This is a genomic window from uncultured Maribacter sp., assembly GCF_963974015.1.
Classification (GTDB): Bacteria; Bacteroidota; Bacteroidia; order Flavobacteriales; family Flavobacteriaceae; genus Maribacter.
This window is the reverse complement of record NZ_CAXBBZ010000002.1, coordinates 173,015-230,685: the sequence shown is the minus strand read 5'-3', so window position 1 is coordinate 230,685 and position 57,671 is coordinate 173,015. Positions and strand designations below refer to the sequence as shown.

Annotated in this window: 49 protein-coding genes and 2 pseudogenes (2 of these 51 running past the window's edge); 14 read left to right on the top strand and 37 right to left on the bottom strand. The window is 35.7% G+C overall.

Going from position 1 to position 57,671, the window contains the following annotated elements; translation table 11 throughout:
• The 4 genes in view from AACZ41_RS05465 to AACZ41_RS05450 are tightly spaced (at most 57 nt apart) and all read right to left on the bottom strand, a layout consistent with a single transcriptional unit that may run on beyond the window.
• Window positions 1–11 carry the 5' portion of a serine hydrolase domain-containing protein gene (locus AACZ41_RS05465; protein WP_339627343.1) on the bottom strand. 1,024 nt of this gene lie to the left of the window's left edge, so only the first 11 of its 1,035 coding nucleotides appear in the window; the start codon lies at window positions 9–11; its stop codon lies beyond the left edge, outside the window.
• Between the two features lie 4 nt (window positions 12–15).
• A complete protein-coding gene (locus tag AACZ41_RS05460) occupies window positions 16–1,746 on the bottom strand; it encodes a hypothetical protein (protein WP_339627342.1) in 1,731 nt (576 codons plus the stop codon).
• 12 nt (window positions 1,747–1,758) lie between these two features.
• A complete protein-coding gene (locus AACZ41_RS05455) occupies window positions 1,759–2,613 on the bottom strand; it encodes a type II CAAX endopeptidase family protein (RefSeq protein ID WP_339627341.1) in 855 nt (284 codons plus the stop codon).
• Window positions 2,614–2,670: 57 nt separating this feature from the next.
• Entirely contained in the window at window positions 2,671–3,351 is a 681-nt protein-coding gene (locus AACZ41_RS05450) for a CPBP family intramembrane glutamic endopeptidase (protein WP_339627340.1), read from the bottom strand.
• Window positions 3,352–3,605: 254 nt separating this feature from the next.
• Between AACZ41_RS05450 and AACZ41_RS05445 the strand changes: the two genes are divergently transcribed.
• Window positions 3,606–4,214 carry a hypothetical protein gene (locus AACZ41_RS05445; RefSeq protein WP_339627339.1) on the top strand — a complete coding sequence of 203 codons (609 nt, stop codon included), beginning with the start codon at window positions 3,606–3,608 and terminating at the stop codon, window positions 4,212–4,214.
• Window positions 4,215–4,438: 224 nt separating this feature from the next.
• Here AACZ41_RS05445 and AACZ41_RS05440 read toward each other — a convergent pair whose 3' ends face one another.
• From AACZ41_RS05440 to ggt, 11 genes are all read right to left on the bottom strand, one after another.
• Window positions 4,439–4,702 (bottom strand): FecR domain-containing protein, encoded by a 264-nt coding sequence (locus AACZ41_RS05440; RefSeq protein WP_339627700.1) that lies wholly within the window; start codon window positions 4,700–4,702, stop codon window positions 4,439–4,441.
• 128 nt (window positions 4,703–4,830) lie between these two features.
• Window positions 4,831–6,780: a PQQ-binding-like beta-propeller repeat protein gene (locus tag AACZ41_RS05435; RefSeq protein WP_339627338.1), complete on the bottom strand. Its 1,950-nt coding sequence runs from the start codon at window positions 6,778–6,780 to the stop codon at window positions 4,831–4,833.
• A gap of 1,485 nt (window positions 6,781–8,265) precedes the next feature.
• Window positions 8,266–8,829, bottom strand: coding sequence for a DUF664 domain-containing protein (locus tag AACZ41_RS05430; protein WP_339627337.1), 564 nt, complete (start codon window positions 8,827–8,829; stop codon window positions 8,266–8,268).
• Window positions 8,830–9,117: 288 nt separating this feature from the next.
• Complete coding sequence (locus AACZ41_RS05425; protein WP_339627336.1) at window positions 9,118–10,008, bottom strand: neutral zinc metallopeptidase; 891 nt, start codon at window positions 10,006–10,008, stop codon at window positions 9,118–9,120.
• Window positions 10,009–10,289: 281 nt separating this feature from the next.
• The gene (locus AACZ41_RS05420; RefSeq protein WP_339627335.1) at window positions 10,290–12,065 is read right to left on the bottom strand and encodes an adenylate/guanylate cyclase domain-containing protein; all 1,776 of its coding nucleotides are present in this window, start codon (window positions 12,063–12,065) and stop codon (window positions 10,290–10,292) included.
• Between the two features lie 14 nt (window positions 12,066–12,079).
• The gene (locus tag AACZ41_RS05415) at window positions 12,080–13,198 is read right to left on the bottom strand and encodes a hypothetical protein (RefSeq protein ID WP_339627334.1); all 1,119 of its coding nucleotides are present in this window, start codon (window positions 13,196–13,198) and stop codon (window positions 12,080–12,082) included.
• A 613-nt stretch (window positions 13,199–13,811) separates the two neighbouring features.
• Complete coding sequence (locus AACZ41_RS05410) at window positions 13,812–15,416, bottom strand: hypothetical protein (RefSeq protein ID WP_339627333.1); 1,605 nt, start codon at window positions 15,414–15,416, stop codon at window positions 13,812–13,814.
• Between the two features lie 165 nt (window positions 15,417–15,581).
• Window positions 15,582–16,181 carry a DUF6642 family protein gene (locus AACZ41_RS05405; protein ID WP_339627332.1) on the bottom strand — a complete coding sequence of 200 codons (600 nt, stop codon included), beginning with the start codon at window positions 16,179–16,181 and terminating at the stop codon, window positions 15,582–15,584.
• A gap of 89 nt (window positions 16,182–16,270) precedes the next feature.
• Entirely contained in the window at window positions 16,271–19,330 is a 3,060-nt protein-coding gene (locus AACZ41_RS05400; protein ID WP_339627331.1) for a glycoside hydrolase, read from the bottom strand.
• 308 nt (window positions 19,331–19,638) lie between these two features.
• On the bottom strand, window positions 19,639–20,364 hold the full coding sequence (locus tag AACZ41_RS05395; protein ID WP_339627330.1) for a class I SAM-dependent methyltransferase: 726 nt from the start codon (window positions 20,362–20,364) through the stop codon (window positions 19,639–19,641).
• 9 nt (window positions 20,365–20,373) lie between these two features.
• Entirely contained in the window at window positions 20,374–22,071 is a 1,698-nt protein-coding gene (ggt, locus tag AACZ41_RS05390; RefSeq protein WP_339627329.1) for a gamma-glutamyltransferase, read from the bottom strand.
• A 739-nt stretch (window positions 22,072–22,810) separates the two neighbouring features.
• Between ggt and AACZ41_RS05385 the strand changes: the two genes are divergently transcribed.
• The gene (locus AACZ41_RS05385; RefSeq protein ID WP_339627328.1) at window positions 22,811–24,838 is read left to right on the top strand and encodes an NADPH-dependent 2,4-dienoyl-CoA reductase; all 2,028 of its coding nucleotides are present in this window, start codon (window positions 22,811–22,813) and stop codon (window positions 24,836–24,838) included.
• A 52-nt stretch (window positions 24,839–24,890) separates the two neighbouring features.
• Here the strand turns inward: AACZ41_RS05385 and AACZ41_RS05380 are convergent, their stop codons facing one another.
• The 7 genes from AACZ41_RS05380 to AACZ41_RS05350 all read right to left on the bottom strand — a co-directional run bounded on the left by AACZ41_RS05380 (window position 24,891) and on the right by AACZ41_RS05350 (window position 32,052).
• Window positions 24,891–25,670 (bottom strand): hypothetical protein, encoded by a 780-nt coding sequence (locus AACZ41_RS05380; protein WP_339627327.1) that lies wholly within the window; start codon window positions 25,668–25,670, stop codon window positions 24,891–24,893.
• Window positions 25,671–25,763: 93 nt separating this feature from the next.
• Entirely contained in the window at window positions 25,764–26,672 is a 909-nt protein-coding gene (locus AACZ41_RS05375) for a hypothetical protein (RefSeq protein ID WP_339627326.1), read from the bottom strand.
• A gap of 313 nt (window positions 26,673–26,985) precedes the next feature.
• Complete coding sequence (locus tag AACZ41_RS05370) at window positions 26,986–28,134, bottom strand: hypothetical protein (protein ID WP_339627325.1); 1,149 nt, start codon at window positions 28,132–28,134, stop codon at window positions 26,986–26,988.
• 5 nt (window positions 28,135–28,139) lie between these two features.
• The gene (locus tag AACZ41_RS05365; protein ID WP_339627324.1) at window positions 28,140–28,838 is read right to left on the bottom strand and encodes an ABC transporter ATP-binding protein; all 699 of its coding nucleotides are present in this window, start codon (window positions 28,836–28,838) and stop codon (window positions 28,140–28,142) included.
• A gap of 3 nt (window positions 28,839–28,841) precedes the next feature.
• A complete protein-coding gene (locus AACZ41_RS05360) occupies window positions 28,842–30,059 on the bottom strand; it encodes an FtsX-like permease family protein (protein ID WP_339627323.1) in 1,218 nt (405 codons plus the stop codon).
• A gap of 2 nt (window positions 30,060–30,061) precedes the next feature.
• Window positions 30,062–31,282 carry an ABC transporter permease gene (locus AACZ41_RS05355; RefSeq protein ID WP_339627322.1) on the bottom strand — a complete coding sequence of 407 codons (1,221 nt, stop codon included), beginning with the start codon at window positions 31,280–31,282 and terminating at the stop codon, window positions 30,062–30,064.
• On the bottom strand, window positions 31,282–32,052 hold the full coding sequence (locus tag AACZ41_RS05350; RefSeq protein WP_339627321.1) for an outer membrane lipoprotein-sorting protein: 771 nt from the start codon (window positions 32,050–32,052) through the stop codon (window positions 31,282–31,284). The genes AACZ41_RS05355 and AACZ41_RS05350 overlap by 1 nt, the downstream gene beginning before the upstream one ends.
• Window positions 32,053–32,402: 350 nt before the next feature.
• Here AACZ41_RS05350 and ppk2 (AACZ41_RS05345) point away from each other — a divergent pair, with 350 nt between their 5' ends.
• The 3 genes from ppk2 (AACZ41_RS05345) (at window position 32,403) to AACZ41_RS05335 (ending at window position 35,207) form a co-directional block, all read left to right on the top strand.
• Window positions 32,403–33,251 carry a polyphosphate kinase 2 gene (gene ppk2, locus AACZ41_RS05345; protein WP_339627320.1) on the top strand — a complete coding sequence of 283 codons (849 nt, stop codon included), beginning with the start codon at window positions 32,403–32,405 and terminating at the stop codon, window positions 33,249–33,251.
• Window positions 33,252–33,276: 25 nt separating this feature from the next.
• On the top strand, window positions 33,277–34,113 hold the full coding sequence (gene ppk2, locus AACZ41_RS05340; RefSeq protein WP_339627319.1) for a polyphosphate kinase 2: 837 nt from the start codon (window positions 33,277–33,279) through the stop codon (window positions 34,111–34,113).
• Between the two features lie 233 nt (window positions 34,114–34,346).
• A complete protein-coding gene (locus tag AACZ41_RS05335) occupies window positions 34,347–35,207 on the top strand; it encodes an RNA polymerase sigma factor RpoD/SigA (protein ID WP_339627318.1) in 861 nt (286 codons plus the stop codon).
• Window positions 35,208–35,472: 265 nt separating this feature from the next.
• Here the strand turns inward: AACZ41_RS05335 and AACZ41_RS05330 are convergent, their stop codons facing one another.
• The 7 genes from AACZ41_RS05330 to fabD form a co-directional block, all read right to left on the bottom strand.
• Complete coding sequence (locus tag AACZ41_RS05330) at window positions 35,473–36,894, bottom strand: nucleoside recognition domain-containing protein (protein WP_339627317.1); 1,422 nt, start codon at window positions 36,892–36,894, stop codon at window positions 35,473–35,475.
• Between the two features lie 7 nt (window positions 36,895–36,901).
• A complete protein-coding gene (locus AACZ41_RS05325; RefSeq protein ID WP_339627316.1) occupies window positions 36,902–37,666 on the bottom strand; it encodes a FeoB small GTPase domain-containing protein in 765 nt (254 codons plus the stop codon).
• Between the two features lie 3 nt (window positions 37,667–37,669).
• Window positions 37,670–38,692: an iron dependent repressor, metal binding and dimerization domain protein gene (locus AACZ41_RS05320; RefSeq protein WP_339627315.1), complete on the bottom strand. Its 1,023-nt coding sequence runs from the start codon at window positions 38,690–38,692 to the stop codon at window positions 37,670–37,672.
• A gap of 639 nt (window positions 38,693–39,331) precedes the next feature.
• Window positions 39,332–40,660 carry a DEAD/DEAH box helicase gene (locus tag AACZ41_RS05315; RefSeq protein ID WP_339627314.1) on the bottom strand — a complete coding sequence of 443 codons (1,329 nt, stop codon included), beginning with the start codon at window positions 40,658–40,660 and terminating at the stop codon, window positions 39,332–39,334.
• A gap of 146 nt (window positions 40,661–40,806) precedes the next feature.
• Window positions 40,807–41,751, bottom strand: coding sequence for an acyl-CoA desaturase (locus AACZ41_RS05310; RefSeq protein WP_339627312.1), 945 nt, complete (start codon window positions 41,749–41,751; stop codon window positions 40,807–40,809).
• A 450-nt stretch (window positions 41,752–42,201) separates the two neighbouring features.
• A complete protein-coding gene (locus AACZ41_RS05305; protein WP_339627311.1) occupies window positions 42,202–42,546 on the bottom strand; it encodes a hypothetical protein in 345 nt (114 codons plus the stop codon).
• Window positions 42,547–43,117: 571 nt separating this feature from the next.
• On the bottom strand, window positions 43,118–43,993 hold the full coding sequence (fabD, locus tag AACZ41_RS05300) for an ACP S-malonyltransferase (protein WP_339627310.1): 876 nt from the start codon (window positions 43,991–43,993) through the stop codon (window positions 43,118–43,120).
• A 595-nt stretch (window positions 43,994–44,588) separates the two neighbouring features.
• Here fabD and AACZ41_RS05295 point away from each other — a divergent pair.
• From AACZ41_RS05295 to AACZ41_RS05275, 5 genes are all read left to right on the top strand, one after another.
• Window positions 44,589–45,182 carry a TetR/AcrR family transcriptional regulator gene (locus AACZ41_RS05295; RefSeq protein ID WP_339627309.1) on the top strand — a complete coding sequence of 198 codons (594 nt, stop codon included), beginning with the start codon at window positions 44,589–44,591 and terminating at the stop codon, window positions 45,180–45,182.
• Complete coding sequence (locus AACZ41_RS05290; RefSeq protein WP_339627308.1) at window positions 45,175–45,909, top strand: nucleoside-diphosphate sugar epimerase; 735 nt, start codon at window positions 45,175–45,177, stop codon at window positions 45,907–45,909. The genes AACZ41_RS05295 and AACZ41_RS05290 overlap by 8 nt, the downstream gene beginning before the upstream one ends.
• On the top strand, window positions 45,854–46,486 hold the full coding sequence (locus AACZ41_RS05285) for an NAD(P)H-dependent oxidoreductase (RefSeq protein WP_339627307.1): 633 nt from the start codon (window positions 45,854–45,856) through the stop codon (window positions 46,484–46,486). Before AACZ41_RS05290 ends, AACZ41_RS05285 begins: the two co-directional genes overlap by 56 nt.
• Window positions 46,487–46,703: 217 nt before the next feature.
• Window positions 46,704–47,603 carry an EamA family transporter gene (locus AACZ41_RS05280; RefSeq protein WP_339627306.1) on the top strand — a complete coding sequence of 300 codons (900 nt, stop codon included), beginning with the start codon at window positions 46,704–46,706 and terminating at the stop codon, window positions 47,601–47,603.
• Window positions 47,604–47,732: 129 nt separating this feature from the next.
• Complete coding sequence (locus AACZ41_RS05275; RefSeq protein WP_339627305.1) at window positions 47,733–48,344, top strand: DEAD/DEAH box helicase; 612 nt, start codon at window positions 47,733–47,735, stop codon at window positions 48,342–48,344.
• Between the two features lie 393 nt (window positions 48,345–48,737).
• On the opposite strand, the gene AACZ41_RS05270 is transcribed toward AACZ41_RS05275, so the two are convergent.
• The 3 genes and pseudogenes from AACZ41_RS05270 to AACZ41_RS05260 all read right to left on the bottom strand — a co-directional run.
• Window positions 48,738–48,983: a hypothetical protein gene (locus tag AACZ41_RS05270; RefSeq protein WP_339627304.1), complete on the bottom strand. Its 246-nt coding sequence runs from the start codon at window positions 48,981–48,983 to the stop codon at window positions 48,738–48,740.
• 443 nt (window positions 48,984–49,426) lie between these two features.
• The gene (locus tag AACZ41_RS05265; protein ID WP_339627303.1) at window positions 49,427–50,041 is read right to left on the bottom strand and encodes a MarC family protein; all 615 of its coding nucleotides are present in this window, start codon (window positions 50,039–50,041) and stop codon (window positions 49,427–49,429) included.
• Between the two features lie 219 nt (window positions 50,042–50,260).
• Window positions 50,261–50,488 (bottom strand): annotated as a pseudogene (locus AACZ41_RS05260) (NAD(P)H-dependent oxidoreductase); the annotation flags it as partial.
• Between the two features lie 232 nt (window positions 50,489–50,720).
• Here AACZ41_RS05260 and AACZ41_RS05255 point away from each other — a divergent pair.
• The 3 genes and pseudogenes from AACZ41_RS05255 to AACZ41_RS05245 form a co-directional block, all read left to right on the top strand.
• Window positions 50,721–50,816 (top strand): annotated as a pseudogene (locus AACZ41_RS05255) (winged helix-turn-helix transcriptional regulator); the annotation flags it as partial.
• Window positions 50,817–51,147: 331 nt separating this feature from the next.
• Window positions 51,148–52,146 carry an NADP-dependent oxidoreductase gene (locus AACZ41_RS05250; protein ID WP_339627302.1) on the top strand — a complete coding sequence of 333 codons (999 nt, stop codon included), beginning with the start codon at window positions 51,148–51,150 and terminating at the stop codon, window positions 52,144–52,146.
• A 41-nt stretch (window positions 52,147–52,187) separates the two neighbouring features.
• A complete protein-coding gene (locus AACZ41_RS05245; RefSeq protein ID WP_339627301.1) occupies window positions 52,188–52,865 on the top strand; it encodes a type 1 glutamine amidotransferase domain-containing protein in 678 nt (225 codons plus the stop codon).
• 81 nt (window positions 52,866–52,946) lie between these two features.
• On the opposite strand, the gene AACZ41_RS05240 is transcribed toward AACZ41_RS05245, so the two are convergent.
• The 5 genes from AACZ41_RS05240 to AACZ41_RS05220 form a co-directional block, all read right to left on the bottom strand.
• Window positions 52,947–53,345 carry a dihydrofolate reductase family protein gene (locus AACZ41_RS05240; protein ID WP_339627300.1) on the bottom strand — a complete coding sequence of 133 codons (399 nt, stop codon included), beginning with the start codon at window positions 53,343–53,345 and terminating at the stop codon, window positions 52,947–52,949.
• Between the two features lie 166 nt (window positions 53,346–53,511).
• Window positions 53,512–54,903, bottom strand: a complete 1,392-nt coding sequence (locus AACZ41_RS05235) for an FAD-binding protein (protein WP_339627299.1) — start codon at window positions 54,901–54,903, stop codon at window positions 53,512–53,514.
• 36 nt (window positions 54,904–54,939) lie between these two features.
• Complete coding sequence (locus tag AACZ41_RS05230) at window positions 54,940–55,314, bottom strand: group 1 truncated hemoglobin (protein WP_339627298.1); 375 nt, start codon at window positions 55,312–55,314, stop codon at window positions 54,940–54,942.
• A gap of 21 nt (window positions 55,315–55,335) precedes the next feature.
• Window positions 55,336–56,076, bottom strand: a complete 741-nt coding sequence (mddA, locus tag AACZ41_RS05225) for a methanethiol S-methyltransferase (RefSeq protein WP_339627297.1) — start codon at window positions 56,074–56,076, stop codon at window positions 55,336–55,338.
• A 120-nt stretch (window positions 56,077–56,196) separates the two neighbouring features.
• Window positions 56,197–57,267 (bottom strand): nickel-binding protein, encoded by a 1,071-nt coding sequence (locus tag AACZ41_RS05220; RefSeq protein ID WP_339627296.1) that lies wholly within the window; start codon window positions 57,265–57,267, stop codon window positions 56,197–56,199.
• Window positions 57,268–57,656: 389 nt separating this feature from the next.
• On the opposite strand from AACZ41_RS05220, the gene AACZ41_RS05215 reads away from it, so the two are divergent.
• Window positions 57,657–57,671: the beginning of a DUF481 domain-containing protein gene (locus AACZ41_RS05215; protein WP_339627295.1), read on the top strand. Its footprint extends 756 nt past the window's final position; only the first 15 of its 771 coding nucleotides appear in the window; the start codon lies at window positions 57,657–57,659; its stop codon lies beyond the right edge, outside the window.

The window sequence follows — 57,671 nt, the reverse complement described above, 5'->3', positions numbered from 1 at the left end:
TTTTTTATCATTTTCTTATTTTGAATCTTTAATTACTTCCATTATCGTATTCAATGCCCTGTCATTCCCGTTAAAGTAATCTGTCGATGATAGGCTAATAGGAATATGTGGAGCAATCCATTTTCTATTATCTTCTGGCTTTGAATCCTGATGGAACTGTGTGGAAACCAATCCCATTACTCCAGAGTATGGTAACCGAAACCATCCAGATTCTCCAATATGGTTAGGCTTTGACCCACTGGGTTCGCCAACCAGAATCGGATTTATGTTTTTAGTGATTTCCGTTAGTAAGTTATGTCCCGCAGAAAAGGTTTCTCGTCCTATTATAACAAAGACCTTCCCATCTGGGTTCATAATCTCAAAGCTTTCCAAAGTTTTTAGTATTGGGGGCAGCAAAGAGCCATCACCTCCATGATTATGTCGTAAATCTAAAACCAAATTATGCGCTTTACTTTGTACTATTTGACCGCGTAATTCAATATTGAAATCCTCTAGAGATTGGTTTTCCTTATTTGTAACCGTATTAAATTGGATATAAATAATAGTACCATCCTGCAAAAATGTATACCAATAAGGGTCATTTATTTTTGACAGAAACAAAGGTTGCGTATCCATCATACGTTGTGGTAATTTCGGGAAACCAGCGAAGTTCCAGTCTATTGGATTCATTGTTACTTCTTGGGATACTCCTTTGGAATCACTTAAAGATAGTGTTACTTCATTCGCTGTTTTTACAATCCCTAAGCCTTCAAGTACGTCTGGTAAACTCAAATAGTACGGGCCTAACCAAAGTGTCTGCATATCGTTATCCCTAGAGTTCACCACTTGGGTTTTTCGTAATGCTTTTTCAATAGGTGTACCTTCAATATTTTCCACTTTATACCCAATCCATTTTTCAAAGCCTATCTCCGTACCAACAATAAATAGTCCATCATTAAACTGATAAAATTGAACCGGAAGCCGTTTCAATGCACCCTTTTGAGGAGATGTTGGAATAATTAAATTATGACCATTGCCAAGACTCCCAAAAATCTTCATTAGTTCTACAACAATTTGCTCATCTGAAATAGTATCTATATTCAATTTTAGTTCTAAAATTAATTGATCAAAATTGGCCTTAGAGGTATGGTGGTAAGGACTGTAATGTAATTCGATAACTCGTTTTGCGAGATAATCTATATCACAACGCCAGGCTTTTTCTCTAGTTAAATCTACTTCATCACAATAGCCAAATAGTTTTAGGAAAGCGTTATCCTTGTTAAAAGTTTTAAATGCAGGGTCGTCTTTCAAAAAAGGCTTTTCATCATAACGAGCTTCAAAACCCTTTTCCAGCCAGGTCATGGCATTTGATTTATCACCACCCAAAGCATATGCCATTGCAATTTTTATCATAATATCATTTGATGGAGCGGAGCCTGTTGGTATATTATTTAAAACAGTACCACCCAAACCTAAGGTGTTGGTCAAAGCCGTTATGGCCTTTTGATATTGCTCGGTTTCATAATATGCAAGTCCCAATACATAGAAAAGATCTCCATCTTTCTGATATTGTCGGGTGAGGCTTTCTGTAATAGGAATTAACTGTTGCCAATTTCCGCTTCTGGCGAGAGAGATGGCCTTAGTTCTGTTATTAAAATATTCAAGGGGATCTTGAACAATATGAGTTGCTGCTTGAGAAAAAGCACTGTACACACATAGCATGATTACTAATAAAATACTTGAGGATATTATCGACTTATTCTTCATACTTGCCTCTTTTTATATTTTTTCTTTAATTCCTTTATACCAAAAGTAAATTCCGAAAACACTGGTAACAATGGCAAACATAATTCCGTTTTCGCCAAGCCAATGTTCGGTTCCTTCAATTTTCATTGTTAGAGGGGGCATTATTTTTTGAATATATACATTGCTCACGGCGTGAAATAGTACTGCTGGCCATAGACTTTTAGATTTAAAAGTATAGTAGGCCATAATAAAGGACATAGAAATAATTGCGATAAAGAATGTTATAAATTCCAATAGCATATTGTTACTATAGTAAACAAGAAGCGGCCAATGCCAAGCAGCCCATATAATTCCGCTAAAAATTGATACCCCAGTAAAAGATAATACTTTTCTTAATTCATAGATAAAAAATCCTCGCCAACCTATTTCTTCTCCTAAAGTTGTTGCAGAAGCTCTTATCACTTCAACAGTGCCTAATAAAATAATAGCTATGATTGTTATCGCTGTTGGATTTAAAGTTCCTATGCCAAACAAACCCAGTTCTGCACCCCAATCAGTAATTGCTTCTTTGTTGGACAAACCTCCAAATCCGAAAATCCAGATTAAGACATATGTGATTATGCCATATAAGGCAGGAATAAAATAAGAGAATCGGATATATTTCCAATTTCCCCAATTCCAATTTAGAGAAGAAATTTTACGACCTCTTAGTTTTAAGGTGATAAATGCCGCTATTGCAGGACACCACATGATAGCTCCAACATAGATTCTTGATGGATATAAATTTACTATGGCATAATGAAATGGTGAAGTAAGAGCAATTAGGAGCCCAAGAAATATAAAGATTGTTATCCAGGTTTGTTTTTTATTTTCTATTGATTTTGTCATAATTAGTTATTTTATTTAATGACGAGATGGCATTAAACTTGTTACATTTTTATAGATTTAAAAAAGTAACTGTTGAAACCATTCGTTCACCACACTGTCTATATTTAAATAAATAAGTGTAAGCCAAATGGAGTCATAAATACCATGTATTAAAACTAATAACAATAAATTACTTTTATTTTTGTAGTACAACAAAGCAAAGAATAAGCTTCCTATTCCAACTCCTATTATTCCTGATAATCCTTGGTAGCCATGTGAAATCCCAAAATAAACAGCAATTAATATACCTGAAAGTATCCATACTTTTTTTGTATCTCCAAACAATTTGGCAAAACGTTGCATATAATACCCATGAAAAAGAACCTCTTCCCCGAATGCAGCAAAAACCCACATGATAACCATCATTATGGCATAACTACCAAAATCTCCTCTAGTATCATTTAGAGAACTTAAATCATGATTTCCAAGATAATATTGTAAAATGGTATCTATTATTCCCGGTACAAAAAAGAATAAAATTGATATCCAAGTACTATTTATAATGGTTTTTAGGTTTAATTTTTGCCCAATTCCAACATAAGACCAATCCCATTTTTTTTGCCATACGGTGAAAAATACAACGCCTAAGCCAAAGAAGTAACCTAAATTCCTGTCTTGAAGTGATAGTAATGTTGCAATTAAAATTACAACTACAACCGAATAGGGCTTTACTAAATAATTAAAAAGTTGAGCTTTCATTTTTATGTGTTTTCATAATTGCTTTTTTTCTCCGTTTGCCAATACTTGAAAGTATTCTCCTTCGGTTATTAATAAACCTTCAGATTTTTTAGTAGGGTCGCATAATAAGTCCACAAGTGCTGAGAATCAATTAAAACTTGTGGATAGCGTATGATACACCTTTAAAAGGAACCATTTAACGAATAAAAATAGTTCAGTTCAACTTTGGAATATATTTTGAACGGTATGTTGAAACCCTTATAACAAAAAGTGATATGTTCAACACCATAAAAATAAAATGGTCATCTTATTTTGGATTTCTACTGCTATTGTTGGCAACTACTATAAACGCACAAAATGAATATGAACCTGGATATATTATTTTAAATAATAATGATACTATTTATGGAAACATTAAAGATAGAACTGATGATAAATTATTCAATAAAATAAGGTTTAGACAAGAAAATAAAAAAACCGATCGGTACAGCGCTTATGATATTAAAGGCTACAAAAAAGGAATATATAGTTTTGAATCTTTATGGTATAAAGAAGAAACTGAATTTTTAAGGTTTCATTATTTTAATCGTGGAGGTTATGGGGAAAAGGTCTTTTTAAAAGTGTTAGTAAAGGGAGAATTGAGTTGCTATGCCAAAGAATACATTCAAGATGATAATTTTTATTTAGACTATTTCGAACTTTTTAAACGGGACGGTGAAAATAAGTTTGAACGCGCTACTCAAGGATTGTTTGGCTTAAAGAAGAAAAGACTTACCCGTTATTTTTTTGATTGTCCCAACTTAGTAAAAAAAATAAATAACAATAGCATTAAAAATCCTATAGATGTGGTTACCTACTACAACGAATTTTGTAGTAAAAAATAAGAATATAATTGTAGACTTTGTAAATGGTACCAATCCCTAAAACGGAGATTAGTTTTTGAACTCCCCGCCAATCTTTTTTCGGGCTTTTTAGAAATCGTTACCGATTTCCTTTAGCGCAGGTATAATTGTTTACCGATCGCTATGAAGTCTTTTTCCAACGAGTACATCCATTTTCGGTATTCTTTATTTGATTTCCTTTTCTAAACCGCCTGCTCGCTATCTTTTTAAACGGCCTTTATTGCTTTTTTGACTTTACCCTTTTTGTATTTTGTCTTCAATTGGACCAAGCCATTTTTCACATCGACGGCCACCTGATCTGAAATTGTCTTTATATTGAATTCCGTGCCCAAAAACTCGATATTACCATGAGCTGTTGCCATGGTGAAGATAGCTTCATTGGTTGTTTCAATAAAGAACGCTTCCACGCTCAGGTTGACGGTGCGTGGATTAAAGTCTTCTTGGTATGAAATGTAACTGTTGTTCTTCAGGTATACTTAAGAACCATGGGGAAGTATTATCGCTTCGTAATTCCATTCCGTACAAACCTCCATTGGGTATTACACGCCAAGTTTACAAAAAGAAAGCAATAGGCAAAAAAATTCCTCACGGGTATCTGTCAGCGCGCCATATAAGAGGTAAGTTCTGCGTCTCCTGTTTGATAATATACCTGTCCGGTGATATCGTCAACCGCATATAAGGGCTCTCGGTCCTTACCCAAATTGATTTCGCCTGCTACCTTACCAGTTGTTTTACTAACCTTTAACAAGACAATGTCTTTCTCTTGTTTTGACATGATGAACATAAAATCCCTACCTTGTTTGGTGGCCTTGAGTCGCGCATTCGCCGTTCTAAATGCGGCACCGGCATAGCTAGAGGCTGCATTACCCAGTTCTCCATAAGCGTCACCTATTTGAGATACTAGTTCTCCTGCAACTTCGTCTTTTTGTCGTACGTCATTTTCTGCCGCAGCCATAGCACCTGAAACATAGTAAGAGGTAGCGCCTATGTAGGCTGCTCGTACGGCCGAGGCATATAATAAGGCACGTTTCCAACCCGCTTCTTTTGGGGCGGCATAATACTCTTGATAAACTAGAGACCCGTCAAAATTGAATTTAGCCACGTTTTGATCGGAATGTATAAAAATGCCATCCTTCAGAATTTCCATGCTTGATGGTGACTCTTTCCCTTCAAATTGAAGTTCCACTTGCGAAAAATCACTTACTTGGCCATTTGACTTATCCACAACCTTTAAAAGTCCGGAACTATAATCAAAAGCATAAATTTTATCCTGATACTCGGCGGTAAGTCTAGGACTGGTCCGAATACTTTTATTCCACTTTAGGGTTCCCGTACGATGGTCCAAAATATTCATCGATTCAGTTGTAATATATAGGATTGAATTCGCTAGTGGAACAATGCCAACGACCGTACCATCGACTTTGACAGGTTTTTCAAATGTAATGGCCCCAACCGTTGGGTCTAAATAATTGAGAAAATCTTTATTGGCTGTTCGCGATACAAGCAAAATGCCATCACCGGAATCTAAGTAATCATATACTCCACCTTTGATTGCGATACCACGACCCTTTTTCCCCCACAGCCCTTCACGGGTCTTGTAGTCAAACAGGTTTATTTTTGTTCGATTACCATCATCGGGCAACACCAACATTCCTTTATCTAAAAAATAGACCTGGCTTAGAGCCCCGTTTACCTCTAATTCTTCGTTCCATACCAAACTGCCATCATTAATGTTATAAGCATTATAGTTATTGGTATAGTTAATGGTGGTATTGCCAGATGATGTGGTCATTCCGCCTTGTCGCTCTTGCTGTGACCCCAAATAGAAAACGTCACTGCCTTCGGGCTGGTAGTAGTATAGTTGAATGTCCATATCTTTGGAAACATGCTCCGCGGCCTGCTTCAATAATGCACCGAATTTACCCATTTTGTCTATTTGCGCTGCTTCCTTGGAGTTCATTTTTTTCCAAATTACGTCTCCGGTATCTGCATTGAGTTTGTAATTATTGAACAAGGTTACGATAAGAAGTTCTTGATTGTCAAGTTCGTTGGCCGCAACGATACGGCCAAATTTTTCATTCATCGACCATGACAAACTAGCATCTGACATTTTTACGGAAACCATGAGCGGTTCTTCGTTGTAATCTGTTCCGGAAACAAGAATTGCATCTGAGTTATATAACAAATGATAGCTATCAACCTTTTGAAGTCCGGCATTTTTAGAATTAAAGACTTCATTGCCGCTAAACTGATCTATGAGATGCAAGCTACGGTCTGTAGTTACCGAAAAAAACGGGCTATTGGGCAGTTCTTCGAAAGCGGCTCTATCAAGATTGCCAAAGGCTCTTTTTCCCCAACTAATTTCACCTGTTTCGGTATCGATACCGATTAATTCTTCTCTTGAACTAACGATAAGGTTGCCAAGTGAAGTAACTTCTTGCCATAAAATTTTAGTAGGTACCTCTTTGTTCCATTTCATCTCTACCTGTGAAAAGGATAGTAACGGAAATACCATTAGTAATAAAAGAAATGGTTTTATCTGGCTCATATTCTGGTTTTTAGTCTAGATAGAACGCAGTATACCGCTGTTTATTACGATCTATGCTACTTTTCAATTTCAACGCTATCTGAACCAAAATTCCAATCCTATTGACCTAAATGCCTATATCATCGGTAAACTTAGTTATACTTAAGGTCTTCCCGATAAAGAACGATTTAGATACCTATGGAGCAATTGACACCATTCCACACACACACATTACACCGCCCTCATATTGTCGTCTCGCATTATAATTGTTTATTCATTGCGGGTTATTGTTTTTAATAGTTTTCATGAACCTCGGAAAGAAGCAATTCTACTCATTTCAATATCGGGTCCTCGGTTTCATTAACCTTTAGAGAAGAAGGTTTTTAGAAGTGATAAAAGAAATTAGCCAGTGGGTGATTTACTTTTATGTCGAGACGAAGCTTTGGCAAAAGAAAGTGAAATACAAAATACCCCAGCGTACCGACCATTTCAAAAAATAAAAGGTCTCCCAGACCTTCTATTTTTGTGCTATACCCAAGCAAAGTGCCATAACGCAAAACATTATAGTACAGATTGTATTATTGGTTTAGCCAGTATCCGAAAAAATAATCAAGAAAGATGGTGCACTGGCATAATTCCAATAAAGATTAATCCAGGTAGCTATAATTCTATTATGTACGGAATATTTTAAAAGATTGAGAATCTTTTAAAATTTAGCGAGCCAATGCGGCCAAATCGTGATGTTACTTTTAAGAGAGTTTACGTAGCTTCAAATTTTCCACACAAAAAAAACTTTTTAGAACATTTCAAATTCTTAGAAACCATAGAGACAAACCTTTCGGCTGTCTCATTATATAACCTTTATTTGGCTGGTACCTTTAGCCTGTTCGATTATTAAGCTTTTAAATCGAGTGACAAAAGTAGACTTAAGCCAATGATCATGTTGTTTTTTGTTTGTTAATTAGTGATTTATATACGAATAGTTGTTTAAAAAAGAGCCCTAACTTCTATGTTAGAGCTCTTAATTATTACTTGTAAATTGTAACTAGTAAATTCACACAATTATCTTAATCATTGGGCACTATCGTGAAATTTGCCGTAGCAGAATCTCCATCACCATTGAAATTCAAACTTACACTGCCTGACATCAAATCAGCGAGATATAATTTTTTACAAGCGACACCTAAATCGTCATCAGTACTTGTAATACCACTATCATCCTCATAAATATGTCCGGTTAGATAAACGTAATTATCGGCACCCGTTTCAAGCGTAAAAGTCTTGGATTTATTAATATTTATATTATAATTGGATGCTGTTTGATAATCGGCTTCAGCATAATTTCAAGTACAACAGAGGCCGGCACGCATGCACCTACAGTAATAACCATAAAAAGAGAAAAGAAAAGGTCTTCCAGATATTACCCTTTTTAATCCGTTTACAAAAGCAAAGTTGCCCTTAAATAAGCTCAGGGCAGGCATAACGCGGTACATTATGGCAAATACGTTATTTGGGTAAGCGGTTCTTTATGGTTCCTATTTGCCCCATATGGTTAGCCGAATGTTCCATCACATGGTACCAGATATAGTGGTAGTTCAATCCCTCTTCTAAATTCGAGGAGAACCATGCATCACCTTTGGTTTTCAGTCCCTTAAGGCTTTTTTCACGGACTTCATCCCATAAATCCAAATAATATTTAATCGGCTTATCCTTAAGTATGCTTTTTACCTCTTCATTAAGTTCGCCCGCTACACCAAATCTCGTTTGCTCATCTTCTGTCCATTCCCTACCCTCCAACGTCGCTATCTGGTAATACGATTCCGTTGACACTAAATGCATGACCAATGATCCTATGCTATTGGCCTCAGCATCATATAGAAAATCAGTTTGTGATTGGTCCAAGTCTTTAACTTGTTGGGTAATTCTTTCTTTTAAGTCTTCTAACATATAAACCATTAGACCAATCTGCGGTGAGAAACCCTCAACCGATTTTAATTCTCCTTGTGCGTTCAACAACACCACGGGTAATAAAAAAAGTAAAAGGCTGGTTTTTGTTTTCAAGGATTTCATAGTGTCTTGTTCAAATTGGCAAATGGATATGGATAGCTTTTTAAAGCTACTATTTATGGTCACCCAAAAATATTACATAAGGTAATTGATTACCTACGAATTTCCATAATTATAAAACCTTTTGACAGGGTTTTAACATAGTATGGCGACTTCTATACCATCACGTTCCAGACAAATGCTACCCCTCTCCTATCCTTCGGCTTACCTAGACTCCGCACGGTACAGGTCGCTCAGGAGGAGGTATATTCTTTAAGATGAAGAAGTAGTTGAATTTTAAAAAATAACGCGCTAAAGCGATTCTGCACTAAAGGTATCGCCTTTCGAAATATCACCGGTTTCAAACCCTTTTTTGAACCATCGCATACGTTGTTCAGAAGTGCCATGGGTAAAGGAATCGGGTACTACCCTACCTGTGGATTGTTTTTGTAGACGATCATCCCCAATGGCATTCGCAGCGTTCAGGGCTTCTTGAAGATCACCGCTCTCCATCATTTGTTTTGAACGATTGGCCCAAACCCCGGCCAGAAAATCGGCCTGTAACTCTAAGCGTACAGAATATTTATTGAACTCGGTCTTACTCAATTGACCTCTGAGTCTGTCGATTTTATCCGTAATCCCCATTAACTTTTGAATATGGTGACCTACTTCATGGGCAATGACATAAGCCTGTGCAAAATCGCCAGGAGCATTCATTTGGCGTTCCATTTCCTCAAAAAAACTAAGGTCCAGGTATAGTTTTTCATCCCCGGGACAGTAAAACGGACCCGTGGCACTGGATGCCGAACCGCAGGCGGAGGATACATATCCTGAAAACAAAACTAACGTAGGTTCCCGGTAATTTTCCAAGGTGTTGTTCCATACATCTTCGGTACTCGCCAGGATAACGGCACTAAAATCCGCCAGTTCATTTTCTTCGGCGGTACCTTCATAATTTCCGGAAGGAGCGGTTTGCGTCACCCCACCGCTAAGTAAATTACTGATCAAGGTCAACGGATTATTTCCCGTAATAAATGAAAATACAAGGAACAGCCCTACAATGATCAAGCCTACTTTGGAGAAGAGCAGTTTAATGATCGGACCGAGCAAATTGGGACTGAATCCACCCAAACCTCTCGCGGAACTGGACCGACCTCTACGGTCGTCGACATTGGAACTTTCTCGCTTACCTCGCCATTTCATACTGTTGATTTTTAAATAATTAAATCAAATATAAGGCATACTCCGATTATTCAACCAGGGAAATTGAACTGGTAAAAGAAAATTTTTCTCGCTATAAATTGAACGTGGACAAAAGAACTTTCATTCTTATACTAATGGAAACTCTAAAATCTAGGAGGTACATATAATTATGGTGCTAGAGCTAGCGTAAAGAAAATGTACCCAAAGTATAATTTCAATGAGGAGCAAGCCGCAGTATTAGACTTAAGTAGGCAGTCCCTCTAAACCGCCACCGAAAGCAATCACCCATCTGGATTTTTTACAAAATACATTTCCATGACACCCCTATTTTTAACCGAGATACCTCCCCTAGCTTCACAGTCGAACTGATTCTTGATCAATACATAGGTGTTTTCCGAAATGTTTATCCTACCTGGTTCTGACATCGATTCCATTCGTGAAGCCACGTTTACAGTATCGCCCCAAATGTCATAAGCAAATTTTTGGGTGCCCACTACCCCGGCGACTACTGGGCCTGTATTAATGCCGATGCGTATGTCAAAAGTCAATTCACTTGCCGCTACGTCTTTTTTTGTTTCTTCAACAAAAGCGGCAATTTCAAATGCGGCGTTTACCATGCGTTGGGGATGATCTTCTTTAGTATCGTGTAAGCCCCCTGCGCACATATAGGCGTCGCCAATGGTTTTTATTTTTTCTAAACCATGTTTATCAATAATAGTATCGAATTTTGAAAAATAAAAGTCAACCGTTTCCACCAAGGCTTCGGGTGATAGTTTTTCCGAATAACTAGTAAAGCCTTTGAAGTCTGTAAATAATACTGTTACCGAATCGTATTGTTTGGCTTTTACTTTACCATTTGCCTTAAGCTCTTTAGCGGTATCCTCTGGTAAAATATTCAATAAAAGCATTTCTGACTTTCTTTTTTCTTTTGAAATTGTACGGTAAAACCATAAAGACGCTAACAAAGATATCCCTACAAAACCTAAGATAATCAATTGATTTCTGGTTTTCGTTTCTAATAATTCTACTTCAACTTGTTTTTGGGAAACTTCATTCTCGGTTCGAATATCGGCTAATTGTTGCACCTTTTCTATATCTAAAAGGCTATCTCTATAGGCAATATGGTCTTTATAGTGTTTGTAGGACAGCTCCATATTACCTATGGTTTCATAAAGAGACGCTAGTTTTTCATTGGCATCACCAAGCTGTTCTTTTAAACCATATTGTTCAGCCAAACCTAAACTTCTTTTCGTGTACCTAATAGCAGTTTCATGCTCTTCTTTTTCTATATAGATATCGGCCATGGCCATTAAATATACACTAATGGGGTAGTAATCTTCTGATTTTTCTAAAATACCGATTGCTTGGTTAATATTTTGTTCTGCTAGCTCGTTTTTACCTGTATTGGCATAAACCATCCCAATATTCCCCAAATTATATGCTTTTCCAGCAGCATAATCGGCTTCCTCAAAAAGTTCACCCGATTCCTTGAAATAGACCATTGCGGAATCGTATTTTTTGTTAAGAAGCAATTCATCTCCTGCGTTTAAAATAAAAGTTGCCAAATTGATAGTGTCATTGGTGTTTCGTAGGATAGTGATCGCCCTATCATAGTAGAGCATTGCATTTTTATGGTTTTCAGAAATTGCATAAATGTCGGCAATAGCTCCATAGGCACTGCCCTCCAGAGAAATTTTATTGTCTCTTTTTGCAATTTCTGCGCTCTTGAATAGTGACTTTAGGGCTTTTTTTAAATCACCAAGCATGTTTTGTGTACTACCTTTTTGAAAATATCCTCGGGATAAGTATCTATAATTATCTTTTTTCTCAGCGAGTTGTATTAATTCTTCGGCGTATTTAAGACTAAGTTGGTAATTATTTACTTCGTTGAATGATAGTTCAGCGAGTAACTCTAATCTAGCTTCGCCTTTAAGCGTGTCCATTTTATATATAGAAGTCAAACTATCCGCTATTCGCTGGTCTTGAGCTATGGTCGAAATGGTAAAAAAGTAAAAAAAGCCTATTAGAGAATAATAGGCTATTCTATAGTTAATCATGACAATTACCTGTTTTATTTTGGATTAGCCCTTAGTCTTGGATCAATAACAAAAGTTTTAGGATCTAGAGGTTCATCATTTAGTTTGGTCCATAATGGAGTGGGATGGTAAGTCACCAAGTAGTACACACTTGAAGCCGAAAAAATAATAGGTCCTTTACCACTATCTCCGGCAATGCCTTCGATTAAAACAGGAGCATCGGCAACCGTTTGCCATGTGTTTTGTGCAATGTCCATACGAGCAACTTTTGAACCCGCATAGATAACAGGGCCACTACCATAATTACAAGATATACCTTCTATAGTAAAGGGAGCAGCCGTAAGAATGCTCCATGCATTCGCTGTATTGTTATAGTAAGCAACCTGTGTTCCAGAATAAATGAGAGGATCATTGGTGCTAGTCGCCGTAATGCCATCAATTTGAAATGGAGCAGGTGGAAGTGTAATCCAATTCGTTTGTGTAGAACTACTCAAAGCGGCCACTTGAGTACCCGAATATATTATGGGGCCATTGAATTTATCACCGGCCAAGCCTTCTATTTCGAATGGTGGTGCTACCATCGAAGTCCATGACGTATCATCTTTGGTGATGAAGGCTAATTGCGAACCCCCGTAGGCTATAATTCCAAAGGAATTGTTACCAGAGAAACCATCAATTTCAAATGGGGCATCGGGGAGCCTCTTCCAAACATTGTTCTGATAATTATCTATATAAGCGACCTGCTTACCAACAAAAACAATAGCACCATATTGATTTTCACCGGTAATTCCTTCATAGCCGTTAAGACCAATGGTAATAATATAATCTTCAGTATCGTCTGGTGGGGCGAAATCCTTATTTTTAATTTTAGCTCGGTACGTATTATGACTGTTTCCACGACTAATTTCCTGCATTATTTCGCTTCCAGATTCTCTTTTGACACTTTCAATAAACACGGGTGTTACACCATTTTTAGCTACCGCGGTCCATGTTATTTTCTGGTTTTTATCAACTACAGATTCAAAATCTTCAGGTCTGCCAATGACAGCAATAGGATCATTTCGATCATCTTTAAATTCTACTTTTGATTTTTTGTTCAATTCGTTAATCGTTTCCGTGTCTACGGTTACGGTAATGTTTGTGTCTTGCCCCATAATAATTTGGTTTAGTTTGGTTAATTAGCTTAAAAATCAATTTTAGTCGGATTATATAAACAAAATATACTACTTAGGATGCATGTCTATAAATATTGTCCGAAAGAACATCTGTATTTTTCAAAATACAAATAAAGGGGAAATTTACTGTGGTTAAGATACTATATTTTTAGTATTTCGTGGCACTTTTTTGAAAGGACCATAGACCTAGATAGCAGATGTATCAATAATTAAAACCTGAAAAATAGGTATTCATGCAAGGAACAGCCCTACAATGATCAGGCCCACTTTGGAAAAGAGCAGTTTAATGATCGGACCGAGCAAATTGGGACTGAATCCACCAAAACCTCTCGCGGAACTGGACCGACCTTTACGGTCGTCGACATTGGAACTTTCTCGCTTACCTCGCCATTTCATACTGTTGATTATTAAATAATTAAATCGAATATTAGGCATACTTCGATTATTCAATCAGGGAAATTGAACTGGTAAAAGAAAAATTTTCACGCTATAAATTGATCGTGGACAATAGAACTCATATCCTTCTGAGACACTTTTACTTTTAAAGGGTAAGGTATTTTTCAAAATTGAGCGAGATGATTAATGGATAGGCTTAATTACATTCAGGCACCCTTCCTTCAAGGGTCATTAATGTCCAAGCCGTTTCATAACCCAGTTTATGGGCGCTCCAGGAACGCCACGCTTCAGAGGAGGTATCCGTAGGTTCTGTGCCCAGGGCGCATGTTCCGGTTAACAAGGTATAGATATAGGCGCCGGAAGCCCTATCCAAATCACGGCTAATATGCCAGCTATCACGATATGCCGAATCCGCTATATTCAATCCCTTCATTTGTGCGTAGAGCAACCTTATTGGTAAGGCCCTAGCGGTAGGTAATTCGTTTTCACGAATCATGTATAGGGCCACACCCAAGTCGGTTCCGTTTTCTGATTCGCTACCTCTTTTGTCAATACCATAGAGCATGGTGGTATTTCCTGTACTGCTGTTATCTTGCATCGGAAAACCGATAGAATAGTCAAAGAGGCCCGCATCTACTTTGTAGCGTTTACTGGCTTCAAAATTCGTGTTCGCCCTACCTAGGTTAAAATGAACTTTGGGGGCGCCATCGCGTTCCAGTTGGGTGTCCTCATCCTTTGCTATGACCCAGCTTAAACCACCGATAATACCATTTTCCGAACTCGTGCCCGTATGGTTATATCGTATGATTGATGCCGTTACATTTCCACCTTGAAAAGGAGAGTTATAATTGAACTCACCAGCATAATGCGTTGCTGTTTTAGCAGCATTAACGGTTTGAAAGGCCTGATCGGCCAAGGCGTCATTATACGTATATCTTGAGCCTGACGGGTTTTGCCCATACAATTGTGCATAAATTGACGCTGCGGTCACATAAGCCCCGTTGGCTGTGGGATGCGCGGTTTCCGTATCTTTCAATTCCGATGGAAGCCCTTCCCATGCAAGTCCGGCCGGTATAACCTCTATATTGGTAATGCCACCTTCCGCCGTACGATATGTAAATTCTTCAAAATCAGTGATCGAAGCTGTATTTTGTTCGTCCTTTGGCCATAACATCAACAGAAGGGGTTTCGCATTTCCCTCGGCCACGGTAGAGGCTATCTTGTTGACCCCTAAGGCATAGAACCCGGGTATTTTGGAAACGATATAAGGGTCGGCAGCTATAACTACATAGTCCCAGTCATTTTCCCCCTCCCCTTTTAATTTGGATCTTCGGGCTGTCTCCCCCTCGGGCCAATAGTAATATTGCAAAAGGGAATGTGCATAATGTGTATATTGATATTGGTTGGTAGCATCGCTCCCTAAACCCACGGTAAGTTCCTTGGCCTTGTAGGTATCTTCATAAACCACATTTACCGTGGTGTTTATTGTCTCATCTTCCGAAAGTATAGCAGTCAGTTCATTCGCAACGGATTCCAAGGAAAAAGCCGATACGTCTGACTTAATAGATGTACTGGGACCAAGTAATAAGATATTCAAGGTGCCATCCTGGTTGATGTCCGCATTGAAATCTTCGTTGGCGGGCATGTCCGTTGTACCATCTTCTTCGGTGGACTCTTCTTCCTCAATCACTGATGAAATCGTGTCTTTACTACACCCATTGCATAGCAATAGTACAGTAAGTAATAGGAAGAAGGCGTAACATGCACTTTTTAATGAAAAATGGACTGATTTGGGAATCATAGCTCGGTATTAAGTAGGTAGCAGCTATTGAAACGTATTGTAAAATGGTATCGTATACGACTGGGGCTGATTTAGATGAAATGCATACCGCTTAACAAAAAGCCAAGAGCGCTAGCACGCTCGCACCATTCAACAGTCTTTCAATTGGGGTAGCGCTATTCCTTTCTAATAATACAATCGAAAATCCAGCAGCTTGCAGATATTGTAATGCCGTTGATGCAATTCCTCTACCACATCGAACATATTATCATCTTCGTTAAACAAGTTAAAGAATGCTTTATCAAGATTTGAACTACTTAGTCCATTAATGGTATTACCATAGCCAGAAACCGCTTTTGCGTTAGTGACATCCAAAAAATATTGTGCTTCTTCTTCGTCTAGATCTAGCACTTTTGCATTTGAAAAATGTAAGATTTTTCCTTTTAACTTTCCTTCAAAAAGTTCTGCTATTTCCTGTAAACTATAGTAGTAGTCATTTAAACAAATACTATTTGCCTCGCCTGTCATTACCAAGTATATGATTTCATAGTCCTTAAAATAATGATCATCCATGACCAATGTATTCAAACTAGCTTCTAGACCTTCAATGGTGTCGCATGTTTTATAAATACTAGCTACTCCATACTGCATGGCCAATTCTTCCAAATTTTCTTGTGCTTCGGTAACCTTGTGCGTTTCAATATCATGAACCCCTTCTAAACAATAAATGAATTTTTCTGAATCTATAGGGTGTTCTTGGGGTAATTGTTGTCTTTTTGCTAACAAATTTCAGGATTTATGCAACGTGTATGAAACACAAAATTAAGGTAACTCTTCGATTGATTTTAACGTTTTGTCACTCAAATCATGGCGACTTATTTGTACTTCGTTTCCCAAAGCGCTTCCATTGCGGTCACGCGTTTATGTAATAGCTTTGCTGCTTCTTGGGTTTTGGCCGTCGGTTTGGCATCGGTCTTCTGCAACACATTGAGCAGAAAAAGCAATTTGGATTGCAATCCGACAATCGTTTCTTTTTCGAGCTCCGAGGCATAAATACTTCCGTAGATCAAATCGCCATCCTCCGGGACTCCATCTCCCCTAAAAGCCAACAACTTTTCCTGTTTCCTGCTTTTTCTAGCCAGCTTGGTATCAATCGCTTCTCGAATCTCCTGCAGTTTCCCGTAATCAGTATAGGTCTGAAGGGACAGGTCGGTTTGTAGGGCAAGGGCTTCATCGCTCATAGTGGAACGCGGATCCAGTTTTACCGTGATGTTTTTTTCCAAAATCTCCCCATCGACCTTCAATTGCACTTTATACGTTCCCGGAGCTACAAAGGGGCCTTCCGGTCCGCTGGGGGTATCATATTGCACAGCCGCAATGGCAAAGGCCCGATTGGTGCCCTGAGGTTCCTTATACCGGAGATTCCATATAAAACGGTGTTGGCCAGGTTCGTCAGACAGTCCTTTAAACGGACGTATCCAATACGTGGGATGCTGCATTTTAGTCGTATCCAACACTTCCGCCCTATCGTCACTGGAAAAGTTGTTGATCAACGCTCCTTTCGAATCCAATATGTTAAGTTCCACGTTTTGGGCCTCAGCCCCTAAATAATAATCGATAAGGGCACCGTCCGGCGGATTTTCTCCCGTAGGTTCCTCCGGGGGCAACGGGGTGTCGCTAAACATATTGAACCGTACCCGATAGGCATCGCTGGGCGAAAATAAATAGGCGTTTTGGTCGGACAGGTTGGCCAGCTCCCGCAACGGACTCACATCGTCCAAAATCCAAATGGAACGACCGTGCGTCCCGATGACCAAATCATTTTCATGAACGACCAAATCCCTAATGGAAGATGCGGGCATGTTCATTCTTAGGGATTGCCAAGAGTCACCATCATCTGATGAAAAATAAACCTCACGTTCTGTTCCAGCGAACAACAACCCTTTTTGTTTAGGGTCTTCGCGAACGGTGTTCACAGGACCTGAAGGGTTCATTCCCGAAACGACTTCTTGCCATGTTTTTCCATAATCATGTGTTTTGTAAATATGGGGCTGCATGTCATCTTTTCTAATGGCATTCACGGCAACATAAGCGGTTCCTTTATTAAAATGACCTGCATCAATTTGTGAAATTTTATCCCATGAAGTAATTGTTGAAGGGGTTACTTCTTTCCATGTTTTTCCACCATCAATCGTAACATGCACCAGGCCATCGTCTGTTCCTGCCCAAATGATATCTTTATCCAAAGGTGAAGGTCCTATGGCGTACACAATAGCACGTTGCGGCATAGTTTTCATAGCAACAGTTTTGTAATCACCGACACTAGTGGGTACTTCGGGTTGTTCTCTCGTTAGGTCTTCACTGATTTGTTCCCAACTTTGTCCTCCATTATGTGTTTTCCAAACAACATTGGTTCCAAAAAGCAACATGCTATTATCTGCTGGATGAAATAACAATGGCATCGTACGTAGGTATCTGAATTTTCCCGAACGCAAAACTTCAGGACCAACATATTGGGACTGCCCCGTTTTTTTATTGAACCTAATTACACGTCCACCATAAATGATGTTTGCATCTACGGGATCAGGAGCTACATACGCATATTCGTCTGCACCCACTCCGATAAATTCCCTAAATGAAATTTGCCCCCCATTACTCCTGCTTGCAATACCAATGGCTCCACTTTCTTGTTGCCCACCATACACCCAATACGGAAATTGGTTGTCCGTAGTTACATGATATAATTGTGATGTGGGTTGGTTATACCATGAACTCCATGTTTTCCCACCATTTACAGTGACAACGGCTCCTTGATCTGCGGCAAAAAGCATGATTTCTGGATTTATTGGATTAATCCATATACGATGATAATCATCTCCTCCCGGTGCGCCTTTGATTGACATCCAGGTTTTACCACCATCTTCAGATTTGTATGATGCTACATTCCCTACAAAAACAATATTTTCATTGGTTGGATGAACTTTTATTTCAGCAAAGTCGCTACCTCTTCCCCAAAGACGGTTCTCGGTTGTAACCAAATTCCAGCTTTCACCTGCATCATCACTTTTATAAACGCCACCATTTTCTTTGGCGTCAACTGTAGCGTACATCCGTTTTGAATTGCTGAGTGACAAAGCGACTCCTATTCTTCCTAACCCTTGTTTAGTTCCAGGTAGTCCTTTTACCAGTTTTCGCCAAGTTTCTCCACCATTCGTAGATTTGTATAAGCCACTATTTGGGCCGGTAAACTTTGCATTCTCCCAAGGTCCTTCCAGGTGTTCCCACATAGCGGCAAATAAGATTTCGGGATTATTCGGATCCATTTCAACTTGAATTGCTCCGGTATTATGGTCTATATATAAAGTTTTTTTCCATGTTTTTCCACCATCATTGGATTTAAAAATGCCCCTCATTTCATTTGAGCCATACGGATGGCCTAAACCAGCCACATAAACTACGTCCGGATTAGTTGGATGCACAATCACGCGACTTATTTGTTGAATATCGCCAAGTCCAATATGTTCCCAGCTTTCACCTCCATCATTGGATTTAAACATACCATCCCCTACTGCAAGGTCTGGTCTATGAAGGCCTTCACCGGTTCCTACATAGATTACATTTGGATGTGATGGAGATACCGCTAAATCTCCAACGGAGCCCGTTGTAACGTCATCAAAAATTGGATTCCAGGTACGGCCATAATCATCTGTTTTCCATACACCTCCATTATTCACACCTATAAAGAATACATTGGGTTGAGTAGGAACACCAACTGCACCTACGGTTCGACCTCCACGAAAGGGTCCGATCATTCTATATTCTAAATCCTGATAATGAGATTTGTCTATTTGAGAGAATGACTGAATGGATACCAAAAGAGAAAAGGTTAGAATAAAGATCCTCATAGTTGCAGTTATCATGGTAGTGTCTTTCAAAATCAGCATTTTTGAAACGCTTGATTGGGTTATACAATAAATTTGTCCTTTAAATTTAAAAGATAACGCTTTTCTTCTATTGATATATTAATACTGATCAAAAGCAGTATTAATTGCCGGTAAACCGATTAATATTAGGCCTCCCTCCCGCCTACCCTTGAAGTGATTTCTTTTTTTAGCGGGATGAAGCTTAGACTAAAGAAAGCGAAGTGATATCTATTTTGCATTTGATAAGCAAATTGATATAATGCGGAACATTATAATGAAAATGTTATCGATGTTATTTTATGTGTGGAGTGCATTTGATACTAGTTTTTAATGAAAACCATACAATGCTGCCAAGGCAGATTATCATCATTTCTTTCTAACGTTAAACCGGCTGTCTCCATTTCCTTGACTGTCTGTGCTTCCGTCATTTTATGTAATTCCTTTATGGGTACCGTCCTATCTTCGCCACGATACTCTATCAAAAATAATTTACCCTTTGGATTTAAAGCTTTTTTTATAGATGCGATTATTTCCTTAGGATAATTGAATTCATGATATACATCTACCATCAAAACCTTGTCTACACTATTTTCAGGAAGATTTACACTTTTCTCGCTACCTTTTATTATTTTGATATAATGAATATTCTGGGTTTCTTTTTTTGCTTCCAACGCTTCCAACATTTCATCCTGTATATCAACTGCATAAATGGATCCCCTACTTACTAAGGGTGCCATTCTAAAGACATGATAGCCAGAACCCGCACCAATATCAGCAATGATATCCGTAGGCTTTATGTCCATGTTCTTTAGTAGAATAGAGGCGTTTTCCTCTTCCTCACGCTCTGGTCGTTCTAACCAGTTCATTCCTTGAAAACCCATGACATGGGCTATTTCACGATCCATATACCATTTTCCGATGCCGTTTCGGTCACCTTTCTTAAAAACATAATCCTCCGTACTCGCCTTTGTCTGTCCGTTACACGAGCAAATTAAAAGTAAGCCGATGACTACTGGAATTCTTGTTGATTTAAACCTTGATAGCATAGTTTGGGTTTAATATCCAGCGGCCTGACCATCTTTTCGGGATTCAGATGCTCCAGAATATACTTGGTTTTCCAAATCGATACCAATTGCTTGATATCCACCGTACATCCCCACACCAAAGCCAATACGATGGCCTTTTTTGCGTAACTCCCTTAGGGTTTCGGGTTCAAAACCACTTTCAAGATATAAGGTACCCCCATTGGTCATTTTAGATCCTGTAGGTTGCGAACTGCCTCGATGTCTCATTCTTGGAGCATCACCGGCCTCTTGTAAATTCATTCCAAAATCAACGATATTGACCACAATCTGTGCATGGCCCTGTGGCTGAACTGCTCCGCCCATAAGACCAAAGCTTACCCAAGGATTTCCATCTTTGGTGATAAATGCCGGAATAATGGTATGAAAAGGTCGTTTACCAGGTTCGAGTGCATTCGCATGGTTCTTGTCCTGAACATTGAACATTTGTCCGCGGTTTTGAAGAACAAATCCCAATCCATCTGGGACCATACCTGATGCAAACTCCGAATAAATACTTTGTATGAACGAAACCATATTACCATCCTTATCCGCTACGGTCAAATAAGTCGTATTCCCTGTTTCTATTTCCATATCACCAGCGGGATAGGTATCGGCAGCTTTGTCGGGACTCATTAGGTTCCTCCGTTGCGAAGCATATTCATCCGACAATAGGGTTTCCAAAGGAATCTTGTTGAATGCGGGATCAGCATAAAATTTGGCCCTGTCTTCATATGCCAATTTTTTGGCTTCTGTAAGCACATGTAAATATTCGGAACTGCCAAAACCCATTTCGCCAATATCAAATCCTTCAAGAATATTCAACATTTGTAATGCAGCGGTGCCCTGTCCATTGGGTGGAAGTTCCCAAACATCATAACCCCTATAGTTCACGGATACCGGCGTTACCCAATTGGAAGTATGGCTTGCCATGTCTTCATAACTTAAAAATCCGCCATGTTTTTTCATATAACTATCGATGGTCTTTGCAATGGAACCTTTATAAAAGGCATCGCGACCACCTTTGGCAATTTGTTCATAGGTATTGGCCAATTCTTGATTTACAAATACTTCCCCTTTAACCGGAGGTCTTCCAGCAGGCATATAGGTTTGGGCAAAACCCGGTTGATCCTTTAATGATTCATAACTCGACGCCATTTCATAGGCAATGACTTCGGATACGGGAAATCCATTTTTGCCATAATCTATAGCTGGTTCTAAAATTTCCTTTATGGATAACCTACCAAATTTTTCATGTAATTTGAACCAACCGTCTACACAGCCCGGGACCGATACAGGTAATGGGCCATAAAAGGGAACATAACTTAAACCTTTTTCCATGAAATAATCAATGGATAAGGATTTAGGTGCTCTACCACTGCCATTTAAACCATATAATTTCTTTTCTTCCGCGGACCAAACTATTGCGAACACATCGCCTCCAATACCACAACTCGCCGGTTCTACAAGCCCCAGTACAGCGTTGGCAGCTATTGCGGCATCAATTGCACTACCTCCTTTTTTTAAGATATCCAAGGCAACTTGGGTGGCCAAAGGTTGGCTTGTTGCTGCCATACCATTTTGGGCTAAAATTTCAGAGCGTGTAGTAAAGGTTTCACCCGTTAATCGGTCTTGGGCATTTAATATGTTTCCCAAGGTTATGAAGGCAATTATAGAGGATAAAAATTTCATTTTCATTTTTTTTAATAGCCGCATCTATGTTGGGCCAGAACGGCTCAAATAACTGGATTGGATTTAATAATTAGTTTATACCCTTAAATATAGGGATAGTAGACTCAACTCAACGGGCTAATAGGAGAAAAGTTGATTTAGAAATCAGGAGCAATCCATAAGAAATTAAGTTTCGGTTTTGAAATTATCGTACTATTCTATAAGAAGAGAAGTGTCTAAACATTATACTACTCTTCTTCCTTAGACCGATATTACCACGAAAGAAGTGGCTTTGGAAAGACGACGAATCTTCAAAAAATTGAAAGTCTATTTCGCATTAATTTTTATAAGTCTTGTAGATATATAACTATCATCTAATATTTTTAAGTTTAAGTAATAAATCTTGAAAATATAGGCAAATACCTGATTCAATACACCTATCAAGTATAGTACTTTATAAGGATTATCTTTCTATGCTTTTTCATTGTAGAAAATATTTTTTTAAAACAATAGTGTCGAATTCCTGAAAAATGTCACATACAAAACAATTTAAATTGTTGGAATCAACATAATATAAATAGAGAACTTTATAAATGGCATGGACTATCGCTATAGGCAACAACTATCTTTAATTACCGTTGCATAAGGCTCTTCAGTACGTTCAACGGTCCTACTTCTTAAATACCATCATTATAAAAAAACGTAACTTACCATGAATGAGTATGCCCGCATAGTAATAATCCATAAACCGCTAAACAAAATGACCAAGTATACCCATATTTTTGAACCCTTAGACTTAGGCTTTACCACCCTTAAAAACCGGATTATTATGGGTTCGATGCATACAGGCTTAGAAGAGAAAAAAAATGGTTTAAAAAAGATAGCAGCTTATTATGCAGAACGAGCGAAAGGTGGGGTCGGTTTAATTGTTTCTGGCGGAATTGCACCTAACGTACAAGGCTGGACAGCTCCTTTTTCGGCACGTATGAGCTCAAAAAAACATGCAAAACATCACAAAGTAATTACTGATGCGGTGCATAGCGAAGGTGGTAAAATATGTATGCAAATTTTACACTCTGGGCGTTATGGGTATCATCCCTTAGCGGTCGCCCCTTCTGCCATAAAATCACCCATTAGTCCCTTTAAACCTTTTAAACTCAAACCATCAGGTATTAAACGTACCATACGTGACTTTGTAAACTCTGCCAAACTTGCAAAATTAGCAGGTTATGACGGTGTAGAAATCATGGGTTCTGAGGGGTATTTAGTAAATCAATTTATTATAGAAAGAACAAACAAACGTACAGATTCGTATGGTGGAAACTATGAAAACCGAATGCGTTTACCCATAGCATTAGTAAAGCAAACACGCGAAGCCGTTGGAACCGAGTTTATCATCATCTATCGGTTATCGATGTTAGATTTAGTAAATAAAGGAAGCTCTTGGCAAGAAGTGGTTGCCTTAGGCAAAGAAATTGAAAAAGCCGGTGCTACGATTATAAATACAGGAATCGGCTGGCACGAAGCACGTATACCTACTATTGCTACATCGGTACCAAGGGCTGCATTTACGTGGGTGACTAAAAAGATGAAAGAAGAACTTTCCATTCCGTTAGTGACTTCCAACAGAATAAATATGCCCGAAACCGCCGAAAAGGTATTGGCAGAAGGTCATGCTGATTTGATTTCTATGGCACGACCATTTTTAGCGGATCCAGAATGGGTAAATAAGGCAGCAGCCAATAAGGCAGATGAAATAAATACCTGTATTGGTTGTAACCAAGCATGTTTAGACCATGTTTTCGAACAAAAAGTAGCCAGTTGCTTAGTAAATCCGAGAGCATGTCATGAAACGGAGCTTAATTATCTTCCTACCGAGAAAAAGAAAAAGATTGCTGTTGTTGGTGCAGGTCCTGCAGGTTTAGCGGCATCAACCATTGCCGCCCAACGCGGACACGATGTTACCCTTTTCGATGCCGATAACGAAATTGGGGGACAATTTAACATGGCAAAGCAAATTCCTGGAAAAGAAGAATTTTACGAAACTATACGTTATTTTAATTCCCAAATAACATTGCATAACGTAAAGGTGAAATTAAACACCCGAGTCAAGGCCGAAGATTTAAAAAATGGCAATTTTGAGGAAGTGATATTAGCAACAGGAATACAACCAAGAACTCCGAAGATTATAGGTATAAACCACCCCAAAGTAATAAACTACATTGATGTTCTAAAGTTAAAAAAGCCTGTTGGCAAACGTGTTGCCGTTATTGGTGCAGGAGGTATTGCTTTTGACGTGTCGGAATATATAGCACACGAAGGTGAAAGCACCTCATTAAATATTGATGCTTGGTTAAAAGAATGGGGTATTGATAAAAACATGACAGCAAGAAGTGGAATTGAAGGGGTTGAAGCTATGGTTCATCCTTCACCAAGAGAAATTTTTATGTTTAAGCGGAGTAAGGGTAAATTTGGCGCCAATTTAGGGAAAACAACAGGCTGGATCCATCGTTCTACCTTGAAAAAGAAAAATGTACAGTTTATCAACAATGTACAGTACACCAAAATTGATGATGAAGGATTGCATTATGTTCAAAATGAACAACAAAAAGTGTTACCTGTAGATACTGTTATTATTTGCGCTGGTCAATTATCATTAAAAGAACTACTGGCCCCGTTAGAAGCGGAAGGTATTAAAGTTCATAGTGTTGGTGGTGCAGATGTAGCTTCCGAATTAGACGCAAAACGTGCAATAAATCAAGCAAGTAGGTTAGCCGCTGAAATTTAGGCTAGTTGAAGCGCATAGAATAGGCGAATACAAATGTTATAGGTAATAAAAATTATAACACCGTACCATTGTCCAACCACCGCTGCAAAAGGATATCGTTATGAGAAATGTCTACTAGATGAAATTTGGTGAAACGCTTAAAAACTCGTGATTCTTTAAGCGTCTCCATACAAACCGATACTGGATTAAGATAGTTGGAATGGATAAGAAATAGTTCACCTTTTCGTTTTAAAAGATAACCCACATGCCCCTCATCAAAACCTATAAAATAGAGTCCCTCTTTGGTTAAACCATCAATCTCTTCAAAGGCTTTTTCAGGTGAATCTTGAACTATTTTGTTGATGATCGAACCACAACTTATCATTTTGGCTTCGTCTAAAGGTGATTTTTGAGCCAAAGTATATCTATTGAGTTTTATACCCATATCTCGCAAGGTGGTTGAGATAAAATAACCACAGGCTATTTTACCTTGGTTGGGTATAGTTGTATGGCCCCCAAAACTCCAAGGAGTACCGTACCAGTGAGGTATGATCTTATCTACTAATTGGTTGGTAAAGGCTGTTTTAATGTTGTCAAAAGTAGTTGTGCCCAAACGAAGCTCTTTTTTTAAACGCAAGCGAAGTTCATCAGCATCAATTTTGGTACTGGCATAAGAATCGGAAATACTATCTAAATCTGTTTTAAAATGAAGTTTTACCTCTTCATTAAAAATCCAAGTTTTCAATACAGGTAAGGCCTTTTCAGCAGCTAAAGAATGTACTGCCATGTCTTCTATTTTAGGTGGTATTTCATTTGTAAAGCCTAAAGAAAGTAATAACGAAAATAGTAGCATAGGTTTTATAAGAATTTGGGGCCAGACACTGTCTTTGTAACGTATTAGATGATAAGAAATTACATTAAAAATGTTAAACTTATCAACTGTCTTCTAGATACTTAGGTTTACACCCCACCATACTTCATAATCTCTAGGTACTAGGGGCCTGTAACTTTGAAAACCTTGATCGGCAATTTTAAGCCCAATAATGGCATTATCTTCATCGCGTAAATAGCTTATGAAAATGAAAGAATGTCCATAAGGATCGAGTTTTTTAACATTTACGCCTTGCACTACCTTTTCATAATCGTCTTTAAACCGCCAAACTTGCATGAGAGCTCCAGGTTGTAATTGGCCACTCCAAATTCCGGTTGAGTCGACCAAAGTCCCCATACCAGCATAAGCAATAGCACCAGCATTGCCCCTGCCCCTATATTCTTCTGGTAGGCTTCGCCATCCTTCACGTGTGTCTGAAGCAGAATCGTAAATCAAATTAAACACCTGTTTAGGGTTGTATGATTTTGTGGCCATTCTAGCAGGTAAATCTTGATAGAACGAATGTCCGTGAACTTCTTTAAAAGCTTGCTCAAAACGGCCTTTACTAACAGAAAGGCAATGACCGTTAGGCTCCTTATTATCACTGTTGAGATAATTTTCTACAATCTTATCAGCTACCGGACTTTTACTATCTAAAATAGCTAGTGATTCATATTCGTTGGCCGATGTACTAGAGCCAATTTTTGCCAATGAATCTATTTTATTGGATGTTTTCACTTTTTTCAGTACTGGTTCCAGACTTATAAAATCATGATCATCAAAATCATAATTATGCATTGCTGTAGCTGTATTGCCATAACTATGATGTACTTGCGTAGTATTTTGATTGGAATTCGAAACTATTGTTTTCTGCTTACTTTTTTTTGTTGACGAACAACCCATAAATATAAGGCCTACAAGAACTATAAATACGGAGTACGTAATAGTTTTCTTTAGCATTATTCTTATTGGGATTTTTTTCATTTCTAAAGATTGTATAGAAGTTTTAAAATCAATCTATCTGACCTTTTAGTGGCTGTAGGTCGGTATTTTTCGACCTGCTGGCATAACTACAAAGGTAACAAAATCACTGACTTAATTCCCTATTTAAAGGTTCAGGAAAACTGTGAATAGTATTGATGCAATGTACTGAATTATGAATTAGCTATAGATATTCTTGGTAGAGTTAGAAAACTACTCTATTGGTATTGAAACATATTGTACGCCAATTTTCGATAACTACAAAATGATGAAATAAGGATGAAACAAAATATCAAGATTCTATTTCATAATACACTCAAAAACTCCAACGTAGCCTCACAAACATACTATTCCCTATAGTTTGATAATCTTGAAACTCAAAAAAGGATTGCCCCGTAAAATTGAGTTCCCAATTTGTGGCTATAGAATAATCTAAACTTGGCATTATAATTACGGATTGATTGGTTGGGGAGTAAATTGTACTTAAGGATCCTTTTAAAATGGGTGTGAATTCTTTGGCTAATTGTAAAAATCCCGAATAGGTATAAGGCATCAGGTTTTTAGCGGTTAAACTATTGTAAAGTAAGGCTGCTAAATCACTTGAAGCGTCATTAGCTGAACTATTATATAAAATTGAACTGTTTATGTAAAGTCCTTTTTTAAAACCATAATCAACAGAAACAGAAGCACTCATCACATTTTCTGAGTTAAAATAATTTTCATAAGGCACGAAATAGGATATCTCCCCTTTAAAACCGGCATTCTTTAAATTTCCTGCCCAACCTGTCCCAATCACCCAATCTTGTTGATAAATGGCTGTAAGTAATTGAATATCATAGGAGCCCGAATTAAATTTGTACATAGCTGCAACAATATGATTATCCTTACCTATCCCCTTTTTTGCTGCTACTTCTATCTTGCTGAAATCACCTAAATAATATTGAATTCGAATGGCATCACTACCTGGGCGTTCCTCATAATCGAAATCTAGAAAGTTATAGGTATTGAAAATGTCATTCGGATTCCATACTAAATTCATTCCCCAGTTAACACGCTGTCTCCCCAAGGTGATATCCCAATTATCTTTAATGTAGTTCACTAAAACTCTCTCTACTGTAGTATTGAATAGTATGTCTTTGTTGTCAATAATATTCCAAGAAAGATCCGTAATTCCATTATCATTTGAAATCATTCCAGAATACCCGAATATATTTTTAACATTATCACCGTAAAAAAATCGGTTTCTAAGCTCTAACCTAAAGGTGATTTCTTCTGAAGGAATATATTTAAAATTCAATCTATTATGTAATAAGGCTGTCCATTGCAATTGTTCTAACTTATCAACAAAACTAAATTGATGCAAATTTTTAATATAACCGGATAGGAATAGCTTTTCCTCCTTTTCTTGAGCATTTATGGTCGTATAAATGAAAAGTAATAGATATGTTACCAACAGCTTTTTCATTTGATTTATGAAGGTGTTTGCTGTACATCTGAGACTATTTTTCCATCGACAAGTGTTATAACTCTTCTCGCTTTTTTAATTACCCGTTGATCGTGAGTTGAAAATAAAAAAGTAATCTTCTCCTCTTTATTCAATTTTGCCATAATGTCAAGTAAATTAGCCGCAGATATTGAATCTAAATTAGCTGTGGGTTCATCAGCCAGTATTATTTTAGGTTTTGAAGCTAAAGCTCTGGCAACTGCTACACGTTGTTGTTGGCCTCCAGATAACTCACCTGGTTTACTATTTATTTTATTTTCAAGACCAACTTCTTCCAATAAGGTCAATACTCGTTTTTCACGTTCTTCTTTAGGCAAATGTTGCAACTGCAATACAAAGCCCACATTCTCTTTCGCGGTAAGCACAGGTATCAAATTAAAGGATTGAAATACAAATCCTATATTGTGTAATCTAAAATCTATCAACTTGTTTTCTGATAGCTTCGTAATCTCTACCCCATCGATAAATACAGTACCTTCTGTTGGTTCATCTAACCCACCCATCATATTCAGTAAGGTCGATTTTCCTGAGCCAGATGGTCCAACTAAGGCCACAAACTCTCCTTCTTCTATATGGACGTGCACATTTTGAACCGCATGAACTGGAATTGTTTTTGGGTTGAAGGTCTTACTTACATTATGTGCATCTATAATTGTTTTCGCCATAATTTAAATTTTTCGTATTGCTTCTGATGGATTTAATTGTAGCGCTTTATAAGCGGGATAAATAGCCGATAATATGGCCGTTACTAAACACATGGTTACAATAATTACATATTTATCTTGGTCTAAGGCGGGATAGATAACCGAATTAAATCCATAAGATGATAGACCTTCAGAAAACATAGATAAATTAATGCCTGTTTTTCCTAACGTTGTTACGGTTAACCAGCCTATCAGCAAACCTATTGGAGTGCCAATTAGGGTTAGATAGAAGGTCTCTAGCATGATCATGATAAAGATTTTACGCTTGTTCAATCCAATAGCCATGAGCATGCCAAGTTCTCTAATACGTTCTAAAACAGACATTAACATCGTATTTATTATACCAAAAGTTAATGCTAGTAGAATGATACCACTAATTATGTAAGTATATAGGTTAAACGATTCTATAATCATATTTAACTCTGGTGAAAGCGCTTTCCAATCTTCAATTTTTCCTTGAGGCACTACGCCAATGATGAATTCTTTTATCGTGTCCAATTGTTCTTCATCTTTTACCAAAATGGCTATTTCGTTGCTTTCCGATGGTTTAAGCGCTAAAAGTTCCTGTAGGTGTTTTTTTTGCACATATACATTTACTTCATCTAATGAAATGTTTTTAGATCTGTAAATTCCCCCAATTCTAAAGGCTCCTGAAATAATTTCAGATTCAGTATTCGTAAATGTCAATACTATTTTGCTTTTAAGTTTAACTTTAAGTTTTTTGGCTAGTTTTTCACCAATGAGAATTTCATTTTCCTTTCCCGAATCAAAATAAGCACCCTGTCTTACATACCCATTAAGTCTAATTTGATTAACTTCTAAAGAAGGATTGATTCCGTAAATTTTTACACCACTTGCCGTTGTAGGCGAGGTAATCATTCCTGTTGAAATAACACGAGAACTTACCGAAGCAATCCGATTATCAGATTGAAGTTTTTTTACAATCTCATCAGTATTTGATATGGTAAATTTAGAATCATTGTCATCACTAAAATTTGGATGATGAATTTGAATATGGGATAGTTGTCTGTAAACCGATTCATAGATGTTGTTTTTATACAAACCCCAAGCAAAAGACAAAATAAAAATTCCGGCCCATACTCCAATGATGATAGAGCATATCACCACTAGACTTCTGGATTTATTCCGCCATATATTCCGCCAAGCAATTTGAAACAACATAACTAACTATTTATAGCTTCAACAGGTTTTAATTTCATCACCTTATAACCAGGATAAAAGGCCAACAGGATAGATAATAGTAAAACGATTAAAGTTTGAACAATAAAAATTTTTTCGTGACTAGAAAAGTAAATGATAGATTCTATACCATAATCCTCATAAACTTCTTTCAACTCCCCAGTAAAATGAATAGGATACGCGGTAAACCATTTTATAACTAGAAAACCAGCAATTACACCCGTAAAACAGCCAATTAAGGAAATCATAATGGCTTCTAATAAAAGGATAAATGCCAGTAAGTGTTTCTTCATTCCAATGGCAATCAAGATGCCCAATTCGTGTTTTCTTTCAAAAATCATCATCAGCAACGTGCCAAATAATCCAAACGAAATAACAAAATATAAAACCCCGATAACGATATAATGTCCCGTACTATCCGCTTCAATGAATTGATCCATTTCTGGCATCATTTCTTTCCAACTCATCACCTCGTATATATTAGGATCTATTGATTCTAGTAAGGACTGTTTTAGCCCTTCCAAATCTGTTGTTTTATTTAGCATTACCGAAACCGATGTTAGACGATTTTCGGCTCCGTACATGTATTGTGATTGTTGTAAAGGCATATAAACCACATTGTTGTTCAACTCAATAGCTCCTAGTTTTATAAGTCCTTTTACTCTAAACTTTGCAGCAGCACTACTTGCATGATAGCCTTGTCCTAATAGCACCAAAGTATCATTGACTTTTAGTTTTAATTGAGAAGCTAACCCTTCTCCTAAAACAACTGCATTATCATTAATGCTTTCAATGTATTCACCCGCTACAATTTTGTCATGCAGATTATTAACTTCTTTTTCTTTAACAGGATCAATTCCTAAAATAAGAACCCCTTTAGTTTTTTCAGAATAGGAAGCTAATGCAAAGGTTTGCAAACGAGGCATGATGTGCGTAACCTTCGGATTTTTGAGTAATTCTTGATACAATTGCTCATCTTCCTCGAAAGTATTATCAATTGACTGCTCTTCCCAATACCCTTTTTGATGAATTTGCAAATAACCAGAGGAATAGCTAACCACATTATGAATCATGTTGTCATAAACACCATCGGTTAGGGAACGAAAAATTATAGCCAATAACACTGCAAAAAACACAGAGGTCGCAGTTATTATTGTTCTACGCTTATTGCGCCATATATTTAGCCAAGCTAGTTTTAGTAACATTATTTTAATTGTTTCATATTTCTGGTGGTAAAGAAGTTATCATTAATAGGGATGTCAAAAATGATATCATTATACAGAATTACCGTACTATTTCCCTCTTTATCAACAGGGAACATTTCAATTGTTGAGGTGATTTTTCTGCCACCTAATTCCTTTACATCACGTGAGTTCATAATGTTTACTAACTCCCCGTCTTCATCATAGAATTCAGCTTTTAACTGTAAGAAATCTTCTGAATCGATCCATACAATTACTTTTTCCCATACAACAGCTGCGGAAGGTTTTGGTACCATTTCAATTTTATAACAGTCTTTATTGGAAATGGTTTCTTTTCCTAAGAGAGTATGATTGTAATCTGAAACCGAAGACGCTTCTTTAACCAAATCATCATTGGTGAAATCGGTTCCCATCCAACTTTGCGACATCATTGATGGGGGCAGTTTAATGTTGCGCTCAATAGATGGAATCCAGTTCCAAACTTCCTTGATTCGCTTTAAGAATACAGTTCCTTTTTCTTTCGCCGGAGAAGTGACTAATATCATAGAATAATCATCGCCCTTAGACCAAGCTTTCATATTCATTTCTCTACTCCAAGTTGGTCTGATTATTTTGATAGTGATATCTGCTTCTGAAGTTTTTCCTCGCATATTATCATCGGCCCTCTTAACAATTTCCGTTGCTGAAAGATTTTGTTGACTAAAGACTGTTATTAATGGCATTATAAATATGATAATGCCGAGAGTCATTTTTAAGAACGGTACATTTTTCATATCATCGAAGTTAATTGACTATATGAAGAAAAAATATGATGATTATCAGTCTAAGAGTGAAGTGATTTAAATCATTGGTTACATGTAGCGATATTTTAAGAAGCGGTAGTATTAAATATGCCAGAGCATCCTATATTATTTAGTTTATACGAACATTTAGGTGAAAGTGAATATTTTTAATTCTACTTCTAACGGGAATTTTCATTCTAAAGGATACAAAATATGTTGTATCGATTTCAAAAAAATCTTAAGTACTAAATTTTAACCGTATTTGTTTAAAAGCAATTAATTGACTTTTGTCATCTTTTTACTAAGGTTTCTTTCTTATTTTCATGACTTAATAATAGCCTATGATCGATAATGCCTTACTTGCCAAACTAAAAACCAAGGCACATTTACTAGAATACTTGGAACAATCTAAAAATGACGAGCCCCTTTACAAAGATGTATTGGATAAATATTATTATGAACGGCTTCTTTTACAATTACAAGCTGAACTTGTAGATTTTCAAAAATGGGTTCAAAAAGAGGATAAAAAAATAGCCATCATCTTTGAAGGCCGAGATGCTTCTGGTAAAGGTGGCACTATACGCCGTTTTGCAGAGCATTTGAATCCTCGTGCTATGCGCATTGTTGCACTGAATAAACCTACAGAAATTGAGCGTAAACAATGGTATTTTAACCGTTATATAAAAGAACTCCCAAATGCGGGCGAAGTCGTTTTTTTTGATCGTAGTTGGTATAACCGGGCAGTTGTAGAACCGGTTATGGATTTTTGTACTAAAGAACAGTACGATCGCTTTATGGTACAAGTACCAGAGTTTGAGCATATGCTTTATGAATCTGACACCAAGATCATTAAATTTTGGTTTTCCGTTACTATCGATGAACAGAAAAAACGATTCGATAATAGGTTGGGGAATCCTTTGAAAAAATGGAAATTTAGTCCCGTTGACCAAAAAGGTCAGGATCTTTGGGAAGATTATAGTTATTATAAAAATCAAATGTTCGCTCGAACCCACAACTCTTTCTGCCCTTGGATTATAGTAAAAAGCGATAATAAAAGATTGGCCAGAGTAGAAAGCATCAAATTTGTTTTATCTCAATTCGATTATCATGGTAAGGGCTCTAATTGCCCAGACTTATTACCCGATCCCAATATTGTACATCGGTTTTTTAGACAACAAATAAAAATATAGGCAGTAATTATTTTAAGTTAAACACATGAGTAAAGTACAAAAGCCTTTGAAGGAAAAAGAACTACTATCAATCAATTCTAAAAAAGGGTTGTTGGCTTTATTGAGACAATCTTCCTTAGACACAAAAAAGGCCATACAGGCACTCAAATATGAAAAACGCTTGGCAAAACTTCAAGAAGAATTACTTGTGTTGCAGCAATGGGTGGTAAAAAACAACAAAAAGGTGGTGATTATTTTTGAAGGTCGTGATGCAGCTGGTAAAGGAGGTGCGATTAGGCGTATAACCGAACATTTACCACCTAGAGAAGTACGGGTAGTAGCCTTGCCGAAGCCTGATGAAATAGAAGAAGGTCAGTGGTATTTTCAGCGCTATATTAATCGTTTTCCACGTGAAGGTGAAATGGTATTCTTTGACAGAAGCTGGTATAACCGTGCCGTGGTAGAACCTGTGAATGGATTTTGTACAAGAAAACAATATTTAAATTTTATGGATTCGGTAAATGATGTGGAACGCATGATGTTGCTTTCGGATATTCATCTAGTTAAACTATACTTTTCTATTTCTAAAAATGAGCAAGAGCGTCGCTTTAAGGATATTACATCGAGCCCTATTAAAAAATGGAAATATAGCGATGTAGATAGAAAAGCTTTGGCGTTATGGGATGAATACACGTCATATAAAGAGTTGATGTTTAAGAACACTCAAAAATATGTGCCTTGGAAAATTATTAAAGCGAACAGGAAAACATCTGCAAGAATTACGGCTTTAGAACATATTTTGAATAAAATTCCGTACGAAATTAAGGACAAAGAAAATATACGTCACCAATCTATATTAAAGGAGAACGACGAACCGCTGTAGTTTTAGCATGTACGGCTGAAGCTGTATACTTTTGGGGTAGTCATTAATGTATAAATCATAGTTGTTATCCGAAATTATTAATTTGATAAAATAGTATTGGATTTTTACAAAAAAGTATATTTTATTATGTATTATATAATATATATTAAAATAAAATTAACAAATAGTCAAATTTATTAGGTTTTTATCAAAATAAGGTTAGATTATACTAACGATAAAAAACAATATAATATATGAGGCAACTTAAGATCACTAAACAAATTACAAACAGGGACACTAAATCATTAGAAAAGTACTTTCAAGAAATATCAAAAATAGATTTGATTACCGCAGATGAGGAAGTGGAGCTGACAAGAAAAATACGTGAAGGAGATCAGACTGCCCTAAATACATTAGTAAATGCCAATTTACGTTTTGTAGTTTCTACTGCAAAACAATATCAAGGAAGTGGTTTGCGACTTTCAGACTTAATCAACGAAGGAAATATTGGATTGGTGAAAGCCGCAAAACGCTTTGACGAAACTAGAGGTTTTAAATTTATCTCTTATGCAGTATGGTGGATCAGACAATCTATATTATCATCCATTTCAGAACAATCTCGAATGGTTCGATTACCATTGAATAAAATTGGAGAAATAAGTAAGATTAAAAAAGTATATTCAGCATTAGAGCAATCTTATCAACGACCTCCGAGTACCGTTGAAATTGCAAGAGAATTAGATATGAGTGGTGCACAAGTTAAAATTGCAATGAAAAATTCAAGCAAGCACTTATCTATGGATGCACCTTTTCAAGAAGGAGAAGCTTCTAATTTATACGATATAATTACATCTAAAGACTCTAATAGACCTGATTCAAATATGATGATGGATTCTCTTAAAACAGATATTAATCAAGCTTTAAATACGTTACCGAATAGAGAAAGTGAGATTATAAAGCTTTATTATGGCATTGGGGAAAGCCACCCGAAAAGTCTAAGTGAAATAGGTGAGCTCTTTGATATTACAAGAGAACGCGTAAGACAGATAAGGGAAAAGGCAGTTCGTATGTTAAGGAAAAAATCGAATAATGAAATTTTAAAATCATACTTATAGGTCTTTATAAGTTACTTATATTTAAATAAAAAAACCGACTCATTATAGTCGGTTTTTTACTTGTAATCTAACGATACTTAAATGTTGAAACTAATTAGCAATAAATAGTATGCTATTAATTTATGAGTTAACATCTTTCTTTTAGAGTGCTCGGCGGACTTTTATTTAACCTAACCACTAGAAAAACTAACTATAGTATTGGAATTCCAGGTTTAAGAGAAACCATCTGCTAGTAAATTTTTGACATAATAATATAGTTAACAAATTATATGAATAACCTCCAAATTTGTGCAACTAAAAAAGTAACAATAAAACCTATGATTAGAGGTAGTATAGAAGCTACAACCGTCCATTTAACACTTTTGGTTTCCTTGTAAATAGTGTAAATTGTAGTGCTACATGGATTATGTAATAGACTAAACAGCATTAAGTTAATGGCGGTTAACAATGTCCATCCTCCAGCTCTTAACACGTCACCCGTTTCACTAACCGAATCTAATTCAAACATTACTCCTGCTCCTGCCCCGGCATCAATTCCTGTTACTAACACCGTTAACATTAAAATGGTAGGTATTACAATTTCATTTGCGGGTATGGCCACTATATATGCGACTAAAATGACTCCGTTTAGCCCCAAAAGAAACCCAAAACCATCTAAAGATGAAATTAACCAAACGGCCATACTTTGGTCACCAAAATATATATTTGAGATAAGCCAGATTACTGCACCAGCAGGTGCTGCAAAAACGATGGCTCTCCATAAAACAATAATAGTCCTGTCTATTAATGAAGTATAAATAGTTTTCCAAAATCTTGGCGGTCGATACGGGGGTAATTCTAAATTAAAAGTAGAGACTTCTCCTTTTAATACTGTTTTTGATAATGCCCAAGAAACTAAAAACATTAAAAAAATACCCACCATGGCGATACCTATTACAGCGGATAATGAGGTAATGCTAGAAAAAGAGTTAGGCACAACAGCACCAACAAAAATGGTAGCTATTAATATTTGTGTAGGCCAACGCCCGTTACATAGAGAAAAGTTATTGGTTATAATGGCAATAAGACGTTCTCTTGGACTATCAATGATACGCGTAGCAACAACGCCTGCAGCATTACAACCAAAGCCCATACTCATTGTTAACGCTTGCTTGCCATGAGCACCCGATAATTTAAACAAGTGATCTAAATTAAATGCTACCCTAGGGAGATAGCCAAAATCTTCTAACAGTGTGAATAATGGAAAAAAAATAGCCATTGGTGGTAACATTACGGCTATTACCCAAGCCACCGCCAAATAGACACCATCAATTAAAAAACCATCTAGCCACCAAGGCATTCCTATAGATGAAGCAAACGCTTTTAAAGCAGGGTGAACCGTATCCAATAATAAAGTGGCCAACATTGAAGAAGGATAGTTTGCGCCAACAATAGTTACCCATAGAACCACCGCTAGAATTAAAAACATTATTGGGAAACCCCATGTTTTACTAGTAATGATCTTATCTATTTTAGCATCTAAACGGAATTTATTTTTTTCATTGGTCGTATGAACGGAACCCTTTACTATTTCAGCGGCATCAGCATAAATTCCTTCGGCCAAATTATCGTGAAACTCATCGCCAATTTGCCAACGAAGGTCATTGGAAAGTGAAATAATATCTTCAATATTTTTATTTTTCATCATGTACTGATCATACAAATTCTCCTGTTCTTAATAATTCAATGATGTGCTCATCTCCCTCTAACAATCTAAAAGCAATCCATCTACTATTCGCAATTTCTGGGTATTCCTTTTTAATTTCCAAGCTTAATCTTTGAACCGCATTCTCAATATTTTTTGGAATATTTTTAATGCGATGCGGCTTACAAATTATTTTTCCGTTTGCTACTTCGCTTATGGTTTGGATTAATTCTGGAATTCCTTTGTTGTACCTAGCACTTGTGGGCACTACGGGTATTCCTAAATCACGCGCTAAGGTTCGTGTATCTATTTCCATATCATTACGTTCAACTTCATCCATTAGATTTAAACATAAAACTGCACGATCTGTAATCTCTAAAATTTGTAATACTAAATTTAGATTTCTTTCTAGTCTGCTAGCATCCACAACAATAACGGTTACCGTGGGATTGCCAAAAAGTATAAAGTTTCTAGCGACTTCTTCATCTTCTGAAGTAGAAAGCAAAGAATACGTTCCGGGAAGATCTACTAGTTTATATTTCTCCTTGTTATATTCAAAAGCTCCTTCTGCCCTAGTTACTGTTTTTCCAGGCCAATTACCAGTATGTTGACGTAAACCGGTCAAAGCATTAAAGACGGTACTTTTTCCTGTATTGGGATTGCCGGCCAATGCCACTACATAATCAATTTCGGTGGTGTTCACACCTAATTTCTTCAACCCCTCTGCATTAAACTTAGGACAAGCTTCACATGCACTCTTAGGTTTAACTTCCATGGTCTACCCTTTTTTAATTAAAATTTTTGATGCTTGGTTGTTGCGCAAAGCAATACTAGTTCCTTTTATTAAAAAGGCATTTGGTTCCCCTAATGGATTGAGCAAATCTATACTGACGTCAGCTCCTTTTACGAACCCCAAATCCAACAACTTTCTTCTACTTTCTCCTCTAATTTCCCTAGAAATACCAATTATTTTCGCAGTTTCGCCTTCTTTTAAAATAGATAATCTGGCTAAATTCTCCTCTACAACAACATCTTTTTCAAGTACCATAACCGTTATATTGCCTGCAATAATGGGGGCTAATACAAAGGATTCGCCTTCTGAATGAAATACAATTCTTGTAGAAGTTTTTTCTACCACCCGAATCAAGGAACCGATGTGAATTTTTTCAGCTAGTATTTGTTTATAAATAATATCTGGTTTGTCTCTAATATGTGTGATTCTACCAATGGTATCAACCGGTAATTCTGAAAGTGCAGTTCCTTTAATTTTTGCAATTTTACCCGTATTGGTTGGTATAGGGTCACCGTGCGGGTCAAATTGTGGATTACCCAACTTTGAAGCTAAAATATTTGCTTCGTCATTGGTTAATTCATGTTCTTTTTTTTCTGCGATCTCATGCCATTCGGCTCTATCGAAACCTGTTTTTTCAGCTAAAAATTTTTCCCAGAGCCTATGGGCCCTAACAATACGCAATGCATAATCACTGCCCGATTTGGTTAGTTTTACCGCATCGCCTTCCATACAGATGAGTTTATGGGTTATCATCTTATTTATAGACTCAACTATTAAAGAATCACTATTTTTTAAGGTTCTGATTATATCGTTTAGATTCAGTTGCTTGTTTGCATTTTCACTATGATAAAGCAGTTTTAAAATATCTTCTATGATAATTTTTCCGTTTGATTTAGAATTTGTAGTAATCAACCAATACCAACCTTTATTAGGTCTAAACAAGAGATAAACAAATACCGATATCGCAAAAAATATTAATAACGCAGTTATTGGATTATACGTATTCATTATTTTTTTATATTTTTTTGGTTACACCTTTTTAAATAATTTATGGTGTAAAATCGGGATTAATTTAAAGAGAATCTAACGTATTATTAATCAACTTTTTCTAAACTATAATTTATTTTAATAAGTTTTCTTCTATTTAAGATAACAACTTATATTGATTCTAAAAGTTACAAAATATTCCTAGTTCAACCTAAGTATAATCAAAAGTTATAGTTAAATGGTAATCAGAAATATTCTATGAAATAGACATAAATTAATCGTTTTAGAAACTAGTTAAATACTGTAGTGATAAATGCACTATTCACCACCTATTGATTTTCGCAATTGCCTTATTATCGTGTGCAGGGTGTTTATTGACAAGTGTCTATTGTTTTCTATAAGAGTTGATCAACCTCGTAAAACACGATTTCATTCTTTAGTAGAGAAAGGGTCGGATTAATTTCTTCGCCTATTGTTTTATAGATTATTTCGTTTCAACAATGGTAAAGTAATACTTGCCAATACCAAATTAGACTGATATTTTATTATCAAGTAATGAAACTATTCGTTTTACATTCGTTTTTATGACTTAATAAATACAGAAAATTTATACAATTGTATTTTGTATATTTTAAATCGATGATTACCAGTGATATAGTATTAACGTTTAGAATCCTCTGGTTTTGAATTTATCGTTACAGCTTGAGAAAGATAATTTGCTAATATTTTTTCTACCAATTCTTCTTTGGTTAAATGATGAAATATTGTTTTAACTTTAGTTTTAAATTCTTCAGAGACCTCACGATTTGGTTTTGCCTTAAAAATTTTTTTAGCCCATAGAAGGGTATTATTCTCTTCAATACTTTGTGCGTCGGCTTTTTTATACTTGTTAAAGACAATACCCAATTCCTTTTCGAAATCAGCAATTTCAACAACTTCTTCTTTTTGTAATATGGTTAACGAAAGCCCCTTAGCGCCAGCTCTAGCTGTACGTCCACTCCTGTGAACATAAGCATCATAGGTATCAGGTAAATGGTAGTTGACTACATATTCAATCTCTTTTACATCAATACCACGAGCAGCTAAATCTGTAGCCACCAAAATATCAATATGTCCTTCTCTAAACTGACCCATAATACGATCGCGAATGCCTTGGGATAAGCTACCATGTATAGCACCAGATGAAAATTTATTAATCGATAGATTTTTAGCTAATTTATTAACGGCTGCTTTGGTTTTACAAAATATTATACCTCTCTGCCCCTCTTTCGTATTTAAAAAATGAAGTAAAACGTCTAGTTTTTCAATAGGTTCTACCACTACATATTTATGGTCAATACCCTGATGACCAAGTGTTGACATATCTGCTTCTACGTGTATCACATGTTTAGACATGTAATTTTGAACTAATTGTTTTATTGTACCTGGCATAGTAGCCGTGAACAATAATGTTCTTCTCGATTTTGGAATACCTTGAATAATCGTATCTAAATCTTCTTTTAAGGCACTTACCATTTCATCGGCCTCATCAAGAACTAAATATTTCAAATTCTTAATGTTAATAGCTTCACGCTTTACTAAATCGACTAAACGCCCTGGTGTCGCCACAACTACATGCGTAGCTATTTTTAAGCGTTCTATTTGGGGTTTTATAGGAATACCACCACATACTGCCGCTATGGAAATTGTCGGACTATGGGAAGCAAAAGAATCTAAATTGGTATGAATTTGCTGTGCCAATTCTCGTGTAGGTGCCAAAATCACGGCTTGTACAGCAGTGTTTTTAGTGTCGATCAATTGTAGCAAGGGAAGTCCGAATGCAGCAGTTTTACCGGTTCCGGTTTTTGCTAATGCAACAAGATCTTCTTTTTTATTTAGTACAATAGGAATGCATTTTTTCTGAATATCCGTGGGAACAGAAATTTTTAAGTCCGCTAAACTCTTCTGTAATTTCTCATTTATTCCTAAATCTGAAAACTGCTTTGACATCAAATATTTTTATGCAAAGATAATGACACTTTTATCGTGAATACTATCAATTAGTTTTATTAGTAGGTATTAAAACTAACTGTTCTAGAAAATATCAGTTGTATTCTAAAGTTTTGACATTAAGAAAGTAAGTATGTAAAAGGTTTTTATTTTTTACCTAACATGCGAAGCATTTTAGTATGGTCCCAGATAGCATGACCTATAGATTTTTTTACATTATAAGGCATGCCAAATTCAAGTGCGGTTTCAGATACAATCTTTGTAAGATCTTTATAGTGTACGTGACAAACATCTGGTAATACATGGTGTTCTACTTGATAATTGAGTCCGCCAATCAGCCAAAATAGTAACTTACTGTTAGGAGAAAAATTACTTGTTGTTGCGAATTGATGTCCATACCAATCATCTTTCATCATTCCTTTATCATTAGGAAGTGGAAATTCGTTCACGGGCATAATATGTGCTATCTGAAAAACAATACTTACCAACATTCCAGTTACAAAATGCATAGATAAAAATGCCAATAAAATTATCCACCATGCAAAAGGTAACATAATCATAGGTAATATCAATGCATAAGAATAATACAATAGTTTCCATGCCGCCATGCTAACCAATGTTTTTTCGTATTCATTTTTTTTGTCTAAAAATCCCATGTCACGAAAACGTTTTAGGCGTACGAAATCTTTGGTAGTTATCCAAGATAATGTAGAAATCATATAAAAAAACCATATATAAATATGCTGGAATTGATGTACCCAGTAATGTTTGGCATGTGGTGAGAAACGTAAGAAAAATGGTGCGTTCAAATCATCATCAGCATGGTCTATATTGGTGAAAGTATGGTGCAAAACATTGTGCTGAATTTTCCAGATAGTTGCATTGGCGCCAATAAGGTTGAACGAATAGCCTAAAAGAGTATTGATTCTTTTGTTTTTAGAGTATGAGCCATGTATGGCATCATGCATAACGCCCATACCTATACCGGCCATGCCCAATCCACTTAAAATGTATAATGAAAATAGAAATGGAGCAGAAGTAACCAAGCCTGATGAAAGTAGTATGAGGGGAGCAAAGAACAAAGTTAACATAATTATGGTTTTTATAACCATAGTAACATTGGCATTACGACTCTTATTATTGGTTTTAAAATAGGTATTCACTCTTTTTCTTAATGTTCTTGAAAAATCAGGATTTATGTCCCGGGAGAATATTGGATTTGCGATACTGATATAGTTTTAGGGGATTTTTATCAATTAAAAAAATAGCAGCTTTTGTTTATAGTGAGGCGCTGACTTAACCTAATTTGCTTATGTTTATTTGAACCAATTATTTTGTAATATCATAGCGATATGACTTTTTATATTCAATAAATTAAAGAGAGCGATAGATTAATTAAAATTGTCAGAAATTAAAAAACGGAAAGCAATCCAAATTATTAATGCTTTAAAGGTAGGTTAAATTAGTTTGGCTATAAATAATTTATGATTAGGCATTTTTTACTTTTCTTTAAATGTTGATTTTACGGAGCACTTATCATTCTAGCACTTCCCAACTAATCCATCCTGATACCATTGATCGCCTTGTTGAAATAAGATATCATTATTTCTTTTCTGTTTAAACTCTATGGTTTGGTTATAAATGTGGCCATTTTTCCAGGCATTAAAGCAAGCTATAAGTAAATTGATTTCATCGTCTTTGGTTAAATCCATATCTAACTCATTTTTTATAGCACTATATTTTGGACCAAAGCATGCATTCAATAAACCAAGATAATCAACTGGAAAATAGCGGTCTTTAAAGGTGTTTTTATGAAATATCCGTTCTCTATTCTTCTTATCTTGAAATAGAGTGATTGCTTTATCGATAGAATAATCTTCGGCCAAAGCAGCTAAAACAATACTTCCATCAGAATTAGCAATAACTAGGTCGAACTTTCTTAGTATTTCGTGACCATTAAGGTTTCCATAGCGATCTTTTAAGGTGAATAGTTTAATAACAGCCTAACTTCCGCCGCCATCAAGTGTTAGAATTTTATACATTATTACAAAACTATTGTAATACCTATTATAAAATAGATATTGACGTTATTTTATAAAAGTACGAGGGAACTACCTTTATTGGAGTTATTAAATATATAGAATACTATTGGTATTCCGTTATAGGAATTCCTTTGAATTTATGAGGATATTCTACCAATTTATAGTGTTTGGGAAGAAAGTATGGTTTGTATTTTCGAAAATATATTTTGCCTTTATTAGTTTAATAGAATCGTAGTATCATAAACTTAAGTCAAGCACATTTGCTTAATCACAGTATTTGAAAATATTCAAGAACCTCTTTACATAGATTTTTACTTTTAAAAAGGAATTACTTTTTTTAAAATTTAGTGTTAAATTCTTACCTGCCCGAAAAGCTACATTCTGAAATATATAATTTTAAAAGTGTTTCAACTATTTATGAGATTCCGTTTGTTAAAACATTTTTATTGATGTTACGAACAAGACGTCTTAAAAAATTTCCAGGACCAATTTCAGTAAATTCAGTCGTTCCATCCTTCAACATATTGAGTATTGTATGCCTCCACATTACAGGATGCGTCAGCTGATCGACTAAATTTTTCTTAATTAATTCTATATCGTCAATTGGTCGTGCGTTGACATTCTGATAAATTGGGCAAATTGGTTTTTTGAATTTTGTTTCGGCTATTGCCGACTTGAATTCTTCAACGATTGGCTCCATAAAAGGAGAATGAAATGCTCCACTTACAGCTAAAGGGAACACACGAACAGCACCTGGCCTTAATTTTTCGCAAACTTCATCTAATGCCTTTGTTTCTCCTGAAATAACAACTTGCTTCAACGCATTATAATTAGCGGGTACAACGACACCTTTTACCTTATCGCAGATATCTTTTACAATAACATCGTATAACCCAACTACAACGGCCATACCTGTATTTTCGATTTCACACATTTTTTGCATAAGCGAGGCGCGCTTGGATATCAGTTTTAGGGCCCATTCAAAATCTAACGATTCAATAGCAGCCAAAGCTGATATCTCACCCAACGAATGCCCGGCAACCACATCGGGTTTAAACCCCTTCCCAAGGGTTTTTGCCAAAATATAAGAGTGTAAAAATATTGCAGGCTGCGAAAATTTGGTTTGCTTTAAATCTACGGCAGACCCATTAAACATAACATCAGTAATTGAATATTTTAAAATAGTATTGGCTTTTTTAAAATATTCTTGAGCCAATTTAGATTTTTCATACAACTCTTTTCCCATACCAGGATATTGAGTGCCTTGACCAGGGAATAAGTACGCATGCATAACTAGAATAGATTGTTAAGATTTTTAAATATTCAATCTTGATATGTAATAGAATCTATAAGAAAACAAGCACTTATTTGTTAAAGTGGAATTTTATCAGATGCTGTTAAGTTTTGTATATCAATATTTTATAAATATATACTACAGTTCAGTAATGTAAACTTTTAATTAAAAATCTGCTTTATGTAACACTTAAAAAGGTTGAAATACACCAAGCCTATTTTTTAATAGTGAAAAATATTAGCGTTTGAATTATAGAAACACACCAACGCAATTAATCATAATGAATAACAAGATATCAAATCCTTAAAGCCTAATATTACTCTACTTCTAAAGTTTAATTCAAGTTAAACAATAACCTTTTAATAGATTCATTTTAAAATACAAGATTTTAATCATTTATCATTACATAGAATTTAAGTGGGCCCATTAGAGTATATAGCCAAAGATTCAAGTGGCATTTTATTCAATGACTTTGCACTATTTATTATGAAACGCTATGCCTCTACCTTCTATACGTCGTAAATTAAACTTGTGTTAATAAAAAAGAATGAACATTCATTTTCTATATCTTTGTGTTTTGATTTTATTAAATATGGCAGCACTTCAAAAAAGTATAGACAAGCGTAACGCATTAATACAAGCGACTATTGAATTAGTGAATAATAATGGGTTTCATGCTACCCCCATGAGTAAGATTGCTAAAATGGCCAATGTTTCACCAGCAACCATTTATCTATATTTTGACAATAAACAAGATTTAGTAAACAAAACCTATATCGAAGTTAAAGCATGTTATACCGCATATGCTTTTGAAACCTATGATAAAACCATGCCAATAGAATTTGGGTTTAAAGTGATTTGGAAGCGCATAGCAGAATTTAAAATAAAAGAAAGTGCAAATGCCCTGTTTTTAGCACAATGTGATAATACTCCCATGATTGATGAAGTAAGCAGAAAAGAAGGGATTAAGCATTTACAGCCTCTCCTCGACTTATGGGCTCGTGGAAAAAAAGAGGGCATTATTAAACCGCTATCAGATTACTTATTGTATGCCTACGCCATAAATCCGTTATCATTCTTAATGATGGCACAAAATCGTGGGTCGATTCAATTAACTCAACTAGAACTAGACCAAGCTTATGAGGCAGCTTGGAGTAGTATTAAAGTCTGTAAGCAACATGAATAAGACAGCTATTATATTAGGAGCTACGGGTTTAACCGGTGGTCTTTTACTTCAAAAATTAATAGATGACAATAGGTACAGTACTATTAAATTGTTTTCACGAACCCGAATTGAAGGATTACCAAATAAGGTAATTCAATTCATTGTTAATATACTAGAACTTGAACGGTATAGAACAGATTTTATCGCAGATGAAGTGTATTGTTGTATTGGTACTACCGCTAAAAAAACACCAAACAAAAAGTTGTATAAGAAGATAGATTACGGGATACCTGTTACCGCTGCCAAGCTTGCAAAGGAAAATGATATACCAACCTTCTTAGTTATTTCTGCCATGGGAGCAAATAAAGCGAGTAATGTGTTTTATAATAGAACAAAAGGTGAAATGGAACAAGATGTGCTTCAGCAAGGAATTAAGAATACTTTAATATTAAGACCCTCATTAATTGGTGGTGAACGTAACGAACGTAGAGTATTGGAAAAAATAGGAATTGTGGTATTCAAAATTATTCAACCACTTTTCATTGGTCCATTAAAAAAGTATAAAACAATAAATGCAGAAAGCATTGCACAAGCCATGGTCAATCTTGCCAATAACGTAAGTAAAACCGAAATAATCATTACTTCAGACAATATTAAACAAATAGCTGAAAAGAAAAAAAAGATTGATATATATGGAATTATTAGACAAATTAAATTGGAGATATGCCGCCAAGGCAATGAACGGTAAAAAAGTAGCTGAAGATAAAATAGAACGTATTCTAGAAGCAGCACGTTTAGCACCTACATCAAGTGGGTTACAACCTTTTGAGATTATAGTGATTAAGAATCAAAAAATTAAAGAACAAATTAGACCAGTTGCATGGAATCAATCTGTAATTACAGACTGCTCTCACTTACTTGTTTTTGCCGCTTGGGATACTTATACTGCAGAAAGAATAAATTACATGTTCGACTTAACGAACGAGATTCGTGGATTTAAAAACGAAGGATGGGAAAATTACCGTCAAATGCTATTAGGCTCTTATCCACAAAAAAGTGCTGAAGAAAATTTTAACCATGCTACGAAACAAGCTTACATAGCTTTTTCGCATTCTATTATTGCAGCGGCATACGAAGGTGTAGATGCTACTCCGTTAGAAGGTTTTGAACCTGATGAAGTTGATAAAATTCTAGGACTTCGTGAGAAAGATTTGCGAAGTGCTGTATTACTGCCTATTGGTTATAGAAATGAAAGTGAAGATTGGTTGGTAAACTTAAAGAAAGTGAGAAAACCAATGAAAGATTTGGTAACTATTATTGAATAAGCTTTTGAAAATTAAAAGGACAAATAAGTTGAGCAATTTTGAATTTAAGTTTTTAAGAAAAGGGTTGTCAGTTATAGACAACCTTTTTTTGTTATCATTAGGTAGTATTAGGTTGCTTATTTATAGCTATTAAGGAATAGTTCATTGACACTCAAATCGCTATAAGTTTTAATATTTCTATATTGAACTTTAGAAAACCAATATCTTCGCGCGCATTATGTGGATGTACCTTGGACTTTTAGCTGCACTATTTTTAGGTTTACATAACTTATGTAAGAAACACGCAGTACAAGGTAATGAAGTCTTTCCTGTTTTATTAGGTACTATCTCTTCAGGATTTTTATTACTCCTCCCCTTTTATATTGGCTCTGTATTTTTTAAAGAGCACATGATTGAAATTCAGTTTTATATTACTGATATTCCCTTAAAAACACATGGTTTTATTGCGGTTAAGTCCGCTATAATGGCCGCTTCATGGGTATTGGCATACCAAGCATTAAAACATCTCCCCATTACTATAGTTACTCCTATACGTTCTGCTGGTCCGTTTTTCACCTTTATTGGTGCAATAACTATATATAACGAAAAGCCGAATACGTATCAATGGATAGGCTTTTTTCTTATCATTTTCTCAGTTCTTCTTTATTCCAGAATTGGAAAAAAAGAAGGAATCCACTTTAAGCGCAACAAATGGATATTTGCAATTATTGGCGCAACTTTTTTAGGTGCTTCCAGCGGTTTGTATGATAAATTTCTGATACAAAGTTTAGCTTTAAATCCGCAGACCTTACAATTCTGGTTCTGCTTCTATACGGTCTTAATTTTGCTCATCATTTTAACAATTACCTGGTTTCCGAATGCAGACAAAAGAAAAGCCTTTAAATGGCGGTGGTCCATACCCTTGGTCGGTATACTATTGCAAATAGCCGATTATTTTTATTTTAAGGCATTACAAGATCCTGACGCATTGATTATGTTGCTATCTGCCATTAAACGAAGTCAGATATTGATAGCAGTAGTAATAGGTGGGGTATTATTTAAAGAACAAAATAAACGAAAGAAGTTAGTGCCTCTAGCGGGAATTATGACAGGTGTTTTTCTAATTCTGTATTCTTAGAAAACGAACAAGTTTGTGAGTGGCAATTATAAAAATGGAGGTTATACTCTATTTTCCCCATTTGATGGCTGTATATTTGTTCAATTATTAGCCTTTACTTGGGTTAAGTAATTTTATTAGTTTATAGTTATGTCGTTTAAAAAACTGAATCCTTATTTGTTAGAAATGTTAGAGGGTTTTTCAATTGAAGAACCTACACCTTTTCAAAAAAGCAGTATTCCCATTATAAAAAGTGGTTCAAATGTATATTGTACCGCTCCAAAAGAAAGTGGAAAAACGACTACTCTAATTCTTACCACACTTCAAAAATTAAAATGTGAAGCAGTTGGTAATGCACCCAGGGCTGTCGTAGTTGTTGAGAATAAAGAAAAGGTATTAGAACTTTACGATGAATTTCTGCGGTTTACGAAGTATTCTTCCCTTCGATTGTATGCAAGCTATAAAGAGTTACATATCGATATTCAAAAATCGGAAATATTTGAAGGTATAGATATATTAATTACAACACCTACTACCCTACACAAATTATTTCTTTTAAATGGTGTAAGCACTTCGCAATTAAAAATTTGCAGTATTGATGATGCAGATTTTTTGGTGCAAAAATCAGAATACACTGCTATGATTACAGTGGCTCAGAGTATAATGAAATGTCAGTATGTATTGTATTCTGAAAAATTGAATCCGAAGTTAAAGCGTTTCGAAGAGTTCTTTATGGAACGTGCGCACCATGTGAAAATTTAATACTCGAATAGACTTCTTTTTTTAGGTGCAAATGTTAAAATCAGGTATGTTTAAATTTTATGATGGTCGATAACACCAACTCTTCTCTCGAATTAGAAGTTGATATTTCCTCTTTCTTATCCATGCCTTTAACACATGCCATAACCACTAAAAGTAAAATACTTGAGATAAGATTAATTTTGCTAGTTATAGTTTCATACTTGGCATTATTTAATATTAAGTAAAAAAGTCATTGGTCAATGACTTTTTATATCGATCAACGATTATCATTTAATAACCAATATTTAAATAGTGGTGTGTGTGTGTGTGTAGTATATAGAATTTACAAAAATAAATAAAAGCAATAGTTAACTTCTCAAGCTTTTAGATGTGCGGTATAAAATTTAATTGAAACTAGAGTTTTATCCTTAGACCGGTACCTTGTTTTATATAATCATGTTCATTTAGTTTTTTAAAAGTGCTATTATAGCCTATATCAAAAATGTCATCAATATATCTCATGCCGAATGTAGCAAATGGGCTTAATTCTTCTGGTGAAATAACCAAGTCACCTTTTTTTAATATCAGTTGCGGTAATAAATAGAGATTTCGGTATTGATTCAAAAGTGTCTTTTGGGAAGAACTTTTTAAACTCATCATAAAATTTTTCAGTATCCAGAAATCCTGGTTTCTTAAGAGCAAATCTATTAGTATGAAAAATTGGAATAGCGTTGATAAACTCTAAAATATATGGCCATTTAATTCCTCCAGCATGCAAAGCACCTACGATTGTCCCGGCACTTGTACTAGATATATGTGTGGGTGATATACCATATTCCTCTAAAGCTTAAATAACTCCATTGTGGGCAAAACCCCTAATGCCACCTCCTGATAATACTATACCTGTGTTTATTTTAGATGCTTTTTATTCTATAACTTATAAAAGAAATAATCACTTTTTGATGACTAGTATAAATTAGAATAACCCTCTATCGATTTCTGTATTCGCTATACCAACACTATAGTAGTAAATATTCTCGTTTGAGGATTGAAAAATTCGATAAATCTGTTCCCGATTTAAAACAACCATAATTACAATGAAATTATAAGTCAAAGGAAATTTTAATACCCTCTACAATCATACCGGTACCTATAATAGCTATAATTAAACCCATTATCTTACCTATTACAGAGATAACATTATAACCCACTACTTTAACTATATGATCACTTAACCTAAAAGTGAAATAAGTTATTAAACTCATAAGACCAAAAATTGCTATTACCAAAAATATTTGAATGGGCTCAACTTTAGATACAAAATTCATTGAAGTAACAATCGTTCCAGGACCAGCTAAAATTGGTATTGCTAGAGGAGATACCGCTATGTTTTCATCAATGTGTACATGCTTTATACTTTTTACACTAGATTGTTTTGATTGAAGCATATCAAAACCGATATAAAAAATTAAGATACCACCTGTAATTTTAAATGCGGGAATACTAATATTGAAAAGTTCAAAAATAAACTTACCTAAAAGCACAAAAACGGTTACAATAATAAACGCAATAATATTGGCTCTTTTATTTATATCTAGTTTTGTTTTTTCATCTGCGCCTTGAGTTAAGGACAAAAAAAGTGTCATGTTCGATATGGGGTTTGTAATAGCGAAAAACCCAGTGAATACGGTAATTGAGAAAGTAATTAAGTTATCCATTTGTCATGAAAATATTTATCAAAATAGTTTGTGGAAACTTTTCCCTTATATATTTTAAAAATGCAAAATTACTTGAATTTTGTGACGTGGAATAGTGCTTTATTATAAAGCCCTATTAAAATTAATGTCTTTAAAATTTTGCTTATGAATGGTAAGTATGTATTAAAAGAAAATGCACCAATATAATTCGATGCATTCCAATCTATCCGTTACTCTAAATTATTTCAAAGTAACGATATTCTTAAATTCTTTTCTTGACTTCTCATGTGCCGCATCTGCTTTTATGTAATCAAAAGCGACCATAAAAGATAAGCCATATTTATCGGTATCCACACCAAACTTTTCTTTCAATAAAGCTTCTGCTTTTTCTTGGTAAAAGCCTTCAATTGGGCAAGAATCGATTTCTGTTAATGCAACTGCTGTCATCATATTTCCTAAAGCGAAATAGGTTTGTTTAGCTAATCAGTCGAATAATTTTTTATTCGTATCCAAATCAAAATCACGTTGCTGAAATTCTCTATAGAATTTTGAATACATTTCAATAGCATCGGCAGGTAAATGCTTAACTTCTTTCATCATATGCATGATGTATTTAGCATCGTGGTTTACCATTGGCGATTTCATGCTTAAACCTAAAACAAAGTGGCCAGCAGTATCCAATTTTAAGGGTGCTACCCAAATTACGGAGTGAACCCTAATTTTACAATTAAAGCAATTGGAAAAATACGGATTAATAACACGTAAAGTGTATACTGAAAAACCTCCTTTGAAAGTATAATATTCATTAACACAATTTGGCAAAGCTTAGCTCTAGTTCTCACTTCTAAGGCAAATTGTGGTAAAATGGTAGCGGATGAAAAAGGATAAATTATTTAATAATAAACTTCACTATGCCCTACCTGCTTGTATTTATAATCTTTAAAACTTTGATTATTAAATTTTATAAACCTTTGTTAAAAAATGAACGTTCATTCTTTTTTGTAATACCTTTGAATAGGGCAAGAATTAAATACTCTAACTCTAGATAAATATAGTATTTGGTTGAAGTAACATTTAACGATAATAGAAGGTGGATTTAAGGTCGCTGAAATTAAAATATATAAGGTATGACTAAGTCAATAATATTAAAAAAACGTCCCGTAGGTACTCCTACCCTTGCCGATTTCGAAATGAAACAAGTAGAAAATTTACTTAAAATATCTGAAGGAGAAATTTTATTGGAAACTGAGTATATTTCCGTAGACCCTTATTTACGTGGTCGAATGAGTGATGCTAAATCGTATATAGAACCCTTTGAAGTAGGAAAACCTGTTAGTTCGGGTATTATAGCAAAGGTAGTTGATTCTAAAAATGAAAAATTCAAAAAAGGAGATTTCGTTGCCGGATTACTACCCTGGAAAACCAAACAAATATCGAATGGCGAAGGTTTACAGAAAGTTGATAAAGATAAAGCTCCTTTGAGTGCCTATTTAGGTATTGTTGGTATGACAGGCCTAACAGCTTTTTTAGGTCTTCATGAAATTGGAAAGCCAAAAAAAGGAGAAACTTTAGTTGTTTCTGGTGCTGCAGGGGCCGTTGGTAGTGTTGTTGGTCAGATAGGTAAAATACTTGGACTTAATGTTATCGGTATTGCTGGATCTGATGAGAAAGTGAATATGCTGACATCGGAACTTGGTTTTGACCATGGTATCAATTACAAAACCACAAAAGATATGAAATCTGCTATTCAAAAAGCAGCTCCCAATGGTGTAGATATCTATTTTGATAATGTTGGAGGTCCAATTTCTGATGCTGTTTTATTCAGTATTAACAGATTCGCAAGAATGGTTATTTGTGGTGCAATATCGGTTTATAATAACACCGAATTACCAACAGGCCTTAGCGTACAGCCTTTCCTAGTGAAGAATAGTGCATTAATGCAAGGGTTTATTGTTTCAAATTATGCGGATAAATTCCCTGAAGCAATGAAGCATTTAGCTACTTGGTTGGGTGAAGGTAAATTGACTTACAAAGAAACCATAGTAGAAGGTTTCGAAAATACTCCCAAAGCGTTTTTAGATATGATGGCAGGAAAAAATAAAGGAAAAATGATAGTTAAGGCATAACAAAGCCATTAGTAATAAATCAAAAATTAAAAAAAAAGAAAATGAAAATATTATTTGTATTGACCTCTCACGATACATTGGGAGACACAGGAAAGAAAACAGGATTTTGGATTGAGGAATTCGCTGCTCCGTATTACGCTTTATTAGACAAAGGTGCCACTATTACCGTGGCTACACCAAAAGGAGGTCAAGCGCCCATTGACCCTAGTAGTGATACTGAAGATGCGCAAACTAAAGATACGAAACGCTATAAAGAAGATAAAGCAGCTCAAGATGTAATTGCAAATACAAAAATTTTAACAAACATCAATGCTTCAGATTTTGATGCAGTGTTCTACCCTGGTGGGCACGGACCGTTGTGGGATTTAGCAAATGATGCTACGTCTATTAAATTGATTGAAACATTTAACGAACAAGATAAGTCAGTAGCATTTGTATGTCACGCTACAGCAGCACTAAAAGGTGTTAAGGGAAAAGATGGTAATCCGTTAGTGAAAGGAAAAAAAGTTACAGGCTTTACCAATACGGAAGAAGCTGCTGTTCAATTAACGAATGTAGTTCCGTTTTTAGTAGAAGATATGTTGAAGGAAAATGGCGGAATCTATTCTAAGAAAGAAGATTGGACTGCTTATGCAATTCAAGATGGTAATTTAATTACTGGTCAAAACCCTGCTTCGTCAGAATTGGTGGCTGAAAAGCTATTGGCCTCTTTGAAATAAGACGATAATTTTCAAAATTGCAAAGTCCAATAAACACATGTTTACTGGACTTTTTTTAAACATGGTTGTTACACCTTTAAGCTAATTATATAAAATATCGTAAGTATTGAATACTAGCCCATGGTCATATGATTGCGTTTCGGTAAGATTCAGTTTATAGCCTTGTTTTGAATTACCGAATAACCGAATACCATCACCAAGTAGTAAAGGATTCAATTTTACCTTTAGTACATCTATGAACTTTTGTTCTAAAAGCCAACCAGCAAAAATACCTCCGCCGCATAAATAGATATGGGTTTTAGAAGTTTCTTTTAGTTCTCGAATTTTTTCAGTTTCATAATCAGTAAGTACATGAACTTTTTCATGCTTGTTTTCAAAGCTCAAGGATTTAGAAAATATATAGTGGACCATATGAGGATAAGCGGGTTGCCCTGATTTTAATCCGAAGCCATACCCAAACTCATACGTTTTTCGACCCATGATAACAGTTTCAAATTCCTTTAAATCGACCAAGTATTGTGAAATGCCGTTACCTTCTCCAACAAATCCGCTAACATCAGCGTCGAGTCAGCATATAAAGTTATCAATAGAAATAGCTATATAGTACATTACTTTCTTCATCATATCCTTTTTAGCTATCCTTAAGTTACAATTTTGGTATAATATTTTGATTTACCCTAAAAAAGTTGGTAGGATCATATTGATGCTTAATTTGCGTTAATCGTTCATAGTTTTGCTTATAGCTTGCTTTAACGCGTTCTTGACCCTCATCCATCATGAAATTAGAATAGGCCCCTCCGGCAGAATATGGATGTAAGGCATTGTAATAATCTTTACACCATTTGGTAATTTTATCGGCATTCTTAGGGTCTGGGTCAACACCAACATAAACGCCACAATACTCTGCGTCACGGTATGCCCATGGTGTATCTGTAGCTCCTACTCTACTTGCTGCACCCGTAATTGGATATAAATGCATCTGAGATAAAGGGGTCGGTATCGCTGAACCGAATTTTAAATGCTGTGCCCGTATATCTGCGTTTAGTGAATTAAAGAAATCGGCACGCCAGTACCATTGCATACCAGTAGGTAATAAGCCATCGAACATGGTTTGAATAGCAGGATAAGGCAATTCCCCAACATGAGCGAATATTGGTTTTTTAGCTAAAATTGGGGCGAAAACTTCTTTTGCCTTCGTCATATCCCCAACATAACACCATACAATACCACAGAACTTTTTGTTGTGTAAATGTTCTGGAAATGGTGATTCTGGGATAATCATTGTTGCTATAAATCCATTAATATCATCAGAGGCTGTTCGGATAAATCCATCGAACCATTCCATAATTTCCTCTACTTGTTCAATGGGCCATAATGTTGGTCCGCCATAAACAGTATTGAGATTATGTGCCTGAAATGTAAATTCAGTAACCACACCAAAGTTTCCACCTCCACCACCAATTGCCCAGAACAAATCTACATTCTCATTTTGATTAGCTGAAACAATAGATCCATCTGCCAAAATCATTTCGGCTCCCAAGAGATTATCAATGGTGAGACCGTATTTGCGAGCTAGATATCCAACACCACCACCTAGGGTCAATCCGCCAACACCAGTACTTGAAACCATCCCTGAAGGTATGGCAAGTCCATACTCATGGGTAGCTGTATCCACTTCATTCCAAATACAACCGCCCCCAACTTTTACAGTGCTGTTATCCGTATTTACCGTAATAGACTTAAGTCCAGATAAGTCAATGACCAATCCGCCATCGCATAATCCTAGTCCGCCGCCATTATGGCCACCTCCTCTAATTGCAACAAGAAGATTATTATTCCTACCAAAGTCAACGGCTACTTTAACATCATTCACATCGGTGCACATAGCAATAGCGCCAGGATGTTTATCAATCATAGCGTTATATACTTTTCGTGTTTCATCATACAAAGTGTCGTTAGGTGTAATTAGCGCACCTTTTAATTGCTTCCGTAGGCTTTTTATAATTTCTTCTGTGATAGGCTGTTGAAGGTTTTTCATGGTTTGTTCCGTTTTTATGCTATAGAAGTACTTAGTTTATTTTGATATCATCATTCCTTTTAAGGACCATAATATAGCAAGGACATCCTTTTTGGATTCCTCATCAATACCGTTTTGATCCAAGGCTTTGAAAATATCATCCATCACGTGCATATATTCTCCAGGACTTATATTCATTCCTGTATGGGCAGTGACCATATCCTTTCCAGTATACGTTGCTGGTCCGCCACTACCGGCACTAAAAAAGTCAATAGTATGGCTTTTAATTATAGCCAGACGTTCGGGTTGATCTTTAAAAGGTATGAACCTAGCGTTAATGGCTGGGTTTTCCATATGGTTAGTAACGGTGTTATCAACAATAGTGGAAATTCCTGCTCTTCCTCCTAGACGTTCAAAAAGTGATTTATTCATGATATTTAGTTTTTAAAGTGATTATTGTTTTGATAATTTGGTTAATGGAATAAACATCGGCACCTTTTTTTGATAGTTAACATAGGTTTCTCCCAATGCTTTTTTAAGGTCTCTTTCTTCTAAGAATTTTACAGCTACCAGAATGTAAACAGTAGTCACCACTGCAAATAGTAAGTGGCCGGTAGTCATTGTTGGGGTTGCCCAAAAAGCAATCAAAAAACCGAGCATTATAGGATGACGAACCAAGCCGTAGAAAAAATTAGCCTGAAATGATGGGGACTTCGAAACGTTGTTTTTTAAATTATCTAAAATTTGAGTCAGACCAAATAGTTCAAAATGACTGATCATAAAAGTGGAGAGCAATACAATAGTCCATCCAATAAAATAAATGACCTGTACGCTTATTACCATTGAATTGTTTTCAATAGTACAAACTATGTTAGGCATAGGTTGCCATTTCCAAAAAAGGAGCAAAAGTGCCAAACTGGTCAATAAAATATAGGTACTTCTTTCTGCTGGCTTGCCTATTATCTGAACCCACCATTTTTTGAATGCCGGTCTGGCAATTACACTATGTTGCAATGCAAAGAGGCTCAATAACCCAACATTAATAAGTAAAGCGGTCATCAAATTTATTTCAACACCTATATCTATACCTTTTGATACCCAAAGGTTATTGACAAAGCCAATAGAATAAACGAAAGCAATCAAAAAAATAATGTAGGCCAGAATTCCGTAAATGAGTATTAACATTTTTCTCATGACTTTTAATGTTTCGATGGTCTCTACCAAATCTAGTCATGCTTTTTCATTATGAATTCTACATTTCAACCAAACACTATAACAAATCGTTCAGAATGTAATTCTTTTTATCTCAATTACTTATGTACTCTTAATAAAGGAAGATGGCGAAATTCCATACCTTTTATGAAAACACTTTGTAAAATAGGCAGCACTGTTGAAGCCTGTTTCAAAAGCGATTTCAGAGATACTTTTTTCTTTTTTATATAATAGCTTTACCGAGTTTTCTAGTCGGTGTTCTTGAATCAAATTATTTGTGGAAGTATGTAATATGCTTTTCGTTTTTCGATACAGTTGAGAAGTGCTCAAACCTAAATGGGAACAAAACTTCTCGACACCTAAATCAGGATTCTGCCATTCACTATCTAAGTAATTCATAACACTATTTAAAAACTGTTCTTCTTGAAATGGAAGTGTTTTTATTTCCTTATCACATAATTGTAAGTTCTGATTTTCACTTTCGTATAATTCCTTTACTTCAGAAGTGATGACGATTTGTCCCCGCGAGATATTTGACAATCGCATAGCAGTTTTTATGGTTTCCTCGAAAAAACCATGTTCTTTGGTGACGGGTACACCAGCACTTACACCAATACACAATTGTTTAGTGTTCGTTTTAAAGTCAGAAAAAACCTTTTTGATGGCCAACGAAGCATCAATGGCCTTAGTGGTGGAGGTAAAAGAAATTAATAAGTAGTTAGTTGAATTTTTAATCAAACGACCTTCATTTTTTTCTGTAATCGTTTTAATCAATGTGAACAGTTTGTTGTTAGGTACAGTGGCTAGTTCGTTTTCAAAAAGTTGAAGTACCACTAGAATTCTAAAAGCAGGATCATTAACAATATTCAATTCTGTTTTTTGAGATTTTGCAGGATCCTCTATTCGACCTAAAAATGATTCAACAATACTGGCATCCACTTCAATGATTGTATTTGGCACCTCACCATGTGCTTGGGCATGCATTTCTGCAATAGCTTCTTTATTAGGTGCCTCTACCAAGCAAAAAGCTGTTTTACGATTATCATCATACCAATAGGTAAGCCCTTTACAGCAGTATTGATGTTGAATTAGAAGATCTTCTTTATGAAGTGCAGCTACTATTTCAGCAGTTACTTCTTCCGCCACATCGTGGCGATCCATGTATATGGGCATTTGGTATATTTTACAAGGTTAACACTCGTATAAACTCGGGGGAAGTATGGTCGTAAGCTTGTTAAATGTAATAATTATTTATTTATGACGGAATGTAGAAGTTCAGGTTCATCGATGGTTATAGGTAATTTAAGAGTTGCAAATACTTTAAATTAATTCTGGATAGCTTCAATTATATCCATAAGTTAATTGAATAGGTTTTGCAATAGGTATGTTAACTAAAATAAATATACCCATTATCGATTTCTATTTTGACCAAGTAAAGCAAGTGTTATTCTAGGTTTTATCTATTCAATAATATAAAATTCTATTTATAATACAGGCTTCCTCACAGTATAGTTGCCCCTAATTTTAGATAACTTTGTCAATTATTAGCAAAATAACCTAATATGAGCATTTTCAGA

Excerpts from the sequence above, each read along its gene's own strand:
- AACZ41_RS05460 (WP_339627342.1), bottom strand. The coding sequence starts at position 1,746 with ATGAAGAATAAGTCGATAATATCCTCAAGTATTTTATTAGTAATCATG.
- AACZ41_RS05455 (WP_339627341.1), bottom strand. The coding sequence starts at position 2,613 with ATGACAAAATCAATAGAAAATAAAAAACAAACCTGGATAACAATCTTT.
- AACZ41_RS05450 (WP_339627340.1), bottom strand. The coding sequence starts at position 3,351 with ATGAAAGCTCAACTTTTTAATTATTTAGTAAAGCCCTATTCGGTTGTA.
- AACZ41_RS05445 (WP_339627339.1), top strand. The coding sequence starts at position 3,606 with ATGTTCAACACCATAAAAATAAAATGGTCATCTTATTTTGGATTTCTA.
- AACZ41_RS05435 (WP_339627338.1), bottom strand. The coding sequence starts at position 6,780 with ATGAGCCAGATAAAACCATTTCTTTTATTACTAATGGTATTTCCGTTA.
- AACZ41_RS05430 (WP_339627337.1), bottom strand. The coding sequence starts at position 8,829 with ATGAAATCCTTGAAAACAAAAACCAGCCTTTTACTTTTTTTATTACCC.
- AACZ41_RS05425 (WP_339627336.1), bottom strand. The coding sequence starts at position 10,008 with ATGAAATGGCGAGGTAAGCGAGAAAGTTCCAATGTCGACGACCGTAGA.
- AACZ41_RS05420 (WP_339627335.1), bottom strand. The coding sequence starts at position 12,065 with ATGATTAACTATAGAATAGCCTATTATTCTCTAATAGGCTTTTTTTAC.
- AACZ41_RS05415 (WP_339627334.1), bottom strand. The coding sequence starts at position 13,198 with ATGGGGCAAGACACAAACATTACCGTAACCGTAGACACGGAAACGATT.
- AACZ41_RS05410 (WP_339627333.1), bottom strand. The coding sequence starts at position 15,416 with ATGATTCCCAAATCAGTCCATTTTTCATTAAAAAGTGCATGTTACGCC.
- AACZ41_RS05395 (WP_339627330.1), bottom strand. The coding sequence starts at position 20,364 with ATGCTATCAAGGTTTAAATCAACAAGAATTCCAGTAGTCATCGGCTTA.
- ggt (WP_339627329.1), bottom strand. The coding sequence starts at position 22,071 with ATGAAATTTTTATCCTCTATAATTGCCTTCATAACCTTGGGAAACATA.
- AACZ41_RS05385 (WP_339627328.1), top strand. The coding sequence starts at position 22,811 with ATGACCAAGTATACCCATATTTTTGAACCCTTAGACTTAGGCTTTACC.
- AACZ41_RS05380 (WP_339627327.1), bottom strand. The coding sequence starts at position 25,670 with ATGCTACTATTTTCGTTATTACTTTCTTTAGGCTTTACAAATGAAATA.
- AACZ41_RS05375 (WP_339627326.1), bottom strand. The coding sequence starts at position 26,672 with ATGAAAAAAATCCCAATAAGAATAATGCTAAAGAAAACTATTACGTAC.
- AACZ41_RS05370 (WP_339627325.1), bottom strand. The coding sequence starts at position 28,134 with ATGAAAAAGCTGTTGGTAACATATCTATTACTTTTCATTTATACGACC.
- AACZ41_RS05365 (WP_339627324.1), bottom strand. The coding sequence starts at position 28,838 with ATGGCGAAAACAATTATAGATGCACATAATGTAAGTAAGACCTTCAAC.
- AACZ41_RS05360 (WP_339627323.1), bottom strand. The coding sequence starts at position 30,059 with ATGTTGTTTCAAATTGCTTGGCGGAATATATGGCGGAATAAATCCAGA.
- AACZ41_RS05355 (WP_339627322.1), bottom strand. The coding sequence starts at position 31,282 with ATGTTACTAAAACTAGCTTGGCTAAATATATGGCGCAATAAGCGTAGA.
- AACZ41_RS05350 (WP_339627321.1), bottom strand. The coding sequence starts at position 32,052 with ATGAAAAATGTACCGTTCTTAAAAATGACTCTCGGCATTATCATATTT.
- ppk2 (WP_339627320.1), top strand. The coding sequence starts at position 32,403 with ATGATCGATAATGCCTTACTTGCCAAACTAAAAACCAAGGCACATTTA.
- ppk2 (WP_339627319.1), top strand. The coding sequence starts at position 33,277 with ATGAGTAAAGTACAAAAGCCTTTGAAGGAAAAAGAACTACTATCAATC.
- AACZ41_RS05335 (WP_339627318.1), top strand. The coding sequence starts at position 34,347 with ATGAGGCAACTTAAGATCACTAAACAAATTACAAACAGGGACACTAAA.
- AACZ41_RS05330 (WP_339627317.1), bottom strand. The coding sequence starts at position 36,894 with ATGATGAAAAATAAAAATATTGAAGATATTATTTCACTTTCCAATGAC.
- AACZ41_RS05325 (WP_339627316.1), bottom strand. The coding sequence starts at position 37,666 with ATGGAAGTTAAACCTAAGAGTGCATGTGAAGCTTGTCCTAAGTTTAAT.
- AACZ41_RS05320 (WP_339627315.1), bottom strand. The coding sequence starts at position 38,692 with ATGAATACGTATAATCCAATAACTGCGTTATTAATATTTTTTGCGATA.
- AACZ41_RS05315 (WP_339627314.1), bottom strand. The coding sequence starts at position 40,660 with ATGTCAAAGCAGTTTTCAGATTTAGGAATAAATGAGAAATTACAGAAG.
- AACZ41_RS05310 (WP_339627312.1), bottom strand. The coding sequence starts at position 41,751 with ATGTTAACTTTGTTCTTTGCTCCCCTCATACTACTTTCATCAGGCTTG.
- fabD (WP_339627310.1), bottom strand. The coding sequence starts at position 43,993 with ATGCATGCGTACTTATTCCCTGGTCAAGGCACTCAATATCCTGGTATG.
- AACZ41_RS05295 (WP_339627309.1), top strand. The coding sequence starts at position 44,589 with ATGGCAGCACTTCAAAAAAGTATAGACAAGCGTAACGCATTAATACAA.
- AACZ41_RS05290 (WP_339627308.1), top strand. The coding sequence starts at position 45,175 with ATGAATAAGACAGCTATTATATTAGGAGCTACGGGTTTAACCGGTGGT.
- AACZ41_RS05285 (WP_339627307.1), top strand. The coding sequence starts at position 45,854 with ATGGAATTATTAGACAAATTAAATTGGAGATATGCCGCCAAGGCAATG.
- AACZ41_RS05280 (WP_339627306.1), top strand. The coding sequence starts at position 46,704 with ATGTGGATGTACCTTGGACTTTTAGCTGCACTATTTTTAGGTTTACAT.
- AACZ41_RS05275 (WP_339627305.1), top strand. The coding sequence starts at position 47,733 with ATGTCGTTTAAAAAACTGAATCCTTATTTGTTAGAAATGTTAGAGGGT.
- AACZ41_RS05270 (WP_339627304.1), bottom strand. The coding sequence starts at position 48,983 with ATGATGAGTTTAAAAAGTTCTTCCCAAAAGACACTTTTGAATCAATAC.
- AACZ41_RS05265 (WP_339627303.1), bottom strand. The coding sequence starts at position 50,041 with ATGGATAACTTAATTACTTTCTCAATTACCGTATTCACTGGGTTTTTC.
- AACZ41_RS05250 (WP_339627302.1), top strand. The coding sequence starts at position 51,148 with ATGACTAAGTCAATAATATTAAAAAAACGTCCCGTAGGTACTCCTACC.
- AACZ41_RS05245 (WP_339627301.1), top strand. The coding sequence starts at position 52,188 with ATGAAAATATTATTTGTATTGACCTCTCACGATACATTGGGAGACACA.
- AACZ41_RS05240 (WP_339627300.1), bottom strand. The coding sequence starts at position 53,345 with ATGGGTCGAAAAACGTATGAGTTTGGGTATGGCTTCGGATTAAAATCA.
- AACZ41_RS05235 (WP_339627299.1), bottom strand. The coding sequence starts at position 54,903 with ATGAAAAACCTTCAACAGCCTATCACAGAAGAAATTATAAAAAGCCTA.
- AACZ41_RS05230 (WP_339627298.1), bottom strand. The coding sequence starts at position 55,314 with ATGAATAAATCACTTTTTGAACGTCTAGGAGGAAGAGCAGGAATTTCC.
- mddA (WP_339627297.1), bottom strand. The coding sequence starts at position 56,076 with ATGAGAAAAATGTTAATACTCATTTACGGAATTCTGGCCTACATTATT.
- AACZ41_RS05220 (WP_339627296.1), bottom strand. The coding sequence starts at position 57,267 with ATGCCCATATACATGGATCGCCACGATGTGGCGGAAGAAGTAACTGCT.